Origin of the sequence: Nocardioides zeicaulis (assembly GCF_042432345.1) — a bacterium.
GTDB lineage: Bacteria > Actinomycetota > Actinomycetes > Propionibacteriales > Nocardioidaceae > Nocardioides > Nocardioides zeicaulis.
Map to the genome: position 1 here is coordinate 1,143,198 of NZ_JBHLXH010000001.1, position 44,923 is coordinate 1,188,120.

Annotated in this window: 40 protein-coding genes, 1 tRNA gene and 1 riboswitch; of the genes, 17 read left to right on the forward strand and 24 right to left on the reverse strand. The window is 74.0% G+C overall.

Features of this window, described 5'->3' with window-relative positions:
- Positions 1-31 precede the first annotated feature (31 nt).
- The 13 genes from ACFFJG_RS05710 to mfd form a co-directional block, all read right to left on the reverse strand.
- Positions 32-904: a Bax inhibitor-1/YccA family protein gene (locus tag ACFFJG_RS05710; protein ID WP_378517634.1), complete on the reverse strand. Its 873-nt coding sequence runs from the start codon at positions 902-904 to the stop codon at positions 32-34.
- A gap of 160 nt (positions 905-1,064) precedes the next feature.
- On the reverse strand, positions 1,065-2,336 hold the full coding sequence (locus tag ACFFJG_RS05715) for a calcium-binding protein (RefSeq protein ID WP_378517635.1): 1,272 nt from the start codon (positions 2,334-2,336) through the stop codon (positions 1,065-1,067).
- Positions 2,337-2,405: 69 nt separating this feature from the next.
- Positions 2,406-2,482, reverse strand: a tRNA-Leu gene (locus ACFFJG_RS05720).
- A gap of 19 nt (positions 2,483-2,501) precedes the next feature.
- Entirely contained in the window at positions 2,502-3,059 is a 558-nt protein-coding gene (locus tag ACFFJG_RS05725; RefSeq protein ID WP_378517636.1) for a peptide deformylase, read from the reverse strand.
- Positions 3,060-3,064: 5 nt separating this feature from the next.
- The gene (locus tag ACFFJG_RS05730; protein ID WP_378517637.1) at positions 3,065-3,583 is read right to left on the reverse strand and encodes a glycine cleavage system transcriptional repressor; all 519 of its coding nucleotides are present in this window, start codon (positions 3,581-3,583) and stop codon (positions 3,065-3,067) included.
- Between the two features lie 4 nt (positions 3,584-3,587).
- Positions 3,588-4,403, reverse strand: coding sequence for a uracil-DNA glycosylase (locus ACFFJG_RS05735; protein ID WP_378517638.1), 816 nt, complete (start codon positions 4,401-4,403; stop codon positions 3,588-3,590).
- 7 nt (positions 4,404-4,410) lie between these two features.
- Positions 4,411-5,331: a Ppx/GppA phosphatase family protein gene (locus ACFFJG_RS05740; RefSeq protein ID WP_378517639.1), complete on the reverse strand. Its 921-nt coding sequence runs from the start codon at positions 5,329-5,331 to the stop codon at positions 4,411-4,413.
- A 4-nt stretch (positions 5,332-5,335) separates the two neighbouring features.
- Complete coding sequence (locus ACFFJG_RS05745) at positions 5,336-5,854, reverse strand: DUF501 domain-containing protein (protein WP_378519456.1); 519 nt, start codon at positions 5,852-5,854, stop codon at positions 5,336-5,338.
- A gap of 59 nt (positions 5,855-5,913) precedes the next feature.
- Positions 5,914-6,387, reverse strand: coding sequence for an FtsB family cell division protein (locus ACFFJG_RS05750; RefSeq protein ID WP_378517640.1), 474 nt, complete (start codon positions 6,385-6,387; stop codon positions 5,914-5,916).
- A gap of 187 nt (positions 6,388-6,574) precedes the next feature.
- A complete protein-coding gene (eno, locus tag ACFFJG_RS05755) occupies positions 6,575-7,852 on the reverse strand; it encodes a phosphopyruvate hydratase (protein ID WP_378517641.1) in 1,278 nt (425 codons plus the stop codon).
- A 59-nt stretch (positions 7,853-7,911) separates the two neighbouring features.
- Positions 7,912-8,340, reverse strand: a complete 429-nt coding sequence (locus ACFFJG_RS05760) for a MazG nucleotide pyrophosphohydrolase domain-containing protein (RefSeq protein ID WP_378517642.1) — start codon at positions 8,338-8,340, stop codon at positions 7,912-7,914.
- A 2-nt stretch (positions 8,341-8,342) separates the two neighbouring features.
- Positions 8,343-9,038: a SurA N-terminal domain-containing protein gene (locus tag ACFFJG_RS05765; RefSeq protein WP_378517643.1), complete on the reverse strand. Its 696-nt coding sequence runs from the start codon at positions 9,036-9,038 to the stop codon at positions 8,343-8,345.
- Positions 9,039-9,040: 2 nt separating this feature from the next.
- Positions 9,041-12,610, reverse strand: a complete 3,570-nt coding sequence (gene mfd, locus ACFFJG_RS05770; protein ID WP_378517644.1) for a transcription-repair coupling factor — start codon at positions 12,608-12,610, stop codon at positions 9,041-9,043.
- Between the two features lie 202 nt (positions 12,611-12,812).
- Between mfd and ACFFJG_RS05775 the strand changes: the two genes are divergently transcribed.
- Together ACFFJG_RS05775 and ACFFJG_RS05780 are read left to right on the forward strand one after the other, a co-directional pair.
- Entirely contained in the window at positions 12,813-13,511 is a 699-nt protein-coding gene (locus ACFFJG_RS05775) for a hypothetical protein (RefSeq protein WP_378517645.1), read from the forward strand.
- Between the two features lie 129 nt (positions 13,512-13,640).
- Entirely contained in the window at positions 13,641-14,309 is a 669-nt protein-coding gene (locus ACFFJG_RS05780; RefSeq protein ID WP_378517646.1) for a hypothetical protein, read from the forward strand.
- Positions 14,310-14,313: 4 nt separating this feature from the next.
- Here the strand turns inward: ACFFJG_RS05780 and ACFFJG_RS05785 are convergent, their stop codons facing one another.
- A complete protein-coding gene (locus ACFFJG_RS05785; protein ID WP_378517647.1) occupies positions 14,314-14,721 on the reverse strand; it encodes a VOC family protein in 408 nt (135 codons plus the stop codon).
- A gap of 82 nt (positions 14,722-14,803) precedes the next feature.
- Positions 14,804-14,867: riboswitch (guanidine-III (ykkC-III) riboswitch) on the forward strand.
- A 12-nt stretch (positions 14,868-14,879) separates the two neighbouring features.
- Between ACFFJG_RS05785 and ACFFJG_RS05790 the strand changes: the two genes are divergently transcribed.
- Positions 14,880-15,194, forward strand: a complete 315-nt coding sequence (locus ACFFJG_RS05790; RefSeq protein ID WP_378517648.1) for a DMT family transporter — start codon at positions 14,880-14,882, stop codon at positions 15,192-15,194.
- Between the two features lie 32 nt (positions 15,195-15,226).
- Here ACFFJG_RS05790 and ACFFJG_RS05795 read toward each other — a convergent pair whose 3' ends face one another.
- Together ACFFJG_RS05795 and ACFFJG_RS05800 are read right to left on the reverse strand one after the other, a co-directional pair.
- Positions 15,227-15,997 carry a 3'(2'),5'-bisphosphate nucleotidase CysQ gene (locus ACFFJG_RS05795; RefSeq protein WP_378517649.1) on the reverse strand — a complete coding sequence of 257 codons (771 nt, stop codon included), beginning with the start codon at positions 15,995-15,997 and terminating at the stop codon, positions 15,227-15,229.
- A complete protein-coding gene (locus ACFFJG_RS05800) occupies positions 15,994-16,791 on the reverse strand; it encodes a response regulator transcription factor (protein WP_378517650.1) in 798 nt (265 codons plus the stop codon). The genes ACFFJG_RS05795 and ACFFJG_RS05800 overlap by 4 nt, the downstream gene beginning before the upstream one ends.
- 498 nt (positions 16,792-17,289) lie before the next feature.
- Between ACFFJG_RS05800 and ACFFJG_RS05805 the strand changes: the two genes are divergently transcribed.
- The 4 genes from ACFFJG_RS05805 (at position 17,290) to ACFFJG_RS05820 (ending at position 23,084) form a co-directional block, all read left to right on the forward strand.
- Positions 17,290-18,717, forward strand: a complete 1,428-nt coding sequence (locus tag ACFFJG_RS05805; protein WP_378517651.1) for a sensor histidine kinase — start codon at positions 17,290-17,292, stop codon at positions 18,715-18,717.
- The gene (locus tag ACFFJG_RS05810; protein ID WP_378517652.1) at positions 18,695-19,378 is read left to right on the forward strand and encodes a LuxR C-terminal-related transcriptional regulator; all 684 of its coding nucleotides are present in this window, start codon (positions 18,695-18,697) and stop codon (positions 19,376-19,378) included. Before ACFFJG_RS05805 ends, ACFFJG_RS05810 begins: the two co-directional genes overlap by 23 nt.
- The gene (gene asnB / locus ACFFJG_RS05815; protein WP_378517653.1) at positions 19,375-21,192 is read left to right on the forward strand and encodes an asparagine synthase (glutamine-hydrolyzing); all 1,818 of its coding nucleotides are present in this window, start codon (positions 19,375-19,377) and stop codon (positions 21,190-21,192) included. The genes ACFFJG_RS05810 and asnB overlap by 4 nt, the downstream gene beginning before the upstream one ends.
- Before the next feature lie 395 nt (positions 21,193-21,587).
- A complete protein-coding gene (locus ACFFJG_RS05820; protein WP_378517654.1) occupies positions 21,588-23,084 on the forward strand; it encodes an exopolysaccharide biosynthesis polyprenyl glycosylphosphotransferase in 1,497 nt (498 codons plus the stop codon).
- A gap of 490 nt (positions 23,085-23,574) precedes the next feature.
- On the opposite strand, the gene ACFFJG_RS05825 is transcribed toward ACFFJG_RS05820, so the two are convergent.
- From ACFFJG_RS05825 to ACFFJG_RS05845, 5 genes are read right to left on the reverse strand one after another with little or no spacing between them, the layout of a single operon-like run.
- Positions 23,575-24,408, reverse strand: a complete 834-nt coding sequence (locus ACFFJG_RS05825; protein ID WP_378517655.1) for a sulfotransferase family protein — start codon at positions 24,406-24,408, stop codon at positions 23,575-23,577.
- Positions 24,405-25,358, reverse strand: a complete 954-nt coding sequence (locus tag ACFFJG_RS05830; RefSeq protein WP_378517656.1) for a glycosyltransferase family 2 protein — start codon at positions 25,356-25,358, stop codon at positions 24,405-24,407. The genes ACFFJG_RS05825 and ACFFJG_RS05830 overlap by 4 nt, the downstream gene beginning before the upstream one ends.
- Positions 25,355-26,383: a sulfotransferase gene (locus ACFFJG_RS05835; protein ID WP_378517657.1), complete on the reverse strand. Its 1,029-nt coding sequence runs from the start codon at positions 26,381-26,383 to the stop codon at positions 25,355-25,357. The genes ACFFJG_RS05830 and ACFFJG_RS05835 overlap by 4 nt, the downstream gene beginning before the upstream one ends.
- A 10-nt stretch (positions 26,384-26,393) precedes the next feature.
- Positions 26,394-26,960 (reverse strand): glycosyltransferase, encoded by a 567-nt coding sequence (locus tag ACFFJG_RS05840; RefSeq protein WP_378517658.1) that lies wholly within the window; start codon positions 26,958-26,960, stop codon positions 26,394-26,396.
- A complete protein-coding gene (locus tag ACFFJG_RS05845; RefSeq protein ID WP_378517659.1) occupies positions 26,957-27,430 on the reverse strand; it encodes a UDP-N-acetylglucosamine--LPS N-acetylglucosamine transferase in 474 nt (157 codons plus the stop codon). Before ACFFJG_RS05845 ends, ACFFJG_RS05840 begins: the two co-directional genes overlap by 4 nt.
- A 131-nt stretch (positions 27,431-27,561) precedes the next feature.
- Here ACFFJG_RS05845 and ACFFJG_RS05850 point away from each other — a divergent pair, with 131 nt between their 5' ends.
- Complete coding sequence (locus ACFFJG_RS05850; RefSeq protein WP_378517660.1) at positions 27,562-28,572, forward strand: glycoside hydrolase family 5 protein; 1,011 nt, start codon at positions 27,562-27,564, stop codon at positions 28,570-28,572.
- A gap of 20 nt (positions 28,573-28,592) precedes the next feature.
- On the opposite strand, the gene ACFFJG_RS05855 is transcribed toward ACFFJG_RS05850, so the two are convergent.
- Positions 28,593-29,393, reverse strand: coding sequence for a LamG-like jellyroll fold domain-containing protein (locus ACFFJG_RS05855; protein WP_378517661.1), 801 nt, complete (start codon positions 29,391-29,393; stop codon positions 28,593-28,595).
- 169 nt (positions 29,394-29,562) lie between these two features.
- Between ACFFJG_RS05855 and ACFFJG_RS05860 the strand changes: the two genes are divergently transcribed.
- The 9 genes from ACFFJG_RS05860 (at position 29,563) to ACFFJG_RS05900 (ending at position 42,620) form a co-directional block, all read left to right on the forward strand.
- Complete coding sequence (locus tag ACFFJG_RS05860; protein ID WP_378517662.1) at positions 29,563-30,531, forward strand: sulfotransferase; 969 nt, start codon at positions 29,563-29,565, stop codon at positions 30,529-30,531.
- Positions 30,528-31,949, forward strand: coding sequence for a hypothetical protein (locus ACFFJG_RS05865; protein WP_378517663.1), 1,422 nt, complete (start codon positions 30,528-30,530; stop codon positions 31,947-31,949). Before ACFFJG_RS05860 ends, ACFFJG_RS05865 begins: the two co-directional genes overlap by 4 nt.
- Positions 31,946-33,175: a hypothetical protein gene (locus ACFFJG_RS05870; protein WP_378517664.1), complete on the forward strand. Its 1,230-nt coding sequence runs from the start codon at positions 31,946-31,948 to the stop codon at positions 33,173-33,175. The genes ACFFJG_RS05865 and ACFFJG_RS05870 overlap by 4 nt, the downstream gene beginning before the upstream one ends.
- Entirely contained in the window at positions 33,172-34,038 is an 867-nt protein-coding gene (locus ACFFJG_RS05875) for a sulfotransferase family protein (RefSeq protein WP_378517665.1), read from the forward strand. The genes ACFFJG_RS05870 and ACFFJG_RS05875 overlap by 4 nt, the downstream gene beginning before the upstream one ends.
- Positions 34,029-34,865, forward strand: coding sequence for a hypothetical protein (locus ACFFJG_RS05880; RefSeq protein ID WP_378517666.1), 837 nt, complete (start codon positions 34,029-34,031; stop codon positions 34,863-34,865). The genes ACFFJG_RS05875 and ACFFJG_RS05880 overlap by 10 nt, the downstream gene beginning before the upstream one ends.
- Positions 34,855-36,492: a Wzz/FepE/Etk N-terminal domain-containing protein gene (locus ACFFJG_RS05885; RefSeq protein ID WP_378517667.1), complete on the forward strand. Its 1,638-nt coding sequence runs from the start codon at positions 34,855-34,857 to the stop codon at positions 36,490-36,492. Before ACFFJG_RS05880 ends, ACFFJG_RS05885 begins: the two co-directional genes overlap by 11 nt.
- Positions 36,489-38,183: a flippase gene (locus ACFFJG_RS05890; RefSeq protein WP_378517668.1), complete on the forward strand. Its 1,695-nt coding sequence runs from the start codon at positions 36,489-36,491 to the stop codon at positions 38,181-38,183. The genes ACFFJG_RS05885 and ACFFJG_RS05890 overlap by 4 nt, the downstream gene beginning before the upstream one ends.
- Positions 38,180-41,242, forward strand: coding sequence for a lamin tail domain-containing protein (locus ACFFJG_RS05895; RefSeq protein ID WP_378517669.1), 3,063 nt, complete (start codon positions 38,180-38,182; stop codon positions 41,240-41,242). The genes ACFFJG_RS05890 and ACFFJG_RS05895 overlap by 4 nt, the downstream gene beginning before the upstream one ends.
- A gap of 169 nt (positions 41,243-41,411) precedes the next feature.
- Positions 41,412-42,620, forward strand: coding sequence for a hypothetical protein (locus ACFFJG_RS05900; RefSeq protein ID WP_378517670.1), 1,209 nt, complete (start codon positions 41,412-41,414; stop codon positions 42,618-42,620).
- Between the two features lie 37 nt (positions 42,621-42,657).
- On the opposite strand, the gene ACFFJG_RS05905 is transcribed toward ACFFJG_RS05900, so the two are convergent.
- Positions 42,658-43,698, reverse strand: a complete 1,041-nt coding sequence (locus ACFFJG_RS05905; RefSeq protein ID WP_378517671.1) for a hypothetical protein — start codon at positions 43,696-43,698, stop codon at positions 42,658-42,660.
- Positions 43,699-44,038: 340 nt separating this feature from the next.
- On the reverse strand, positions 44,039-44,923 hold an 885-nt coding region (locus ACFFJG_RS05910), incomplete at its 5' end, for a hypothetical protein (RefSeq protein ID WP_378517672.1).

Below are 44,923 nucleotides of genomic sequence, written 5' to 3' on the forward strand. Positions count from 1 at the left end.
GACGGGCCGTCGTCTCGGGAGGGTGGTGCGATCAGTCGTTGCGGATGATCGCGAGGATGCGCAGCAGGTTGGTGTAGATCCAGACCAGGCTGACGGTGAGGCCGAAGGCCGCACGCCACGACTCGCGGTCCGGGAGGCCAGCGGCTACGCCCTGCTCCACGAAGTCGAAGTCGAGGATCAGCATGAAGATGCCGAGCACCAGGCCGGCGAGGGCGAAGACGAAGCCGAGGCCGCCCATGCCGTAGAGGCCGGTGTCGACGCCGAAGAAGCTCAGCACCAGCGACAGGAGGCCCAGGGCCACCATGCCGAACATGCCGGCGACGACGCCGCGGCGGAACTTGTCGCCGACCTTGATGTTGAGGAACTTGTAGGCGGCCAGCGTGCCGGCCAGGGCTCCGAAGGTGCCGATCACGGCGCTGGTGACGACACCGTCGAACTGCGCCTCGAACATCTTCGACACCGCGCCGAGCGCGACACCCTCGAAGGCGGCGAAGGCCACGACGAGGGCCGGGCTGATCACGCGCTTGAAGGAGTTGACCAGCGACAGGATGAACGCGATGCCGGCGCCGAGCGCGGCGCCCATCGAGGCCCGCTGGAGCGCTGTGGGGTCGGCGACGGTCTCGCCGAAGGCGTTGGTCGTGGCGACGTCACCGATCCACATCCAGGTGAGGGCAGCGGTCACGAAGATCACGGCGACCGAGATCGCGGTCTTCTGGACGACGGAGTCGATCGTCATCCGGCGCTGGTCGACCTGGCCGGGGGCACCGGTGCCCCAGCTCGCCGGGGACTCGCCGTAGCCGGGGTAGGCAGCGCCCCCGCCGGCGTAGGTCTGGTTGCCGTAGGCGTTCGACGAGGCGCGGTTGAACTCCTCGGAACGGTTGAACACGGGGTTGTTGCTCTTCATGGTCTCTCCTTGGAGGCCTCCTCCGGAGTCTCCGGAGGTCACGACGCCGTCGCGGTGACGGCGCCTGTCGTGTCGTCCCACTCTAGCCGGGGCGACACAGGTTCAAACGTGCGCCGAGGGGGTGCTGTTCCCGTCACAGCAACTTCTCAGGAAGCGCTCATCACGACCCGCGCTCGCAGTGACGCGCGTCCTCGGCGCGGCACCGGTCGGTGCCGCGTCCGCCGCGCGCGACGTCGCGGCCCGGGCCGCCGAGCAGCACGTCGTCGTCGTACGACCCCACCAGCACGTCGTCGCCGCCCCGGCCGCGCGCGGTGTAGGCCGCACCGCCGGAGACGTGGTCGTCGCCGGGGGTGCCGAGGTAGGTCCAGCGGCCGCGGTTGTGCGGCATCGAGACCCGCTCGACGTCGGCCACCACGGCCCGGACGGGGTCGCGGTGCCCGAACCGCACGACGAAGCGCTCGCGCGCGTGGTCGAGCACGCCCCGGGTGAGCGGACCGGTGTCGAGCACGGCGAGGAGCACCTCGTCGCGGCCCGGGCCACCGGTGAGGTCGTGGCGTCCGGGGCCGAGGTAGACCTCGAGGCGGTCGCGGCCGGTGCCCCCGTCGAGGGTCGAGCGGCCGCCCTCCTTGCGCAGGCCGTCGTCGCCGGGCCCGCCCAGGAGGACGTCCGTGCCCCCGGTGGAGTCGAGCCAGTCGTCGCCCTCGCCCCCGACGAACACGTCGTCCGCGTCCTCGCCGCGCGCCGGCGAGTACTCGTCCCAGTCGTTCATCACCAGGTCGTCGCCGCCCCTCCCGTCGATCCGGTCGCCCCCGCCCTTGCCGATGAGCTGGTCGGGGCCGTCGGTGCCGAGGACGGTGTCGGCGTGGGTCGAGCCCAGCACCTCGACGACGGCCCCGCTCGTCGGCACGGGCTGGGCGACCACGACGGTGTCGGTCCCCTCGCCGGCCGCGATGCCGCCGAGCAGGTCGACGGTGACGCCGGCCGCCGAGCCGGAGAAGTCGATGGTGTCGGGGCTGTTCCAGCCGTCGTCGCGCAGCACGGTGTTGACGCCGGCGTCGACGAGGTCGTCGCCCGGACCGGGCACGAGCGTGTCGCCCCGCGGCTCCGGCTCGCTCTCGAGGAGCGGGGCCAGGCCGTTGGTGCCGCCGAGCACGCGGTCGTCGCCCTCGCCCCCGGCCAGCACGTCGGCGCCGGCGTCGCCGCACACCACGTCGTCCCCGGCGCCCGCGTCCACCTCGTCGTTGCCGTCGAGCGCGACGATGACGTCGTCGCCGGACGTGCCGGTCAGCTCGTCGTCGCCTGCGGTCCCGACGATGGTCGCCGGCCGCCCCTCACAGGTCGGGACGGCGGCGCGCGCAGGTGCCGCACCCGTCGAGGGCACTGCCAGCAGCGCGGCGCCGAGCAGGCGGACGGCGGTCGATCGAACAGTCATGGTTCCCCCTTGGCTGCCGAGGGTAGGCCGGGACCGCTCCGGGCGCGAGCGGCTCGGGCGTGGACGAGCTGGTGCCCCGGCTGGGGTTCGAACCCAGACTGCGCGGTTTTTAAGACCGCTTCCTCTACCGGTTGGGATACCGGGGCGGACGACCTGCGGGACAGGTCAGAGGTAGGTCTTGCGAGCGTAGACCGCGTGCGCGCCGGCGGCGCGGTCGAGGAAGAGCAGGCCGTCGCAGTGGTCGATCTCGTGCTGGAGCGCCCGAGCCTCGAACGCCTCGGCCTCGAGCTCGACCTCCTCGCCGGTGCCCGGGAGCTGGCCGCGGACCACGACGCGGCTGGGACGCTTCACGTCGCCGGTGAAGTCGGGCACCGACATGCAGCCCTCGCGGGCCTTCTCGTTGCGGCTGCCCGAGACGACCTCGGCGTTGCACAGGACGAAGGTGCCGTGGTGGTCGCGGGTCTTGGGGTGCGCGGAGACGTCGACGCAGAAGACCTTGACGCCCTCCCCCACCTGCGGCGCGGCGAGGCCGACGCAGCCCGGCGAGACGCGCATGGTCGCCACCAGGTCGGCGGCGAGCTGGACGACCTCGGGCGAGGTCGGGTCGACGTCGGAGCCGGTCGTCGACAGCACGGGAGCAGGGGCGCGTACGACCTCGCGCAGGGCGCCGGGCACGCCGAGGTCGTCCTCGGTCCAGGCCAGGACGGTGGGGTTGACGCTCACCGGGCTCAGAGCTCGTCGGTGTCGGCCGGGCGCAGCGAGACGCCGACGCCGAGGTCGGCCGCCACGTCCGCCAGCTCGCGCTCGAGCCCCGCCACGTCGGCCTCCGCCGGGAGGTCGACCTCGGCGACGAGGAGGTAGAGATCGCCGGCGAGCCGGGTGGTGAGGTCGGTGATGTTGCCGCCGACGCCTGCGACCACGGCGACCACCGCGGAGACGATGCCCGGGCGGTCGCCGCCGTGCACCGACAGCACCCACGACGAGCCGGCGGCGGCAGCGGCCTGCTCGGCCGGCACCTCGCGCACCGTCACCGTCAGGCTTCCGTCGGCGGCCAGCGGGGCGAGCGCGGACTCGATGTCGGCGTCGACGGCGTCGCCCTCGCACACCAGCGTCATCGCGAAGTGGCCGCGCAGCAGCGTCATCGAGGAGTCCTCGAGGTTGAGGCCCAGCCCGGCGAGCCGTCCGGTGGTCTCGGCGATGATGCCGGGTCGGTCGTGGCCGAGGACGGTGATGGCGTGGAGGGTCACGCGGTCATTGTGTCAGCGCGCGGGCGCGCTCGAAGACCTCGTCCGTCATGTCCGCGGTGAGCCGCCGGGTGTAGGTGTTGTGCGGCGAGGGGTGGTAGCAGCCCAGCAGCGTGACGTCGCCGATCCGCACCTCCTCGCCGTGCCCGAAGCGGGGACGGCGGGCGGGTGCGGGGGCACCGGCTGCGACCAGCGAGCGCACTGCACCGTCCCAGCCGAACGACCCCAGCGCGACCACGACCCGCACCGTCGGCAGCAGCGCCAGCTCCGCGGCGATCCACGGCGCGCAGGTGTCACGCTCGGCCGGGGTGGGCTTGTTGTCCGGCGGCGCGCAGCGCACCGTGGCGACCATCCGCGCGTCGACGAGCCGCTGGCCGTCGCCGGCGTGCTCGCTCGTGGGCTGCGTGGCCCATCCGGTGCGGTGCAGGCTGGCGAGGAGCCAGTCGGCGCTCGGGTCGCCGGTGAAGATCCGGCCGGTGCGGTTGCCGCCGTTGGCCGCAGGCGCCAGCCCGACGACGAGGAGCGCCGGCTCGGGGTCGCCCCACCCCGGGATCGGTCGGCCCCAGTAGGGCTGGTCGGCGAACGACGCGCGCTTGTCGCGGGCGACGTCCTCGCGCCACCGCACCAGCCGCGGGCAGGCCGCGCACACGCTGACCCGGGCCTCCACCTCGGCGAGGTCGGCGTCGGCGGCGAGACGGCGTACGTCGTCGGCGTCGCGCGCCACGGGCGTCGAGGCGACGGCCGGGTCGTCGGGCCACCCGGTGCCGGGGGCGACCGGACTGGTGAACGCTCCACCGACGAGGGGGTGCGGGAGCAGGGTCACCGCGCCGTCACCCGCCGATGGCGGCCGCGATGCCGTGCAGGATGTCGGCCTCGGAGACCCGGTGCTCGGGGACCGCCACGCGGGCCAGGACGCGCTCCCAGATCAGCGCCCCCGCGTCGATGACGTCGGCGCGACCGGGGTGCATGTAGGGCAGCGCACGCCGCTCGTCGACGCTCATCGCCACCAGGTCGGCGACGAAGCGCGCCGTGTCGGCGTTGGACAGCACGGACCCGTCGAAGGCGTCGCGGTCGTAGGTCGGCAGGGCCAGCACGCCGCACGCCAGGGTCTTGATCGTGCCGGACGTGCCGATGACCGCGCGGGCCCGCTCGAGCGGCACCCCGGAGGCGTCGAGGGCGGCCTCGACGTCCGCCACGCAGGCGGCGACCTCGTCGGGCGTGGGCGGGTCGCCGTGGAGGTGGCGCTCGTGCAGCCGCACCGACCCGATGTCCATCGAGACCGCCTGCCGTGAGCCGTCCTCGCCCAGCACGAGCTCGGTCGACCCGCCGCCGATGTCGACGACGAGCACCGGCTCCGCGGGGGCGACGGCCTGGCCGGCGAGGGCGCCGGCGTAGACCAGCGCGGCCTCCTCCTCGCCCGACAGCACCTCGGGCTCGACACCCAGCCGACGGCGCACGCCCTCGGCGAAGACGGCCGCGTTGCGCGCGTCGCGGGTAGCGGAGGTGGCGCAGAACCGCACCCGCTCCGGCGGCACCCCGTGGTCGGCGACGACCTGCGCGAACTCGTCGATCGCGGCGAAGGTGCGCTCCAGCGCCTCGTCGGCGAGCTCGCCGGTGCGGTCGACGCCCTGCCCGAGGCGTACGACGCGCGAGTCGCGCAGCACGACGTCCATGCCGCCACCGGGCCGCGCGGACCCGATGAGGAGCTTGATCGAGTTGGTCCCGCAGTCGAGGGCCGCGACGGTCGTCATGGGCTCACGCGTCGCCGGCGGGCTCGTCGCCGCCCACGCACGGACCGGAGGACCACCACGCGCCGAGCCGGTCGAGGACCTCGTCGCCGAGGGGGTTGACCCCGCGACCCATCGCCAGCGACTGGCCGGCCAGGACGTGGAGGCACTTGACCCGGTCGGGCATGCCGCCGGCGCTGATCCCCTCGATCTCCGGGACGTCGAGCCCGGCCCGGGCGCCGACCTCGGCGCGGGCCTCGAGGTAGCGCTCGTGGGCCGCGCGGTAGGCGGCGGCGAGCTCCTCGTCGGAGGCCAGCCGGGCCTCCATCCCCTTCATCACGTGGGAGCCCTCGAGGGTACCGATGCGGGAGGCGGCCCGCGGGCAGGTGAGGTAGAAGGTGGTCGGGAACGGTGTGCCGTTGGGCAGGCGCGGCTCGGTGGTCACGACGTCGGGGTTGCCGCACGGGCACCGGTGCCCGATCGAGTCGATGCCGCGCGGCCGGCGACCGAGCTGGGCCTGCACGGCCGCCTCGTCGGCGGCGTCGATGCGCGGGTTGTCGCGGTGGGTGACGCCGGGCTCCTCGCGCGGGACGTCCTTGTGGGGGCTCACTGCTTCGTCTTCGTCCCGTCGATCAGGTCTGCGGGCTGCTGCTCGGGCGGGGGCGGGTTGCCGGCGAGCTCCATCGAGTCCCACGCGGTGGTCCACCACGCCTTCGGCACGGTCTTGATGACCTCGTCCGGGTCGTTGAGCGTGGCCTGGGCCTCGAGGGGCTCGCCGTCGGGGCCGATCACCTCGAAGCCGGTCTCTCCCGGCATCAGGTACCCGAAGCGGGCCCGGGCCTGGGCCTTGACGTAGGCCGGGTCGTCCCAGCGCGACTTCTCCCGCTCGAGGTCGTCGATGCTCGCCTCGCGCTCGGCGATCTGCGCCTTCAGCTCACCGATGTGCGAGCGCTGCTGGAGGTAGGCGCGCAGCGACGACGCGTAGGACACCGTCAGCACGGCGAGCACCAGCACCAGCACCGCCGCGCGACCGGTGAAGCGCGGACGGCGGGCGGCGCTGCGCGGTGCTGCGCCCGGCACGGCCGCGATCGTCTCCGTCGGGCGCGCCGGCGTGCGCACCCCGGCGGTCGGCGGCCGCGTGCCGCGCGCGCCGGGGTGCGTCGAGCCGGTCTGCCTTGGGCCGCGCGGGCCGGTCGCCCGCGGGGTGCCTCCGGGCCCCCCACGGGGAGTACGGCGCTGGGACGGCATGCGGACCAGTGTGCCTCGTTCAGCCGCGGAAACGCGGGAACGCGCGCGCACCGGCGTAGCGAGCCGCGTCACCCAGCTCGTCCTCGATGCGCAGCAGCTGGTTGTACTTCGCGACGCGGTCGGAGCGGGCCGGCGCACCGGTCTTGATCTGGCCGCAGTTGGTGGCCACCGCGAGGTCGGCGATCGTCGTGTCCTCGGTCTCGCCCGAGCGGTGGCTCATCATGTTGCGGAAGCCGGCGCGGTGGGCGAGCTCGACGGCGTCGAGGGTCTCCGACAGCGAGCCGATCTGGTTGACCTTGACCAGCATGGCGTTGCCCTGGCCGCCGTCGATGCCGCGCTGGAGCCGCTCGACGTTGGTGACGAAGAGGTCGTCGCCGACGAGCTGGGTCTTGTCGCCGAGGGCGTCGGTGATGGCCTTCCAGCCGTCCCAGTCCTCCTCGTCGAGGGGGTCCTCGACGGAGACGATCGGGTAGGCCGAGACGAGGTCGGCGTAGTAGGCGACCATCTCGTCGGTCGACTTCTTCGCGCCCTCGAAGGTGTAGGACCCCTTGTCGTGGAACTCGCTGGCGGCGACGTCCATGGCCAGCGCGATGTCGGTGCCGAGGGTGAAGCCGGCGGCCTGGACGGCCTCGGCGATCAGGTCGAGCGCCGCACGGTTGCTCTCGAGGTCGGGGGCGAAGCCGCCCTCGTCGCCGAGGCCGGTCGACAGGCCCTTCTTCTTCAGCACCGACTTGAGCGCGTGGTAGACCTCCGCGCCGTGCTGGAGCGCCTCGCGGAAGGTCGGGGCGCCGATCGGGGCGATCATGAACTCCTGCACGTCGACGTTGGAGTCGGCGTGCGCGCCACCGTTGACGATGTTCATCATGGGCACGGGCAGCAGGTGGGCGTTGGGGCCGCCGACGTAGCGGAAGAGCGGGAGCCCGGCGGACTCCGCGGCCGCCTTGGCGGTGGCCAGGGAGACGCCGAGGATGGCGTTGGCGCCGAGCTTGGCCTTGTTGGCGGTGCCGTCGAGGTCGAGCATCACCTGGTCGACGAGGCGCTGGTCGTCGGCGTCGAGGCCGACGATCGAGCCGGCGATGGTGTCGATGACGCCCTCGACGGCCTTCTGCACGCCCTTGCCGAGGTACCGGTCGCCGCCGTCACGCAGCTCGACGGCCTCGAACTGGCCGGTGGACGCGCCGCTCGGGACGGCCGCGCGGCCGAAGGCGCCGTCCTCGAGGAGGACCTCCACCTCGACGGTGGGGTTGCCGCGCGAGTCGAGGATCTCGCGGGCTCCGACGGCAGAGATGATGGACATGGAGATCTCCTGAGGGGGGACGGCCGGGGAACGCCCGCCAGCCTAGTCAGGTCGCGCCGTCACGTCGCCGGGGTGTCCGGCGCCTGCTCCCTCTCGGCCGCCTTCGCGGCGTTGTAGAGCGCCATCACCTGCTCGACGTCGGTGGCGACCGCGTCGCCGAAGACGTGGGGGTTGCGGCGCTCCATCTTGGCCATCACCCCGCGGGCGACGTCGTCGAGGGTGAAGTGACCGGCCTCCTCGGCGATGACCGCGTGGATGACGACCTGCAGCAGCAGGTCGCCGAGCTCGTCGCACAGCGCGGCCGGGTCACCCGACTCGATCGCCTCGACGACCTCCTCGGCCTCCTCACGCACGTAGGGGATGAGCGAGGTGTGGGTCTGCTCGCGCTTCCACGGGCACTCGCGCTGGAGCACCCGCATCTGGTCGGCGAAGGCCTCGAGCGGCGAGCCGTCCGCGTCCCGCCCCGGCGACCCCGGCAGCCCGGTCACGGTCAGCCGCAGCGCTGGGTCAGCGGGAGGGTGCGGGCGAAGGCGGCGTCGGGCTCGGTCTCCAGGCCCTTCCTCGCGACCTCGCCGACCGCCACCGAGGTGTTGGTGTCGACCGGCTTGAGGACCCCGTCGGAGCTCTCGAGCCCGTAGCGCGGGTCGATGTCGATGCCGTGGCTGTCGGGCCACTGGTTGAACACGTCGACGCCGGCCTGCGTGACCTGCTCGTCGGTGGGGTCGGTCACGCCCTGCTCGTCGAGGACGATCTCGCCGACCTGGTTGACGATGTCGGTGGCGAGCGCGTTGGCCGAGGTGAGCTCGACGTAGGTGTCCTGCACGTCGTCGGGCATCGCCGAGGCGGTGCGCTGGCGCTGGGCGACGTCGTTGTTGTAGCTCGAGCCGGGCTCCAGGCCGTACTGGTCGGCCACCGCGAGCGCCTGTGCGCGCAGGATCATCAGCTGGAGCGTGCCCTGCCGCACGAAGCTCATCGGCAGCACCGTGCTCTGAGCGGCGAACTGGTCGCCGAGCGCGGTGCACATCCGCCCCGCCGCGGCGTCGACCTCGCGGACCGTCAGCTCGTCGTCGCCGACCTTCGCCGCGACGCCCGGGGAGGCGCCGGCACAGCTCGACAGCAGCAGTCCTGCGGCCACGGTCGTCGCGGCCGTCACCAGGCGGGCCCTGATCGTGCTCTGCTGCCTCACGCTCACTCCTTGGTCGCGGCTGCCGGCGCTGCGGGCGCGGGCACGCCGATGATGTCGTCGATCACACTGCGGGCCCATTCAAGCAGCCCGACGCCGGTCAGCGGCTGCACGGGGAACCCGGAGCCCTGCGGCCTCGGCACCAGGATCGTGCTGGTCGGTGCCTTGACGACGCTCTTCGGGTGCAACCGCTGCAGGCGCACGACGCGCGAGTCGGGGAGGTCGACCGGCGCGAACCGGACGTACTTGCCCGCCAGCGTCACCTCCTTGACCCCGGCCTGGCGGCAGCGCGCCCGGAACCGGGCCACCACGAGCAGCGACTCCACGACCTCGGGCGGCGTGCCGTAGCGGTCGACCAGCTCGGCGCGCACCTCGTCGACGTCGGCGTCGGTGCGGACCTCGGCGAGCCGCTTGTAGATCTCCAGGCGCAGCCGCTCGGAGGGGATGTAGTCGTGAGGGAGGTGGGCGTCGACGGGGAGCTCGATGCGGACCTCGGCGAGCTCCTCCTCGGTGCTGCCCTTGAAGTCGGCGACGGCCTCGCCGACGAGGCGGACGTAGAGGTCGAAGCCGACGTCGGCGATGTGGCCCGACTGCTCCCCGCCGAGCAGGTTGCCGGCGCCGCGGATCTCGAGGTCCTTCATCGCGATCGCCATGCCGCCACCGAGGTCGGAGTGCTGGGCCAGCGTGGCGAGGCGCTCGTGGGCGGTCTCGGTGAGCGGCTTCTCGGCCGGGTAGAGGAAGTAGGCGTAGGCCCGCTCGCGCGAACGACCCACCCGGCCGCGCAGCTGGTGGAGCTGCGAGAGGCCGAGGGTGTCGGATCGCTCGATGATCATGGTGTTGGCGTTGGAGACGTCGAGGCCCGACTCCACCAGGGTCGTGCACACCAGCACGTCGAAGCGCTTCTCCCAGAAGTCGAGCATCACCTGCTCGAGCTGCTTCTCGTTCATCTGGCCGTGGGCGGTGGCGACGCGCGCCTCCGGCACCAGCTCCTTGATGCGCGCCGCGGCCTTCTCGATCGACTGCACCCGGTTGTGGATGTAGAAGACCTGCCCCTCGCGCAGCAGCTCGCGCCGCACGGCCGCGACGACCTGGCGGTCCTCGTAGGCGCCGACGTAGGTCAGCACCGGGTGCCGCTCCTCGGGCGGGGTGGTGATCGTCGACATCTCGCGGATGCCGGTGACCGCCATCTCGAGGGTGCGCGGGATCGGCGTCGCGCTCATCGAGAGCACGTCGACCGAGGTGCGCATCCGCTTCATCTGCTCCTTGTGCTCGACGCCGAAGCGCTGCTCCTCGTCGACGATGATGAGGCCGAGGTCCTTCATCCGGATGTCGGGGTTGAGCAGGCGGTGGGTGCCGACCACGATGTCGATCGAGCCGTCCTCGAGCCCGGCGACGACCTCCTTGGCCTCCTTGTCGGACTGGAAGCGCGAGAGCCCCCTGATCACGACCGGGAAGCCGGTCATCCGCTCGGAGAACGTCGACAGGTGCTGGGTCACCAGCAGCGTTGTGGGCACCAGGACGGCGACCTGCTTGCCGTCCTGGACGGCCTTGAAGGCCGCGCGGACCGCGATCTCGGTCTTGCCGTAGCCGACGTCGCCGCACACGAGGCGGTCCATCGGCACCGTGCGGCGCATGTCGGCCTTCACCTCGTCGACCGTGGTGAGCTGGTCGACGGTCTCGGTGAACGGGAAGGCGTCCTCGAGCTCGCGCTGCCAGGGCGTGTCGGGGCCGAAGGCGTGACCCTGCGTGGCCTGGCGTGCGGCGTAGAGCTTGATCAGCTCGGCAGCGATCTCGCGGACCGCACGCTTGGCCTTGGCCTTGCGCTTGGTCCAGTCGCCGCCGCCGAGGCGGTCGAGGCTCGGGTTCTCGCCGCCGACGTAGCGGGTGACCTGGTCGAGGGTGTCGGCCGGGACGTAGAGCATGTCGTTGGGGCCGCCGCGCTTGCTGGGTCCGTACTCCAGCACGAGGTACTCACGGACCGCGCCGCCGATCTCGCGCTGCCGCATCTCCACGAAGCGGCCGACGCCGTGCTGCTCGTGGACGACGTAGTCGCCGGCCTTGAGCTCGAGCGGGTCGATCTGCCGCTTGCGGCGCGCGGGCATCTTGCGCATGTCGCGGGTGGAGGCCTTCTGCCCGGACAGGTCGTCGCCGGTGAGGACGGCGACCTTCGCGACCTCGTCGACGAGCCCGTGGACGAGGTGGCCGCAGGTGACCGTGACGACGGCGGGCCCGGCGGTGTCGCCCTCCTCGACGACGCGCGCGGCGATGTCGTTCTCGCCGAGCAGCTCGACGAACCGGTTGGCCGGGCCGTGGCCGGCGTGGACGACGACCACGTCGAGGCCGTCGGTGACCCACGAGCGGATGTCGTCGACGGCCTTCTGAAGGTCGCCGCGGTAGGCGTCGGCGGCGTGGGTGGACAGCAGCCGGCTCGGCACGCCCGCGTCGGCGGCGACCGGGCCGTCGGGCTCGTCGGCGATGCCGAAGGGGCTCACCGACCACCAGGCCAGGCCCAGGCCGAGGGCGTGCTGGCGCACGTCGGCGATCTCGCGGTAGGACGCCGCACCCAGGTCGATGGGCGCGGTGCCGCCGCCCGCGGCCGCGGCCCAGGACGCGCCCAGGAACTCCTCGCTGGTCGCGACGAGGTCGTGCGCGCGGGTGCGGGCGCGCTCGGGGTCGAGCAGGAGCACGGTGGTGTCGGTGGGCACCAGGTCGACGAGCAGCTCCATCGAGTCGACCAGGGCCGGGGCCAGCGACTCCATGCCCTCCACCGCGATGCCCGCGGCCATCTTGTCGGTCAGCTCGAGCAGCTGCGGGTGCGCCTGGCCCAGCGCGGCGGCCCGGCGGCGGACCTCCTCGGTGAGCAGCAGCTCGCGGCAGGGGGGCGCCCACAGGCGCTGCACCGTCTCGAGGGTGCGCTGGTCGGCGACCGAGAAGGCGCGGATCTCCTCCACGTCGTCGCCCCAGAACTCCACGCGGAGCGGGTGCTCCTCGGTGGGCGGGAAGACGTCGACGATGCCGCCGCGCACGGCGAACTCACCACGGCGCTCGACCATGTCGACCCGGGTGTACGCCGCCTCCGCGAGGCCGCGCACGACGTCCTCGAGCGGGCGGGAGTCGCCCGGCGCCAGCTCGACCGGCTCGATGTCGGCCAGGCCGGGGACCTGCGGCTGCAGCAGGCTGCGGATCGGCGCCACGACCACCTTGAGCGGGCCGTTGGCGGCGTCGGTGCCGGGGTGGCGCAGGCGTCGCAGCACCGCCAGCCGCCGCCCGACCGTGTCGCTGCGCGGGCTCAGCCGCTCGTGCGGGAGCGTCTCCCAGCTCGGGTAGTAGGCGACGCTGTCGCGGTCGACCAGGTCGGCGAGCTCCTCCACCAGGTCCTCGGCCTCGCGGGAGGTCGCGGTCACCGCCAGCACCGTCCGGCCGCGCTCGACCAGGCCGCCCACCACGAACGGCCGCACCGCGGTGGGGCCGGTGAGGTCGAGGGCGGACTCGAGCGCGGCGTCGGCGAGCGCCCCGCCCAGCTCGGGCGCGGTGGCGAGGCGCCGGGCGACGGCGGTCAGCGGGGTGGCGGGCACCGGGGATCCCTTCGAGAGCACGCGGAAAGCCCCCTGTCGTCGGGCGGCTGGGGGAGGGTGAAAGTCTACGGGGGCTGCCCGACACCGGGTCGTACGGGGAAGTGTGGGGTTTGCGCCGTGCGTCGCGGGGGTAGCAGGCACCAGACGGCTCGTGGGAACCACGGACCGACCATGCACTCATCCTGAGAGGAACAACGGGGACATGCGCATCACGCGTCTCATCGCCGGCACCGTTTCCGCCGGCCTGCTCGGCGTCACGCCGCTCGCCATCCAGGCTCCGGCCCACGCGGACGGGCAGACCTACACGCCGGTCGTCAACGTCAAGCTCAACATCTCCGACTCGCCCTACGAGGCGCCCTACATGGCCGGCGGCGGGTTCTACGTCAGCGGCGACATCACCGACCCGAGCGGTGTCGAGCACCCGAGCGGCGGCCAGGCCCTGCTGCAGGTCTCGACCGCCTCCAACCCGACGTGGACCACGATCGCCACCGACGACTCCCCGGGCTTCCTGTTCTTCGACGGCGGCTTCACCTTCACCGAGAACGCCCAGTACAAGGTCGTCTTCACCGGCTCGACCGCGCAGGGTTCGTGGGACGACAGCTACGTCGCCGGCGAGTCCGTCGCCATCGCCGCGCCGGTCACCCGCAAGGTGAAGATCAGCAACCCGAAGGGCACCGTCCTCAAGGGCAAGATCACGCCCGGCTACGGCAAGAGCCCCATCAAGGTGCAGAAGAAGGTCGGGAAGAAGTGGAAGAAGTTCCGCACCTTCAAGACCGACAAGAAGGGCGGCTTCCGCTTCAGCCTCCCCGCCCCGAGCCGCGGCAAGTGGATCTGGAAGGTGACCGTCCCGGGCAACAAGAAGTACACCGCCTGGACCAACGCGTACACGACCTACCGCTGAGCCGCAGCGCTCCGCACGCAGCACCAGCGCACGACCTCACGGCCGGTTCCGCCCCTCTGGGCGGAGCCGGCCGTTCGTGTCCCCGGCTCGTCGTAGGGTGGGCACGAAGACCCCGAGGAAGGAACGTGCATGACCGCTCGACGCGCTGCCGCGTGGCTCACCGTCGGCGGGCTCGCCCTCCTCCCCCTCGCCCAGGCGGTGCCGACCGCGGCCGGCACCGCGGTCTCGACCACGACCAGCGCGGTCCCGGACGAGACGGTCGTCGACTACGGCGAGACCGTCGACGTCGCGGTCGACGTGTCCACCTCCGACGACGACGCGCTGACCGCCGGCACCTCGACCCTCTTCGCCCGCCCGGCCGGTGCCACCCGCTGGCGGGCGGTGGAGACCACGTCGTCGGCCTCCTTCGACTTCTTCGCCGTGCGGCCCCGCGCGACGACCACCTACAAGGTCGTCTACCACGGGTACTCCACGACCTCGGCCACCGAGCAGAGCTTCGCGCCCAGCACGTCGAGCACCTTCACGGTCGAGGTCGCGCGCACCATCACCTACCCCGCCGGCGGCTTCGACATCTCCGGCGTGGTGCGACCCGACTACGCCGGGCGTCCGATCGTGGTCAAGGTGTCGTCGGAGCAGAGCGGGGGGTTCCGCCGCTACACCCGGATCCGCACCGACACGACCGGCGCCTACCGCATCTCGCTCCCCCGCCGCAGCGGCGAGTGGTTCTGGTCGTTCGTCGTCAAGGGCGACGAGCGCTACCTCGGCACCCGCTTCAAGTGGCGCACCTGGGCCTCCTGACGCGTCAGTCCACCGCGGGTCCGGCGTCGACCTCGGCCTGCGAGCGCAGGATGCAGAACTGGTTGCCCTCGGGGTCGGCGAACACCACCCAGCCGGTGCCCGGGCCGTACTGCCCGCGCTGGTCGGCGACCTCGGTGGCGCCGAGCGCCCGGACGCGCTCGACCTCCTCGTCGCGGGTGCCCTCGCGCGGGCGCAGGTCGAAGTGGATCCGCTTCGCCGGGAGCTCGGTGTCGGGCACCTCGATGAACAGGACGTGGTGGCGGGTCTCCGGGTCGAGGATCATGCACTCCTCGTGCCCCGGGAGGTTGGGGTCGTCGTCCACGTCGACGTAGCCCAGCAGCTGCTTCCACCACTCGGAGAGCTCGTAGGCGTTCGTGCAGTCGACGGTGGTGTGCGAGACGAAGGAGGTCATGGGTCCACGCTGGCGGGGCCGACCGCTCGCGGGCAAGGCAATTGCGCCGGGTTGCCCTCCGCAGGCGTGCGTGGCACCGTCGGGCCTGCCCCGACAGGGGGCACCCGACGAGGGAGCCGTACCGGGACTGCGACAAGACGGCCGTCGAGGAGACCACCATGGCCTGGTTCGTGCTCGTCCTGTCCGGCGTCCTGGAGGCGGTGTGGGCCACGGCCCTCGGCCGCTCGGACGGCCTGACCCGCCCCGTGCCCGCGGTGACCTTCGTGGTGGCGCTCGGCCTGAGCATGACGGGCCTCGGCTACGCGATGCGCACCCTGCCGGTCGGCACGTCGTACGCCGTCTGGGTCGGGGTCGGTTCGGTGCTGACCATCGTCGTGGCGGCGGCCACCGGCGCAGAGTCGATCTCGGTGGCGAAGGCCCTGCTGCTGGCCGGGCTGGTGGGGTGCATCGTCGGGCTCAAGCTGGTGCACTGAGCCCGGGTCGGCGCCCGTCTGCCGGGTGGGCGTCAGTCGGTGCCGTGGCTGCGCACGAAGGCCACGATCGCCTCGGCGAGCTCGGGGCGGCACACGATGAGGTCGGGCAGCGAGGTCTCGTCCTCGTTGTAGACCAGCGGCGAGCCGTCAACGCGGCTGCAGTGCAGGCCGGCGGCGCGGGCGACGGCGACCGGGGCGGCGTTGTCCCACTGGTACTGCCCACCGGCGTGGACGTAGGCGTCGGCGACGTCGCGCACCACACTCATCACCTTCACGCCCGCGCTGCCCATCGGGACCAGCTCGGCGTCGAGCTCGGCGGCCAGCGCCTCCACGAAGGCCGGCGGGCGGCTGCGGGAGACCGCGATGCGCGGGCGCTCGGAGGTGCGCGGCGGGACGACGCTCGGGCGACCCGTGCTGAACGTCTCGCCGAGGGCGGGCTGAGCGACGGCGCCTGCAGTGAGCTCACCGTCCTCCCACAGGGCGACGTGCACCGCCCAGTCGTCGCGCGGCGGCTCGGAGAACTCGCGAGTGCCGTCGAGCGGGTCGATGATCCACACGCGCTTCGCGCTGAGGCGCGACTTGTCGTCGGCGGCCTCCTCGGACAGCACGGCGTCGTCGGGGCGGTGCAGGGTGAGCACGCGGTCCAGCTCGGCCTGCGCGGCGGCGTCACCGGCGTCCTTGAGGGCCTTGCCCTCGAGGCCGTCGGCCTCAGCACCGGCGCGGACCTCGAGCAGGACGGTGCCGGCGCGCTCGGCGGCCCAGACGGCGAAGGCGTGGTCGTCGAGCGTGGTGGGATCGATCATGCGCCGGATCCTAGCGGCGCCCCGAGCCCGCCGAAGGCCCCCGTCCGGGGCGAGCGGGGCCGTGGCACCAGGTCGGTCGCCGGTTCGGCCTCGGTGTCGGCGCCGACCTCGTGGACCTGGCGGAGCATCGCCACCGCCTCGAGCTGGGTGCGCGCGCCGAGCTTGCTGCGAAGCGTCTTGACGTGGCTGCGGACCGTGCCGTCCGCGATCCCCATGACCGCGGCCACCTCGGGAACGCGGCGCCCGGAGGCGAGCAGCTCGAGCACGCGGAGCTGCTGACGTGACAGGCCGCGCATCTGTGCGACCAGGTGGTGCCTCTTGTCAAGGGCCGCCGCCCAGTCCGCCCGGAGCGCCCTTCGGCGTTCGGCGTCCATCAAGGCCTCCCCCGCGACGAACCGCTCGACCATCTGCGCGAGCTGCCCCACCGAGGTCGTCAGGGTCACCACGTCGACGGCACTGCCCTGCAGCAGGCTGCCCCACAGCAGGGCGTGCGGCTCCGAGGTGACGACCGCGACGCGGACCTGCGCGAGCGCGACGAAGCGGCTGACGGCCTCCACGACCTCGGGCCGGTCGACGCCGTCGAAGATCACCAGCACATGGCCGGGACCGGGGGCGTCAGGCAGCTCCGGGGAGTCGACATCGAGCTCCTCCCACGCGTGGAACTCGACGGGCGCACCGCAGGAGAGCAGCGCCTCGGCCACGGCCTGGGCCACCAGGTCGTGGGGAGAGACCACCCACGCGGTGGCCCGGTTCAGGGTGGGCCGCGCCGGGATGAGGGGTGCAGGGGTCGTCATGACACCTCCTTCGTGCCGCACCTGGTGGCACTCTCGCCGCTGCCGGGTGCGACCGGGTGGGGCCGTCACGCTTGTGCACCAAATGGGGGACAGCGCACATCGGGCCCCGGAGTCCCAGCAAGATCCCCGGGACGTCCGTCGCACGCTCGCGCGAGCACCCCTGGGGAGGGTGTCCTCGGCAAGTCGTGACGCGCTCTCGACCGCTGCTGGCCCCGTTCTGGGGTCGTCCTTGACCATTCCTGCCGGACCTCTAGAGAGTGCGGACCAGACCGGGGCTACCCCAAACGCGGTACGCCCCCACAATCGCTGGAACATCCCCATTTCAGGGGGTTCCAATCTGCACCGGGGAACGCGGGCCACCACCTCAGGGGACAGCCAGGGGAGATGGCACGGGAACCGCACACACTCCCCGGCAGCAGGACGTACACGGGTTTTGTCAGTGGGTGGGGGCAGGAAATGCAGGGGATCTCAGAGTCAGAGGTCGGCCCGCGGGTGGTCATGGCGACCACAGCCGCAGCCGGTCTCCTGGTGCTGGTCGGCGTCGCATCGAGCGGCGGGCACGCGTGGAACACGCTTCCGACAGACACGGCGTCGACGCCGCTGGCCGACGGCCTGCTGAGCGGCGCCTTCGTCGCCGGTGCCGTCGCTGCGGCGCTGGTGACCTGGCGGCGCCACGGTGGCCGCCTGGCCGGCTGGGTCGTGGGCACCGGTGCGCTGGTGGCCGCGCAGTCGCTGGCGGTGACGCTGCTGGCGCTGCAGCTGCCGCCGCCGCGCACGCACACCACGTTCGCGCTCCTCGTCGGAGCCGCCGTCGTCGGACTGGTGTGCGTGGTGGTGCCGCTGCTCGGCCTCGACCGCGTCGGCCACGTGGTCGACGACAGCTTCATCATCGGCCTCGGCATGGGACTGACGGCGGCGGGCTACCTCGTCCTCCAGTTCCCGATGTCGCAGCCGCCGCGCCCGCCGATGCTGGCCCTGGCGGGCGTCCTCGTCACGACCCACGTGGTGACGGCCGCCCTGGTGCTGCGGCAGCGCACGCTGCCGGCCCAGGCGCGGGCCCTCCTCGTGGTGACCGTCAGCGTGGTCTCCTTCGGCCTCGCGGTCCGCTGGGGCCTGGTGTCCGGCGGCGGGTGGGAGCTCGCGTCCGTCCTCTCGCGCGCCGCGGTCGGCGCCGCATGGTTCGGCACCGCGTGGTCGTGCCTGCAGCGCAACGCCGAGGAGGACGAGCGACGCACCGAGGAGATCAACCACGTCGTGTCCACCACCCGCGACCAGCGCGAGCGGATGCACGAGCTGCGCAGCACGATGGCCGGGCTGGTGAGCGGCTCCGCGCTGCTCGACAACGACGACATCCCGGCCGAGACGCGCGACCGGCTGTGGCGCTCGGTGCGCCGTGAGATGGACCGGATGGAGCGCCTCCTCGCCGGCCAGGAGCAGCCGGCGACCGTGATCGACCTCGACGAGGCCCTCACCGGCATCCTGGACCTGCAGCGCCTCAAGGGCCGCACGGTCGAGCTGCACTCCGAGGGCGGCAGCGTGCACGGGCGTTACGACGCGCTGGCCGAGGTCGTCAACATCCTCGTCGACAACGCGGTGACGCACGGCGGCACCGACACCAGCGTCGTGGAGGTGGTCCAGCACGACGACACCGTCGACATCCGGGTCACCGACTTCGGCAGCGGGATCGAGGAGGACCAGCGCGAGCGGATCTTCGAGTGGGGCGGGCGCGCGAGCGACGCACCCGGCGAGGGGATCGGGCTGCACGTGGCCCAGCGCCTCGTGGCCGAGGACGGCGGCTCGCTCGAGCTCGCCGAGGCGGCCGGTCCCGGGTCCTCGTTCGTCATCTCCCTGCCGGCCGCGCGCCGGTCGCCGGAGAACGGCGTGACCGTGGGAGGGGGCAGCCATGGCTGGGACGTCGCGCGCTGACCACCGGGTCCTCATCATCGACGACCACGTGCTGTTCGCGGAGTCGCTCGAGCTCGCGCTGTCCCTCGAGGGCTACGACGTACGTCGCCTCGAGCTGCCCGGGGAGGGAGGGTCGATGGCCACCATCCGGTCGCTGGCCCTGCGGGCCAACCCCCGCACGGTCTTCCTCGACCTCGACCTGGGCCGCTTCGGCGACGGGGTCAACCTCGTCGCCCCGCTCGCCAAGGCCGGGATCAACGTCGTGGTGCTCACCGCGTCGGAAGAGCTCGGGCGCTGGGGCGGGTGCATGCGGCTCGGCGCGCGGCGGGTGCTGCCCAAGAGCGGCGCCCTCCAGCAGGCGCTGGCGACGGTCCGCCGTCTCCACCAGGGCCTGCCGGTCGTCAACCGCGACGAGCTCGAGCGGCTGCTGGACGCGTGGTCGCGCGAACGTCGCGCCCACGACGACCTGCGCCGCCGCCTCGACCTGCTCACCCCGCGCGAGCGCCAGGTGCTCGGGGCCCTCATCGAGGGGCGCACCGTCCGGGAGATCTCGCACGTCAGCGTCGTCTCGGAGGCGACCGTCCGCACCCAGGTGAAGTCGATCCTCAACAAGCTGGAGGTCTCCTCCCAGCTCGCTGCGGTCGGCATGGCCAACCAGGTCGGCTGGCGGCTCGGCGCATGAGCGGCATCGCCGGCGTACGCACCTTCTCGGGCGCGGCACCCGCCGCGGCGACGCTGCGCGCCATGGCCGGCACCCTGCGCCACCGTGGGCCCGACGAGTCGGCCATCTGGGTCGGGCCCGACATCGGCCTGGCCCACGACCGGCTCGCGATCCTCGACGTCGCCCACTCCCACCAGCCGATGCCGTCGGTCGACGGGCGGTGGGTGGTGGCGCTGGACGGCGTCGTGACCAACCACGCCGCGCTCCGCGACCACCTCGACTACCCGTTCCGCACCGACGGCGACACCGAGGTGGTCGTGGCGGGGCTCTCGCTGGAGGGGATCAGCTTCGTCGAGCGGCTGCACGGGCAGTTCGCCCTGGTGGCGCACGACGCGCGCACCGGCGTGACCCACCTGGTGCGCGACCGTCTCGGCGTGCTGCCGCTGCACTACCGGCACGTCCCCGGCGGCGTGGCGTTCGCCTCGGAGGTCAAGGCGCTCCTCGCGATGGGCCCCCCGGCCCGGGTCGACGCGCGCAGCCTCGACGCCTACCTCGCCACCCGTGCGGTCCCCGCGCCCGACACCCTCGTCGAGGGCGTGAAGAAGGTCCGGCCCGGGCACCGCGCGACGATCATGCCCAGCGGCCACCTCGAGCAGACCTGCTGGTGGACGCCACCCGAGCCCGACCCCGAGGGGATCTGGAGCCCGGGCGACGCGATCGAGGCGGTGGGCGACGGGATCCGCGAGGCCGTCCGCGCCGCGCTGGTGGCCGACACCCCCGTCGGCGTCCACCTCTCCGGCGGGCTGGGCAGCGCCCTCGTCGCCGCCGAGGCCCAGCGCCTGCACGGCGACGCCGTCAGCACCTTCTCCGTCGCCCTCGACGTCCACCCGAACGACGCGATGGACCGGGCCACCCGCGCGGCCGCGGTCCTCGGCACCGACCACCAGCACGTCCTGCTCCCCGCGACCGCGTTCGAGGAGCAGTGGCACCGGCTGGCCTGGCACCGCGACGCCCCGCTGGCCGACCCCTCCGACGTCGCCGCGTACGCCCTGGCCGGCGCCGTGGGCGACCGCGTGCGCGTGGTGCTGTGCGGCGAGGGCGAGGACGAGCTCCTCGGAGACGTCGCGCACCCCCACCTCGCCCGGATCGCGGGCCGCACCTCCCTCCTCCCGGGCGCGGTGCGCTCCCGGGTCGACGCGCGCCTCGAGCGCGGCCTCGGTGCGGCGTTCACCGCCGCAGAGCGCCGGCAGCTGCTGGGCAGCGCGCCGCCCCCCGAGCGGGGGCCGGTCCCCACGCCGGGCGCGGACGCCTTCGACCGCCGGGTGCGCGACGACGTGCGCCACCTGCTCCCCGACGACGTGCTCGAGCGCGGCGACCGGATGTGGACGTCCGCGTCCGTGGCCTGGCGTCCCCCGCTCCTCGACCACCGGCTGGTCGAGCTGCTCCTGCGGCTGCCGACGTCGGTCAAGGTGCGGTCGGGCTCGGCCCGGTGGCTGCTGGCCGAGGCGGCGCGCCCGCTCCTGCCCGACGACGTCGTCGAGCACCGTCGTACCCCGCCCCCGCGGGTGCCGCTCGGCGCGTGGTTCCGGGCCGGGCTCGACGAGACCGCCCGGACCTGGCTCACCGACCCCGGCTCGTGGGTCGGCGGCACGCTCGACCGCGCGAGCGTGCGTCACCTCGTCGAGGCGCGCGAGCGCAGCCACCACCAGGACCTGCAGCTCTGGACGCTGCTCAGCCTCGAGATGTGGCACCACGCCTTCTTCGGCGCGGCGCCCGTCGTCCCGGCCCCCCGCGCGGCTGCGCGGGAGACGGCCCCGAGCGTCTCGCAGCGCTGATCAGCCGGCAGCGTCGGCGGGCGTCTGCCGCGCTGGCAGGCGCCTGCCGCGCCGGCGGGCGTGTGCACCCGGGAAAGGCACGGCGGTCGAGGTGGGGGAACCTCGACCGCCGCTGTGGTCCCCTACGAACGTCCGGGCGAGACGTGGGGTTCTCGCCGTCCCGCGGCCGTGAAGACCGGCGGCGGACAGGACGAACGCAGCGAACCCGTGGGGTGCACCTGTCGAGCGTAGGGTCGCCCGTCGATCCGTGCCCATCCCCCCGACTGGGTATGTCCCGTCGCGGCTGCACGGCTATCGCTCATATGCGGCATGCCCCGCAGGCCCTGTCGTTCCTAGGCTCGGAGCACCGGCGGCAGACGTCGTCGGCCGGGTCGTTTTCCGAGGGGTGGGATGGAATGACGCAGGCCCAGGTCAGGGTGGTCGCACCGGTGGAGGGCCTGCGCCCTGCGCCGATCCCGCAGCCGCGGACGTCGGTGGAGGTCGAGCTGCCGGACGTGCCGCTCCTCGCGCCCCCGACGGGTGTCGCCCCCACGACCGGTGTCCTCGGCGGCGACCTGCTGGCCCCGGCGAGCGGCCGGCCCGCGGCCGGCTGGACGATCTGGGTCGACGCGCTCCTCGCCTCCGCTCTCGCCGTGGGTGCCGCCGCGAGCGGCCGCGTGGCCGTCGAGCTCGCGCTGGTCTCCGCACTCGTGTGGCCGGTGCTGCTGTTCTCCGCCGGGCACTACCGGCGCTCCCCCCTCGGCCAGGACCGGATCGCCCGCGTCGGGCTGGTCCTCGGCACCGGCCTGCGCGGCGCCGTGCTGGCCCTGGCCGCGTCGCCGTGGCTGATGGCGCACGACCTCGTCGCGCTGGCCGAGCTGGTGGCGCTGTTCAGCGTCGCGAGCGCGGTCCCGTCGCTGTTCGTCGGCGTGCGCCGCCGCCCGCGCCTGGTCCTCGCCGGACGTCCGCGCGACGTCCGCGAGGCGATGCTCGAGCTCCAGGCCTACGACCGCCACGAGGTGGTCGCTGCCTGCCTGACCCGCACCTCCAAGGTGCCCCTCGACCTGCCGACCTACGTCGGCTTCGACTCCTCCTCGGCCGTCGCGGAGAGCCACGGCGCCGACGCCGTCGTCGTGCTGCCCGGCGCGCGGATGACCCACGCCGAGGTGAGGCGCCTGCACTGGGCCCTCGCCGGCGTCGGAGCCGAGCTCTACCTCGGCACCGGTCTGCTCGACGTGGAGCCCCAGCGCACACGCGTGGTCAGCACCGGGGGCATCGACGTCCTCCACATCACCCCGGCGGTCCTGAGCGGCCCGCGCCGGCTGCTGAAGGACGTCGTCGAGCGCACCCTCGCGCTCGTCGCGTTCCTCCTCGCGCTGCCGCTGCTCGCGGTGCTCTGCGTGGCGATCCGCCTCGAGACCCCCGGTCCGGCGCTGTTCCGGCAGGAGCGGGTGGGCCGCAACGGCGTCCCCTTCACGATGCTCAAGCTGCGCTCGATGGGGGTCGACGCCGAGGCCGTCCGGATCGGGCTGGCCGCCTCCAACGAGAAGGACGGCGTGCTCTTCAAGATCGCCGACGACCCCCGCATCACGAGGCTCGGCGCCAAGCTCCGCCGCTACTCCCTCGACGAGCTGCCGCAGCTGTGGAACGTCGTGCGCGGCGACATGTCGCTGGTCGGCCCGCGCCCGGCGCTGCCGAGCGAGGTCGCGCAGTACGACGTCGACCCCCGCCGCCGCCTGGTCGTCAAGCCCGGGGTGACCGGCCTCTGGCAGGTCTCCGGCCGCTCCGACCTGACCTGGGCCGAGTCGGTCCGCCTCGACCTGAAGTACGTCGACAACTGGTCCCTCGGCCTCGACGTGCGGATCCTCGTCCGCACCGTCCGCGCCGTCCTCGGCCACCGCGGGGCGTACTGACCCGCCTCCCCGACTGCACGCTGCGGCCCCCGCCGCCCACCTCCGTGGGCAGCGGGGGCCGCAGTCGTCGGCCCGCCACCCCGGCGGCAGGTCGACGTACGCCCAGCGGTGGCTGAGACACGTTCCGAGCCCCGAAAAGGTGGGTGGGCCACCGCCACCCGGCGGCAGGTCGACGTACGCCACCCAGCGGTGGCTGAGACACGTTCCGAGCCCCGAGAAGGTGCCTGGGCCACCGCCACCCCGGCGGTGGCTCAGGCAGGGCGCCGGCGGACATCGCGGAAGATCGAGGCCACCTGGTGGCTCGGATGTTCCGCGGTCCCGCCGAAGTCCCCGGACATCCGGGGACTTCGCAGAGCCGGACCTCCCGGCGGTACGCCGGCTGCACCGGGGGCGGACAGAGGAGGAGCCCGTCCCGGGGCGGGGACGGGCTCCTGGTCGGCCACGGTGACGGATCGGGGGCGTGCCCGCCACCGTGGACGTCGGGGTGGGGCTACCAGCCCCAGGACTCGCGCAGGCGGAGGCCGAAGGTGCTCTCCAGCGCGCTCACCTCGGAGTCGAGCTCGCGGCGCACGGTGAGCACGTCGCGCTGGTCGGGCCGGACCGCGGCCCGGTCGATGGGCCGGTAGAGCACCTTGTGCACCAGCGGTGAGCGCTTGACCGCGCCGACCAGGCGGGCGCCGTCGTGCTCGCGCACCCAGTCGGCGCCCTTGCGGACCGTGGCGGCGAGCACCACCGAGCGGGCCTTGGCGGCCGGCAGCTTGGCCTCGCGGTCCTTCTCGTCGAGCGGCTGGCGCGCGACGTCGAGGAAGTCGGTGACGCCGTCGAGGAAGCCCTGCGGGTCGGCCTCGAGGTCGTCGAAGAGCGCCACGTGCACGTGGTCGCGCGGGTAGAGCTCGAGGAATCGGTCGAGCCCCGTCGCGTAGCGCCCGTGCTCGAGGAGCTCGGGGCGGCTGCGGAGGGCCTCGGCGAAGGTGTCGGGGCCGATCCCGTGCTTGCGCATGTAGAGGTAGGAGGACCACGCGCGGTCGACCGGGTCGCGCAGGGAGACCATCACCTTCACGTCGCCGAGCGCGTCGTGGATGCGCTGGGCGGCGAGCGGGTGGAACAGGTAGTCCTGGCAGACCTCGCCGACGACCTTCTCCTCGCGCGCGTCCTTGAACTGCGCGGCGTACCAGTCGAGCCCGCGATCGTGGTAGCGGTCGAAGAAGTAGAGGTCCTTCGACGGCGTGAGGTAGACGTCGGGGTGCCTGAGGAGGGTCTCGTGCAGCCACGAGGACCCCGCCTTGTCGGGCCCGACGTACAGGAAGTTCGGCAACCGGCTCACGAGAGTCCCCTTCCGAATCGGCGTGCCATGGTGAGCATGCGCTGGTGGTCCCCCGGCCCGGCGACCGCGAGGGCGAGCCACGCGTGCGGGACGGCGGGGTGGCGGCGCAGGGCGCGCCCGGCGATGCGGGCGGCCGTACGACGCTCGCCCGCGTTGGCGCGGGCATAGGCGATCTGGCCGAGGATGCGGGCGTGCCCGCGCCGGTCGTCGCCGAAGTCGGGGTGCTTGGCCAGGAGGTACTCCAGGGCCGTCGCGGTGTTGACCCACCGGTCGCGGAACCACGACGGGATGTCCTTGCGGATGTCGGCCAGGGTCTCCGGGACGACGCCGACGCGGCCCACGCGGCTCGCGCGCAGCAGCCAGTCGTAGTCCTCGCCGTAGCCGTGGGGCAGGTCCTCGTCGTAGGGGCCGACGCTGTCGAAGGCCTCGCGGCGCATCATCAGGTTGGAGCTGTGCAGCTCCTTGACGCGGTTCTGCAGCAGCCGCTCGTGGCTCACCAGCTCGGCGGTCGCCGGCCACTCCACGTCGCCGCGCTCGCCGCCCATCAGCAGCCGGATGCCGGTGCCGACGACGAGCAGCGACGGGTCGGCGAGCAGCCGCTCGACCTGCTTGCGGACCTTGCCCGGCGCCCACAGGTCGTCGTCGTCGCAGCTGGCGACGAAGGTGCCGTGGGTGGCGGCGACCCCGGTGTTGCGGGCGCCGCACAGGCCGCGGGCGCGGGTGTTGACGGTGGTGCGGACCTGGCGGCCCGGACGCGAGAGCCCGGCGAGGCCGAGGTCCTCCGGCTCGCCGTCGTGGACGACGAGCACCTCCATCGGCCCCTCGTAGTCCTGGGCGACGATGGTGGCAAGCGTCTCGCGCAGCAGCTCGGGGCGTCCGTGCGTGGGGATCACCACGCTGACGAGCGGCGCTGTCGGGTCGGCCAGGGGTGCGGCGTGCTCTGCGGTCACGTCGTGGTCCTCCGTGTCGGGGCCGGTGCTGCCGCCACGGCCGCGGACGCGGCGTGCGGGGAGCGGTGGCCGGTGTAGCCGTAGTCGAGGAGCAGGGGCAGCGTCAGGCCGGTCACGACCGCCCGCGCCCCGGCGGGCATCTCCTCGGCCCACGCCTGGTCGGGCCGGAGCCGGACCACGCCGGAGCGGAAGCGCGAGGGGTTGCCGGACAGGCCGTGGCTGGGCTCGAGCAGGATCGCGCCGTCGTCGACGGCGGGAAGCTGCTCGGGCGACAGCGGCAGGCCCAGGGCGGTGGTCGCGTCGACGAGCGAGGCGACGGGGTGGGCGACGAAGTCCTCGTAGCGCAGCCGCGCGGTCGGTACGCCGCCCCAGCGCGCGATCGAGGCCATCTCCAGCTGCAGGCCGCTCCACTGCGCGGCGGCGCGGTGCGCCGGGATCCGCCACATCTGCTCCTCGCCACCCACGTCGTGGGGGCGGGAGACCTCGCGCTGCCACGACCAGGCCACGGCCCGCGGGTCGCGCACGATGTTGAGCACGCGCAGGTCGATGTCGGGCGAGCCGGCCAGCGCCTGTCCCAGCGCCGGCCCCTTGGAGGCGTCGACGACCACCCGCGAGCCGGTCACCTCGGCGACGGCGCGGTAGATCGCGGCGTAGTCGGCGCGCAGCGAGGCCAGCGCGGCCGACGGGGCCGACGTGCGCCGCGGGCGCGGCAGCCCCGGCAGCAGGGCCGGCAGGTGTCGCTGGCGGGCGGCGGCGCGGTGGGCGGTGCGGATGCGCTCGAGGACCTCCTCGGTCCAGCCGCCGAACGCGACCTCGCCGACGCTGGTCCACACCGGGCAGACCGAGAAGCGCTCCCCGCAGCCGCACAGCTCGTCGTGCGGGGCGACCGAGCGGGCGAGGTCGACGACCTCGCCGACGTTGACCCAGCCCGGGACCGCGCCCAGGACGCGCTCGACCAGGGTCGAGCCGGAACGGCCGAAGCCGCCGAGGTAGACGACGCTGACGCGTCCGGACCGTGCCCCCACCGCCCTGCTCCTACCGCTCGCCGGTCGGCAGCGCCGCCCGGCTCCGTCGGGGGCGCGGGATGCGGGGAGGCCGTCCGGCGGCGAGCTGGTCGAGCTCGCGAGCGGCGAGCGCCAGGGCCTCCTGGCGTGCGCGGTGACCGAGGTCGCCGGCGAGGCCGGCAGGCCCGAGGAGCAGGGTCGCCTCCACGTCGGAGAGGAAGCCGGCCAGGTCGGTGACGTGGCGGACGACGCCGACCTCTCCCACCACCGTGGCGAAGCGCTGCTGGTGGTCGTCGACGTGCTCGCCCAGGCGCGGGTCGCGCGGGACGCAGAGCGGGACGTGCCCCGCGGCCCGCGCGTCCATGATCGTGCCGGGCCCGCCGTGGCAGACCACGACGGACGCCTCGCGCACCAGGGCCTCGAGGACGTCGTGGGCCAGGAAGGGGTGGCCCTCGGCGACCTGCGGGGCGGGCGCGGAGCCGTGCTGCACCACGAAGCGGACGTCGGGGCGCCGGGCGGCGGCCGCGTCCATCCACTCCACCAGGCGCGGGAACGGGTGGTGGTCGGTGCCCGCGAGGGCCAGGACGAGGGCGCTCACAGCAGCGGTCCGACCAGGTGGGCGTCAGGGTAGAACTCCAGCTGGCTCTGCCACTGGACCAGGCGCCGGGTGGTGAAGGGGCCGCACAGGCGCCCCGTCATGGTCGGGGTGTCGACCCGGTCGTAGACCTCGATGAAGACGGTCGGGATGCGCATCATCCACGCGAGCACGAAGAACGGCACCGCGACGCCGGCGCCCGCGCTGACCACGAGCGCGGGCCGCTCGCGGCGCAGGACGTGGAGCGCGAGCACCGTGTTGCGCAGCAGGTTGGGGACGTTGCGGGTCGTCGGGTGGTGGGAGGCCTGCAGCCGCTCGCCCTCGAGCCGGTCGAGGACGTCAGGGGTGGCCGGGCACACCCACAGCCGCTCGCGTCCCTCCCACCAGGGCCGCAGCGCCAGCAGGTGCGCGAGGTGGCCGCCCTGGGTGCTGACCATCAGCACCGGGCCTTGTGGCGTCGCTTCGTGCTCCATGCCGTCAGGTTGGTGCACCGGCGCCCCGGACGACCCGGTGCGGGTCCGGGGATCCCCCATATTGAGGGTATGCAGGCAGCGCCCCGCTGGGGCCGCTCGCGCGGGCGGCGCGACGTACCTAGTGTCGAGGCATGGACTGGGGCACCGAGATCGGACGGCGCCGCCTGCTCGGCCTCGGTGCCGGGATGGCGGTGGCCGCCGTCGCGTCCTCGTGCAGCCGGACCACGTCGGCCGTGCCGGCCACGGTCACGCCCGAACCGACCCGCACCCGCGCCCCCTCGCCGTCACCCGCCGAGGCCCTCTTCCCCGGACAGCCGCCCGCCGGCGAGCTCTACTACGGCGCGTCCGTGCCGTTCCACCGCTCGCTCACCGGGTGGGAGGCCGAGCTCGGGACCCCGCTGGCGCTGAACCGCTCCTACTTCACCCCGCAGCGCAACGAGGCCGCCCAGCTGGTGGCGCGCTGCCGCGACGACCTCGCGCACGGGCGGCTCCCCCACGTGTCCACCAAGGCCGACGGCACCTGGGCCGACGTCGGCGCCGGCCGGCGCGACGCGTGGCTGGCCTCGATGCTCGCCCCGCTCGGGGCGCTCGGCGGCACGGTCCTGTTCACGCTGCACCACGAGCCGGAGAACGACGCGGGCGCGCCCGGCATGATGCCGGTCGACTTCACCGCGATGCAGCGCCGCGCGATCCGGATGGCGGCCGACCTGGCCCCCGACGTCGTCATCGCGCCGGTGCTGCAGCACTGGACCTTCGACCCCTCGCGCCACGACGTCGACCCGGGGCGCTGGCTGGTCCCCGAGGCGGCCGTCGCCGGGCTCGACGTCTACAACCCCTGGTCACCGGTCAACCGCAAGGAGTGGCGCAGCTTCGGCAGCAAGATGGACGAGGTCCGCGGCTGGTTCGAGGGCGTGCCGCTGGTGATCGGCGAGTACGGCTGCCGCGAGGACCCGGACAACCCGGGCCTGGCGGCGCAGTGGATCCGCGACGCCGCGACCTACGCCCGCGAGCACGGCATCGTGTCGATGTCGTACTTCAACTCCAGCCTCAACTCCCCGGAGGGCTCGTGGGAGATGACGCCGGCGATGGAGACCGCCTTCGCCGCCGAGCTGGCCTCCGACTGGGTGGCCCGCCCGGCCTGAGCGCCGCGACGGGCGTCTGGTCAGGGGCGCGGGTCGACGTCGATCACGACGTCGTCGATCTCGCCGTGGAACTGGTCGTCGTGGTCGCCCACGCCCGGGCTGCCGATGCGCACCGGGAGACCGGTGTGGACCGAGCCGGTCACGACCGGCTTGCGGTGCACGTCGCCGTCGACCTCGATGCTCAGCACGTCGGCGTCGCGGCGGCAGACCACCCGGTGCCAGGCGCCGTCGGAGACCGAGGTGCTGGAGCGGATCTTCACGATCTCGCCCTCGGCCCGCAGGATGCAGCTGGGCAGGCCCTCCTCGCCGTCGACCTGGAGCTTCCACTGGTCGCCGTCGGAGCCGTAGCGGCCGCTCTGCACGACGTTGGACCCGGCCGACGTCTCGTCCGGGGGGAGCCGGACGCTGGCGCCCCAGCTGAAGGGTGCGTCCCCCGGGTCGAGCGACGGGTCGGTCGGGACCTCGACCAGCGCGCGCGGGCAGCCGGTGGCGTCGGTGCAGGTGCCCGGGAACGCCACCGCCCCGCCGCGGCCGGTGCCGCCGGCGACGTCGCGCACCTCGCCGCCGTTGGCGGTCACGACCCGGCCGGTGATCAGCCCGCCCTGGGCGTCGCCGTACTCCGGCGAGCCGTCGAAGCCGGCCTGCACGTCGTCGAAGGACAGCCAGAGCTCCGCGCCTGCGGTCGCGACCGCGGGCGCGGGCGCCTGCGGGACCGACGCGCGGGTGCCGGTCGTGGTGCCGGACGCCCCGCACCCGACGGCGAGCAGCGCCAGCGCGACGAGCGCCGGGATCGTCGTCGGGGTGCGCGTGGAGGTCCTCACCGGACCAGCGCACACCATCCGCCACCCCTCCGGGGCGTGCCCCGCACCCCGGCTACCCCGAATTGGGGATGCCCGCCGACGGCGGCCGAACGACCCCCGTCGGCCGCCTAGCGTCAGTGCTCCGGCCCCCTGGGGGACCGGGTGGGGCGCAAGACAAAGGGGCGTGGGGATGAAGGTCCTCTACATCGTGGGCGTGGGCAGGTCTGGCAGCACGCTGCTGGAGCGGGTCCTGGGCGCGCAGCCGGGCTGGGTCAACGCCGGCGAGCTGAACGCGCTGTTCTCCCGCGTCGCCCGCCAGGACCAGCGCTGCGGCTGCGGCACGCCGTTCTCCGAGTGCCCGTTCTGGGTCGGGGTCGGCGCGCGCGCCTTCGGCGGCTGGGACGAGGTCACCGAGCAGGTGTCGCGGCTCCAGCCCCGGGTGGTGCGCCAGCGCTACGTCCCCCGGCTGCTGTCCGGGGCGATGGCGCCGGCGGCGCGGCGCGAGCTCGACGCCTACCTCGACGTCCACGCACGGCTCTACCGCGCGCTCGCCGAGGTCGCCGGCGCGGAGGTGGTCGTGGACGCCAGCAAGTCGACCGCCCAGCTCTTCGCGCTGCGCCGCATCGAGGGTCTCGACCTGCGCGTGCTCAACCTGGTGCGCGACCCGCGCGGCGTGGCCAGCTCGTGGAGCAAGTCCGGCATCCGCAAGCCCCAGTCGCGCGACGGCGAGTCGATGGGCACCTACTCCCCGCACCGCCTCGCGGTCCTCTGGGCCGCGCTCCAGGCCGAGTCGTCGGTCCTCGGGTCGGCCGCCGCCCACGCCACGCGCGTGCGCTACGAGGACCTGGTCGCCGCGCCCCGCACCACGGTGGAGCGCGCGCTGCGCGAGGTCGGCCTCCCCGCCGGGCCGGGTGCCCTCGACCACGTCGGCGACACCAGCGTCGACCTCGGGCCCAGCCACGGCGTCGCCGGCAGCCGCACCCGCTTCCTGCACGGTCGCATCGAGCTGCACCTCGACGACGCCTGGCACACCGCGCTGCCGCCGGTCTCGCGCCGCGTGGTCACCGCCATCACGCTCCCCCAGCTCCTCGCCCACGGCTACGTCGGCAGCGCCGCGGCCCGTGCGGGATCGGGGTCGGGGTCCGGGACCGCGCGATGAGCGTCGCCGCCCTGGTCCCCGCGCCCCGCGTCGCGGCCCACGCCCGCGAGCGCCGGCTGCTCGGACCCGGCTGGCCGCTGGCCGTGCTCTACCTCGGCTTCCCGCTGTGGTGGGCGCTGGGCCTGGCGCAGCTGATCTTCTTCGTCATGGCCGGCGCGATGGCGGTCATCCTGCGCCGCAAGGGTGCGCTCGTCGTGCCGCGCGGGTTCGCGCTCTGGCTGCTCTTCCTGGTCTGGATGGCCATCGGCGTGCTGGTCACCCACGCCCAGGCGCCCGACACCGTTCCCGGCGGCGGGCTGGGTCGCGTCGCCGGCTTCATGGTGTGGGCCGGCTGGTACGTCGCGGTCACGATCGCGATGCTCTACGTCGTCAACACCGCGCGCGAGCTGTCGACCCAGCGCGTGGTGCGCCTGATGGCCTACATGTTCGTGGTGACTACCTGCTTCGGCGTGGTGGCGATGCTCGCGCCGACGCTGGAGTTCAAGTCGCCGATGGAGCTGGTGCTGCCGCACAGCCTCACGTCGAAGAACTTCGTGCGGACGCTGGTCCACCCCTCGCTGTCGTCGTCGAGCGACTTCCTGGGCTACGTCCAGCCGCGCCCGACCGCGCCGTTCCCCTACTCCAACGCGTGGGGCAACAACATCGCGCTCTACCTGCCCTTCTTCATCCTCGCCTGGACCGGCCGCGACGCCGGCTGGCGCCGCAAGGCCGCGCCGTTCGTCCTGCTGGCCGCGATCTTCCCGATCACGTTCTCGCTCAACCGGGGGCTCTGGATCTCGCTGGGCTTCGCCGCGGTCTACGCCGCGGTCCGGCTCGCGGTCAACGGCCGCTACCGCGCGCTCCAGGCCCTCGTGGCCGGCCTCCTCGTCGGGAGCATCATCTTCGTGTCCTCCCCGCTCTACGACACCCTCGTGCTGCGCGTGGAGACGCCGCACAGCAACGGCCGCCGCGCCGGCACCGCCGAGACGGTGGTGTCGGTGACCGCGCAGGGCTCGCCGTTCGTCGGCTACGGCACGACCCGCACCATGCAGGGCAGCTTCAGCTCCCTGGCCGGCGGCGAGACCGCCCAGTGCCACCAGTGCGCCGCTCCCCCGCTCGGCACGCAGGGCTTCATGTGGCGCCTCGTGCTCACGACCGGGTTCGTCGGCACCCTGTTGTGCCTGGCGTTCTTCGCCCACCAGTTCCTGCGCCGCGCGCGTGGGCCGGCGCCGGTCGACGTGCTCGGCTGCACCGTCCTGATCGTCACGGTGCTCTGCTTCTTCGTCTACGACTCGCTCGGCTCGGCGATGTTCACCAGCATGATCGCCGTCGGCCTGATGGCCCGCGCCGACCTGCGCCGCGACGACCGCGACGACACCGACGACACCGAGACCGCCGAGGCGCACGCCTCCGCCCGCACCCCGGAGGTGGTGGCATGAGCACCCCGACCGCGTCCACGACGTACGCCGCCGAGGTCGCGCGGCTGCTGTGGCCCGAGCCCTGGGACGAGCCGCGGGTGACCCGCAGCCGCCGTCGCGCTCCGGAGGGGCGCCGCGACGTCTACCTCTTCCCCACCGTCGGACGTCCGCGCCTGCTCGTCCCGGCCGACCTGCCCGGCTCGTCGGTGATGGTACGCCGCCTGGGCGGGCCCCGCTCCGGGCTGGCGCGCCCTGCCCGGCGGGTGCTGGAGGCCTCGCTGCGCACCCGCGCCTTCCCGCTGCTCGGCTGGCCGCGGCTCACGGTGCAGGGCGGCGACCCGGCCGCCGACTCGATCGAGCGCCACCTCTCCGAGAGCCTCGGCACCGAGGTGCGGGTCGGTGTCCTGCTCGGCACCCGGCGGGTCAACCAGAAGCCCGTGCTCCAGGTCTTCGGCGCCGACGGCGCCGTGCTCGGTTACGCCAAGGTCGGCCACAACGACCTCACCGCCGACCTCGTGCGGCAGGAGGCGGCGGCCCTGGTCTCCGTCGCGGCGCAGCAGCCCCGGACGTTCGTCGTGCCGGAGGTGTTGCACCACGGTCGCTGGTCGGGCCTCGAGGTGCTGGTGATGTCGGCCCTGCCCACCGGCACGCGCGCCGGCACCGCGCAGCGCGTCGCCGCTGCCCGCGAGGTCGCCGACCTCGGCGGCCGCACGCAGACCACCGTCGCCACCGGCGACCACCTGACCCGCCTGCTCGGGCGGGTCCTGGGCGTCGAGGGCGACGCACGCGGCGAGCGGGTGCTCGACGCGGTGGAGACGCTCGCCGAGCGGCACGGCGACGACGTCGTCGAGCTCGGCGGCTGGCACGGCGACTGGGGACACTGGAACATGGGCGTCACCGACGGCGTGCTGCACGTGTGGGACTGGGAGCGGCACGAGCAGCACGTGCCCGTCGGCTTCGACGAGCTGCACTTCGCCGCCCAGGCCGTGCGCCCCGGGCAACGCGCCGCCGGGCAGCAGGAGCGCGACTTCCTCGCCTCGGTCGACGGCCGCCTCGCCGCCCTCGGCGTGCCGGCCGAGCGACGCCGGCTCACCCTCCTGCTCTACCTGGCCGACATGGCCACCCGCTACCTCGAGGCGCTCGAGCACGGCGCCACCCCCGCCCTCCGGCTCCGCACCGACTGGATCACCTCGCTCCTCGAGGTCCAGCTGGGCGAGCACCGACCCGTAACGAACGGAGCACCATGACCATCCGACGCTCGATGCCCCACCCCGTCAAGACCGCCGGCCGGGTGCTGTCGGTCGGCGTGGGCTCGGCCACCTCGACCCACCGCCAGCTGCCGACGTTCATCCTCGTCGGCGCCCAGCGCGCGGGCACCACGTCGCTCTTCCGCGCCCTGATGTCGCACCCGCTGATCCACTCGGCGAACTTCCACAAGGGCGTCAACTACTTCGACGTGAACTACCACCGCGGGTTCGACTGGTACCAGGGGCACTTCCCGCTCCGCGCCTCGCTCAAGGCCCGCGCCCGCGGCGTCGAGGGCGACCCGATCACCTTCGAGGCGAGCGGCTACTACATGTTCCACCCGTGCGCACCGGCGCGGATGGCCGAGCACCTGCCCGACGTGCGGGTCCTGGCGATGCTGCGCGACCCCGTCGAGCGGGCGTGGTCGGCCTACAAGCACGAGCACGCGCGCGGCTTCGAGACCGAGGAGTTCGAGCGGGCCCTCGACCTCGAGGACGAGCGGCTCGAGGGCCAGGCCGAGCGGATGCTCGCCGACCCGCTCTACCAGAGCGCCAGCCACCGCCACCACGCCTACGTCCGGCGCGGTCACTACGCCGAGCAGCTCGAGCGGATCGGCGAGCACTTCCCGCGCGAGCAGGTGCACGCGGTGGAGAGCGAGTCGTTCTTCGAGCACCCCGAGGAGACCTACGCCGGCATCCTGGACTTCCTCGGGCTGCCCCTCGTCATGCCGGAGAAGTTCGACCGCTGGAACGGCCGGCCCAGCGCCCCGATGGCCGCCGAGACCCGCGCCCGGCTGCGCGCGCACTTCGCCCCGCACGACGCGGCGCTGTCCGACATGCTGGGACGGCGCCTCGCATGGAGCTGACCGGCCCGGGGCTGCCGCTGGCGTCCGACTACGCCCGCTTCGTGCGCCGGCACGCCGCCCTGCTCCTCGGGCTCGTCGTCGTCGGCCTGCTGGCCGGCGCCGCCGTGGCGGCCGCGCAGCCCCGCGCCTTCTCCGCCAGCGCCTCGGTCGCGCTGACGCCCGTGCCGGTCTACGTGATGCCGACCGTCGACGAGCTCGCTCCGCCGGAGGTCAGCATCGACACCGACGCCCAGCTGCTGCGCAGCCCGGCGGTGCTGAAGGCCGTCGGCGAGGCCCTGCACGTGCCGGCCACCGACGCCGAGCAGCACCTGTCGGTGACCGCCTCCGCGGGCAGCCACGTGCTGCACGTCATCGTCACCGGCGCCGACCCGGACCGGGTGGCCCGCGCGGCCGACGCGGCCGCCGCCACCCTCCTCGACGTGCGTCGCGACGCCCTCGGGTCGCTGAGCAACGACCAGGTCCGGCAGCTGCGCTTCCTCGTGCTCGCGCAGGAGGCGCTGATCGCGCGCCAGCAGGCCAGGCGCGTCGTGGTCGCTGCGACCGACGACCTGTTCGCCGACCTGCAGGAGCTGCGCCTGCGCCTCGACGAGGTCCGCGACGCCCGCACCACCCCCGGCCAGGTCGTCGCCCCGGCGCCCGACCGGGCCGCCGCCGTCTACCCCAACACCGAGGTCCCGCTGACCTCCGGGGCAGCCCTCGGCCTGCTCGCCGGGTGCCTGGCCGGTGCCGCCGCGGACCGGCTGCGCGGACGCCTGCCGGCCGACCTCCCGGACCGTCTCCGGGCACGCCTCCCGTTCCACCCCGAGGAGAACGCACATGTCGCATGACCTCCCGCCCACGGCCCGCGCGCCGTTCGGCCGCGCACTGCGCCACCACGTCGCGCTGGTAGCGGTCCTGCTGGTGCTCGGCGCGGTCGGGGGCTGGCTCTACGCCGCCTCGGCCCCGGTGACCTACACCAGCACGACCCGGGTGCTCATCAACCCGTCGGTGGGCAACCCGTTCTCCTCGACCCCGTCCTCGGTGCGCCAGGACCAGGACACCAGCCTGGAGACCGAGGCGCAGATGGTGCGCTCCACCGAGGTGCTCGGCGCCGTGGTCGACCGCAGCACCGGCCTGACGGTCGCCGGCGTGGCCCGGCGCCTGCAGGTGAGCGTCCCGCCGAGCACGCAGATCCTCGAGATCTCGTTCTCGGCCGACGACCCGGAGCTGGCCCGTCAGGTCACCGACGCCGTGGCGAGCGCCTACCTGGCCAACCGCGACGCCCGCTTCAAGACCGTGCAGGACGAGCGCGTCGGGCGCCTGGAGACGCAGACCGTGCGCACCGTGGAGGACCTCCGCTCGGCCACGACCGCCGCGCAGAAGGGCACCGCCGCGCAGAAGGCGTTCAACAACGAGCTCGCCGACGCCCTGCGCAACGAGCTGGTCAACCTGCGCGCCCAGCGCACCGCGCTGGAGAACCTCACCGCCCCGGCCGGCACCGTCGTCTCGCCGGCCTCCCGCCCGGCGGGAGCGCCGCTGCTGACCACGCTGGTGCCGCCGGTCGGCGGCGCCGTCGCGGGCCTCGTCGTCGGCTGCCTGCTGGCCCTGCTGCTCGAGCGGGCGCGGGGCACGGTCCGCTCGGCCGCCGAGGTCCGCCAGGCCGGGTTGGTCGTCACCGCGGCGGTGCCCCGTCACCACCTCTGGCAGCGCCGGCGCCCCGAGGCCCGGCGCGAGCTCGTCGACGTCGCCGTACGACGCCTGCGCGCCACGCTCCTCGAGCTCGACCCCCGGCCCGACGTGCTCGCGGTGGTCGGGACCAGCCCGGACACTATCGACGCCAGCGCGGCGGAGGCGCTCGCCGGCAGCTTCACGCGGGCCGGTCACCGCGTCGTGCTCGTCCGGCCTGCGCAGGGCCCCGGTGACGGCGAGGTCGCCGTGGAGGAGCACGGGCTGGCCCAGCTGCTGCTCCACGAGCGGCTCGACGTGCACGACGTCCTGCGCCCGACGGTCGAGCCGCTGCTCAGCGTCCTGGACGGGGGCGGGATGGGCCCCGACAGCCGGGAGCTGCTCAGCGTCGAGCGGGTCCGCGGCATCCTCGCGCCGCTGGTCGAGGAGGGCCACGTCGTGGTCGTCCACGTGCCCGACGCCGACTCCCCCGACAGCGACGCCTACCTCGGCGCCGCCGACCTCGGCGTCGTCGTCGTCTCGGCCGGACGCAGCCGCCGCCGCCGGGTCGACGACCTGGCCCGGGCCGCCGCGCGGAGCGGCGCTCCGCGGGTGGCGCTGGTGGTGGGTCCGCGCGACCTCGAGCACCGCACGCGCCCGACCCGCGACGCCGAGGCGTCCACGAGCTCGACCACGACGCCCGGCACGAAGGGCGCGAGCGGCGCGGGAGCCAAGGACGTCAAGGACGTCAAGGGCACCAAGGGGGCCTCCGCGACGCCGCAGGACCCGAAGGCCCGGTCGGGCCGGTGAGCGCCCCGTCCGCGGCGCAGGACGCCCCGCCCCACGAGCACGCCGGCCAGCTCCAGCGGCTGGCCCGGCGCGGCACCGTCAGCGTCATCGGCGCCGGCTTCAGCGGGGTCTTCGGGGTCGCGCTGGTCGTCATCGTCACCAACGGCTTCTCCCAGGCGGTCGCCGGGACGCTGTTCGCCGCCACGGCGGCGTTCCTGATCCTCGAGTCGGTCGCGCTCCTCGGCACCGACACCGGCCTGGTGCGCTGGCTGCCGACGCACCTGGCGTCGGGGCGCGCCGGCGACGTCCGGCGCACGCTCGTCGTGGCGATGGCGCCGGTCCTGGTGTTCTCCCTCGTGGTGGGTGCCGCGATGCTGCTCGCGGCCCCGACCCTCGCGCCCCACCTCGTCGGCGACGAGCAGGCCGGCACCATGACCGGGATGCTGCGCGTGCTCGCGCTGGTCCTGCCCGTGGCGGCCCTGCACGACCTCGTCGTCGCCGCCACCCGCGGCGCCGGGTCGATGCGACCGACCGTCGTCGTGGAGAACATCGGGCGGCTCGGGCTGCAGGCCGTCCTCGTGCTGCTCGCCTGGGTCCTCGGGGGCGGCACGACGATGCTCGCCCTCGCGTGGGCCTTCGCCTACGTGCCGGGGCTGCTGGTCTCCTCCCTGTGGCTGGCCCGGCTCGTCCGCCGCCGCTCCCACGGGCACGCACCCACCGCCGGCTGGTCGGAGATCGCCCACGAGTTCTGGTCCTACACCGCCGCGCGCGGCATCGCCCGCGTCACCCAGACGGCGTTGAAGCGCTCCGACATCGTCATGGTCGCCGCGCTCGCCGGCCCGGCGGAGGCGGCCCTCTACACCGCCGCGAGCCGCTTCATCGTGCTCGGGCAGCTCTTCGTGCAGTCGGTCCAGCAGGCCCTCTCCCCGCAGATGAGCACGCTGTTCGCCCGGGGCGAGGACCGCGCCGCCAACACGGTCTTCCAGGCCGCCACCCGCTGGAGCATGATCGCGAGCTGGCCGCTCTACCTCGTCCTCGCCGCCTGGGCCCCGCTGCTGATGGAGGTCTTCGGCGAGGGCTACTCCGAGGCCTCGGAGGTCGTGGTCATCCTGTCGCTCACCATGCTGCTCGCGACCGCCTGCGGGCCGGTCGACTCGGTGCTGCTGATGGCCGGGCGCAGCTGGCTGAGCCTGCGCAACAGCGCGATCGCGCTCGCGGTCAACGTGGGCCTCAACTTCGTGCTGATCCCGCTCGACGGCATCCGCGGCGCGGCGACGGCCTGGGCGGTGGCCATCGTGGTGCGCAACCTGCTCCCCCTGCTGCAGGTGCGCCGTCAGCTCGCCATGTGGCCGGTCACCCGTCCTGCGCTGAGCGTCGGCGCCGCCGCCGTCGGGTGCTTCGGCCTGGTCGGGCTGGTCATGCTCGCGCGCGACCCCGGGCCGGTCGCCGACGCCTCGCTGACGGCCGTGGCCCTCGCGGCCTACCTCGCGCTCGTGTGGTCGTGGCGCGAGGTGCTGGGGCTGTCGGCGTTCCGGTCCGCCCTGCGCCGCCGTGAGCGTGCCCGCGCCCCGGGTCCCCGCCGGGTCCTGAGCGAGCCGCGCGACCCCGCGCGGAGTTCACCAAACGGGGGCTGGAGGGCCACCGGGAGTGCCGCCTACGTTGCGGGGAGCCCCGCGCCGGCGGGCCTCGACGCACCCCGGGGGGACACATGACCACACCCAGCAGGCTCGTGGCGGCGCTGACCGCGACGGCAGCGGCAGCCTCCGGCCTCGCGGCCGCGACCAGCGCCCCCGCGACGGCGGCCCCGACCGACGTCGTCATCAACGAGATGATGTTCCACGCCGTGTCCGACCTCGACGGCGACGACTACCTCGAGCTGCTCAACACCGGCACCGCCGCGGTGGACCTGTCGGGCTGGAGCTTCTCGGGCATCACGCTGGCGCTGCCTGCCGGCACCAGCATCGGCCCCGGCGCGTACCTCGTCGTCGCCAAGGACGCCGTCCAGTTCCAGGCCTCCTACGGCTTCGCGCCCGACGCCGTCTACGGCGGCAACCTCTCCAACTCCGGCGAGACCATCACCCTCAAGGACGCCACCGGCACCACCATCGACACCGTCGCCTACGGCGAGGCCGACCCCTGGCCGGTCAAGGCCGACGGCACCGGACCTTCCCTCGAGCTCGTCGACGCCACCCTCGACAACAACGACGCGCTCAACTGGGCGGCCGCCACCAACGCGTCCGGGCGCACCCCGGGCGCCGCGAACTCCGTGCGTCGCTCGGGCCTGGGCCCGCGCGTCACCGGCGTCACGCCGAGCACGACGACGCCCGCGGCGGGCGAGGCGGTCACCGTCACCGCCACCGTCACCGGCCAGACCAGCGCGACCCTGCGCTACCGCACCGACTTCGCCGCCGAGCAGTCCGTGCCCATGACCAGCACCGGCGGCGACACCTACGCCGCCAGCATCCCGGGCGCCGCGGCCGGACACCTCCTGCGCTACCGCGTCGAGGCCACCAACGCCGTCGCCACCACCCGCTCGCCCCGCATCGACGACACCGTGACCTACCGCGGCGTCGTGGTGCCCAGCGGGATCAGCAGCCCGGTCCCGCAGTGGGAGTGGTTCATCTCCCCCACCGACTACACCCAGCTGACCAGCAACCCGACGGCCGACCTCACCCGCTACGGCGCGATCGCCTACGACGGGCGCGTCTACGACAACGTCGAGATGAGGATCAAGGGCCACGCCTCGCAGACCGACCCGAAGGTGAGCTGGAAGTTCAAGACGCCCTCCGGCTACGACTTCGACCTGCCTGGCCTCTTCGTCGAGCCGGTCGACGAGATCGACATGCAGGCCGACTGGAGCGACCGCTCGCACGGCCGCGCGATCCTGTCGTGGGACGCCTACCGCCGCGCCGGCTTCCCCGACCACACCATGTTCCCGGTGCGCACGCAGCGCAACGGCGCCTTCCAGGGCCTCTACAACCTCCAGGAGACCTACGACGGCACCTGGCGCGAGCGCGAGGGCTTCGACGACGACCAGTTCTTCGAGGCCGAGACCAGTGCCTTCTCGACGCGCTCCATCACCACGCAGTTCTCCAAGAAGGCGCCTGACGAGACCGACTTCGCCCCGATCAGCGCGTTCGTCAGCGGTGTCCGGCTCACCGGCGCCGCCCAGCGCAGCTACCTGCTCGCCAACGCCGACATGCCGCAGATGATCAACTACGCCGCGGTCACCGCCATCGTCGAGCACCACGACTCCTCGTCGAAGAACTTCTACCTCGTGCAGGACTCGGTGACCGGTCGCTGGCGGATCCTCCCGTGGGACCTCGACCACACCCTCGGCAACGGCTGCTGCAACGTCGAGAGCACCTTCGTCACCCCCGCTGAGCCGGGCGACAACACCAGCGCGCTGATGCGCGCAGTGCTGGCCGACCCCACGTGGCGCGCGATGTACTTCCGCCGGCTGCGGACGCTCGTCGACGACCTGCTCGCCCCCGGCCGGATGGAGGCGCTCTACGACTCCCGCCTCGGGCCGGCGCAGCCGGTGGCCGCCCTCGACTACGCCGCGTGGCCCTACCCCGGGAGCCCGGTCGACTACCCGACCTTCCGCAAGCGGCTCGTGAACGACCTCAACGCCCGCCGCACCGTCTTCGCGACCGACTCGCGCGTGCCGCCCGCCCAGGCCGCGGCTCCCGCCGTCGTGATCGACGAGGTCCAGCACGCCCCCGCCAGCGGTGACACCGCCGGGTTCGTGGAGCTCTACAACCCCGGCACCCAGGCCGTCGACCTGTCCGGCTGGCGCCTTGGCGGGTCCGCGACCGCGACCCTCCAGCCCGGCACCGTGGTGCCGGCGCGCTCGGCCCTGACCGTCGTCGCCTCCGACCCCTCCTTCCGCACCGCCTACGGCACCGGCGTGTTCGTGGCCGACCGCTACGCGGGCTCCCTCCCCGACGCCGGGACGCTGACCCTCACCCGCGCCGACGGCTCGCTCGCCGACACCGTCACCTACGGCGGCGCCGGCTGGCCGGTGCCCACCGCCGGGCAGTCGCTCGAGCTCCTCGACCCGGCCGCCGACAACGACGACGGCGCGTCGTGGGTCCTCTCCAGCGGCTCCGGCACCCCGGGGGAGCCGCGCAGCACGGGGCCGGTGGTCACCGCCCCCGGCGCGCCGGTGGTGGGCACCGCCACCGCCGGCAGCTCCAGCGCCACCCTCACCTGGACCGCCCCCGCCGACGACGGCGGCTCGGCGATCACCGGCTACCTGGTCCGGGTCGTCGACACCACCGGCACCCAGGTCGGCGCGCTGCGACCGACCGGCGCCGGCGCGACCAGCCTGACGGTCACCGGCCTCGCCAACGGCACGACGTACCGCCTGCAGGTCGCGGCGACCAACGCCGTCGGCACCGGGTCCTCCTCCGCGCTCTCCAACGCCGTGACGCCGTCCAGCGCCGCCACGGTGCCCGGCGCGCCCGTCATCGGGACCCCGGCCCAGGGCACGGCCGGCGGGACGCTCAGCGCCATCGCCCGCTGGACCCCGCCCACCACCAACGGCGGGTCCGCGATCACGGGCTACCGCGTGATCGCCCTCCGGATGAGCTCCGCGGACCCCGACGCCACCGTGCTGGGCACCCAGACCTCCCGGGTGCTCGGACCCAACGTCAAGCAGTACGACTACACCCTCGCTGCGGGCACCTACCGCTTCCAGGTCGTGGCGATCAACGCCGTCGGCACCGGCGCGCCCTCGGCACGCTCGGCCGCCGTCGTGCCGCGTTGACGCCGCTCCCGCAGTCCTCACCAGCGGGTTTCCCGAAATTTGACACCGCGGGTAAAGACTCCCGTACCGTTCTGCCGGTCCTTCGTGCGCGCCCCCACCCCCCGGGCGCGTGAGCGCCCCCACCCCGGCGCAGGGGACCCCTCGACCGTCCCCCGAAAGGTCCGAGCTCGTGCAGTCCCTGTCTCGTCGATCCCTGTTCCGGCTCTCCGGCGCCGCCGTCGGTGCTGCCGGCATCGCCGGAGGCGTCCTGCCGCCGGCCGAGGCCGCGCGCAAGCGTCGCAAGGTCCGTGCCTGGCTGTCCGCGAGCACCGTGGCGCCGGGCGAGCTGCTGACCCTCACCATCGTCGAGCGGCTCGAGCAGCCCCGCCGGATCCGGGTGAAGGACAGCAGCGGCCTGGTCTGGACCCGCGCCTCGCGCCGCCGCCGCTCGCAGGTCTGGACCGCGCGCCCGACCGAGCCCGGCAGCGGCGTGGTCACCGTCGTGGTCCGGCGCAAGGACGGACGCGTCTTCCGCCGGCACGAGGCCTACGAGGTGGTCGGCACCACCGAGACCCCCGTGCCCCTCACGGCAGCCCTCATCGGGATGAGCGCGCCCGCGCCGCAGTGGGGCCAGCGGGTCGCGCAGGTCGGCCCCGGCCTCGGCGCGCGGCGGATCTTCGCCGACCTCGCCGACGGCGCGGACAGCCAGATCCGGCTCGTGGAGGAGGCGCACGCGGCGGGCATGCTGCCGGTCATCTCCTACAAGGTCGGCGGCGACGTCGCCGGCGCGGTGGCCGGACGCTACAACGCCGTCGCCCAGCAGGCGGCGGCCCGGCTCGCGTCCTACGGGCTGCCCACGGCCGTGACCTTCTGGCACGAGCCCTACGGCGACATGACCGGCGAGCAGTACGCCGCCGCGAGCCGCCAGATCCTCCCCGCCTTCAAGCAGGGCCAGCTCAAGGTCGGCCCGTTGCTCAACGGCTGGCTGCTGGACAACCAGCTCGACACGTTCTCCTCGTTCTGCCCCGACGACCTGTTCTCGCTGTGGGACTGGTTCGGCATCGACACCTACGAGTCCGGCACCCTGGCGGCCCCCGGTGCGGCCAAGCCGGCCCAGCGCCTGCCCGCACTGTCGGCCTACGTCGCCTCGCGCGGCCACGCCACGATGCCGCTCGGCGTCGGCGAGTACAACGGCTACTCCGCGGCGACCATCGCTGCGGCGGGCCAGGCCATCCTGGACACCCCCCACGTGTGGTTCGGGTGCATGTGGAACTCCACCGAGGGCAAGGGCTACGTCCTCGAGGGCGAGCGCCTGGTGGCCTTCCAGCAGACGCTCGCCGTGGCCCGGGCCCGGCGGGCCCAGGGCCTCGGCGGACGCATCGAGGTCGCCGGACCCTGACCCCGGCCCTGGCTCTGGCTCTGGCTCCGGGGAGGCGTCAGCGGCGCCGGCCGCTGCGGACCCGCGCCGCGGCGAGCGTGCCGCGGAAGGCGGTCAGCCGGTCGCCGCTGAGGGCCACCCCCTTGCCGCCCGTGCTGTTCCACAGGCACCCGAACCAGACGTTCGACGTCCCGAGCAGGGCGTTGCCGGTGTCGGTGATCGTCTGGGCGCTGTAGCCGTTGTACTCGCCGACGCCGAGGGGCATCGTGGCGAACCCCCGCTGGGTGAGGAACGTCCGCGCGGCGCCGATGCGCGGTGCCGGCTTGGCGGCACCCGGGTTGCTCATCGTGCCGGACTCGTAGGTGTCGATGCCGAAGAAGTCCCACAGGTCGAGCAGCTCGGCGGGCGCGTACTGGGCGAACGTCGAGACCTGGCGGTCGAGCAGGAAGCCGTTGAGGAGCGGGCCCACCCGCAGCGTGGCGCCGCCGCGCTGGAGGATCGGGACGATCCGCCTCTGGGCGGCGACGTACTGCGCCGGCGTCATGTTGCCGTGCGGCTCGTGCCAGAAGGTCACAGCCGTGGGCTTGCCGAGGGCAGCGAGCTGCGCCGCCGCCTCCGCCGCCACGTCGTCGTACCGCCCGGCGAGGGTGTCGGCGATCGACCCGCCGGCCTTGTAGGACACGACCGGCAGCTGGCCGGCGGCGTGGGCGGCCCGCACCAGCGCCAGCTGCGACGTCGGTCCGCCGGCCAGGTCGGCGAAGATGCGGCGGGCGCCGAGGCCGGCGCCCACCTCCGCGGACCGGGTCGCCCACTGGCGGGCCGGGGTGCTCATCCCGATGAGCGGGACGACCCCGGCCAGGGCGGCCTCGACGCCGGGGTCGGTGCCGAGCTCGGTGCCGAGCTCCGTGCCCGGGTCGGTCGCGGGGTCGGTCGCGGGGTCGCCCGCGAGGACGGTGCCCGGGTCGGCGCCGGGGTCGGTGCCGGGGGCGGGACGCCAGGTCGTGGCGCCGGCGGGTGCCACCAGGGCGGACGCACCGGCGACTCCCGCGCCGCTGGCGCCGAGGAGCTGGAGGACATGACGACGAGAGAGGGGTTCCATGGGACCTTCCGAGGTCGGCGTGGCACGCAGCCGGGCGCGCGAGGGCACCGGCCGACCACGCCGCTGGGGGACGAGGGGCGAGACATCCCGAGACGGATGCCGGCTTGACGCCTCCACCGACGGATCAGTTCCCCCGTGCCGGTGGACGACTCACGCCAAACCACCGGCAGTCCACCCCAGCCCGACGAGGGCGTCAAGTCGCCGGGACCGGTCCGTGGGACGGCCCGGAGACGTCACCGGACGTGACCCGGGAGGGGTCACGTCCGGTGTCTCGGCGCGGGTCGCAGGCGGTGTCGCACGCGTGTGAACGGGCGTCAGCACAGCGTGCGGCAGGAGGGGTTCAGCGGCGTCCGCGGCGGCGAGCCCGCCTGGCGCGGGCCTTCTGCAGGGTGCCCTGGAAGGCGGACAGGCGGTCACCGCTGAGCTCGACGCCCTTGCCGCCGGTGGTGTTCCAGAGGCAGCCGAACCACACGCCGGGGGTGTCCATGAGGACGTTGCCGGTGTCGGTGATCGACTGCGCCGAGTAACCGTTGTACTCGCCGATGCCGAGCGGCAGGTCGACACCACGCTGGGCGAGGAACGCCTTGGCGGCGGGGATCCGGGACGCGGGCTTCACCGCACCCGGGTCGTCCATGGTGCCGGCCTCGTAGGTGTCGAGGCCGAACCAGTCCCACTTCCGCAGCAGCGCGTCGGGGGCGTACTGGGCGAAGAGGTCCGCCTGGCGGTCGAGCAGCCAGCCGTTGAGCAGCGGGCCGACCTTGAGCCGGCGACCGCCGCGCTTGAAGATCGGCACGAGGCGCATGCTGGCCGCGACGTACTGCTCGGGCGTCATGTTGCCGTGGGGCTCGTGCCAGAAGGTGACGGCCGTGTGCTTGTCGAAGGACGCCAGCCTCGCGGCGGCCTCCGCAGCGGCGGCGTCGAAGCGCCCGGCGAGGACGTCCTCGATCCGGCCGCCGGCCTTGTAGGAGACGACCGGGAGCTGGCCCGCGGCGTGTGCCTCGCGGACGAGGGAGAACTGGGAGGACGGGCCGGCGGCGAGGTCGGCGAAGATGCGGCGGGCGCCGATGCCGTCGCCGACGGCCGCGTGCTTGGACGCCCACTCCTCGACGGGGGCGCTCATGCCGATGAGCGGGACCCCGAGCCGGCTGATGCTCCGGATGCCGGTGCGCCGCCCCTGGCCACCTCCCTCCCGCCGGGTCGGTGCGGCCAGGCCGGCGGGGACGCC

Excerpts from the sequence above, each read along its gene's own strand:
- ACFFJG_RS05710 (WP_378517634.1), bottom strand. The coding sequence starts at position 904 with ATGAAGAGCAACAACCCCGTGTTCAACCGTTCCGAGGAGTTCAACCGC.
- ACFFJG_RS05715 (WP_378517635.1), bottom strand. The coding sequence starts at position 2,336 with ATGACTGTTCGATCGACCGCCGTCCGCCTGCTCGGCGCCGCGCTGCTG.
- ACFFJG_RS05740 (WP_378517639.1), bottom strand. The coding sequence starts at position 5,331 with ATGACGACCGTCGCGGCCCTCGACTGCGGGACCAACTCGATCAAGCTC.
- eno (WP_378517641.1), bottom strand. The coding sequence starts at position 7,852 with ATGTCCATCATCTCTGCCGTCGGAGCCCGCGAGATCCTCGACTCGCGC.
- ACFFJG_RS05775 (WP_378517645.1), top strand. The coding sequence starts at position 12,813 with ATGCGCATCACGCGTCTCATCGCCGGCACCGTTTCCGCCGGCCTGCTC.
- ACFFJG_RS05780 (WP_378517646.1), top strand. The coding sequence starts at position 13,641 with ATGACCGCTCGACGCGCTGCCGCGTGGCTCACCGTCGGCGGGCTCGCC.
- ACFFJG_RS05785 (WP_378517647.1), bottom strand. The coding sequence starts at position 14,721 with ATGACCTCCTTCGTCTCGCACACCACCGTCGACTGCACGAACGCCTAC.
- ACFFJG_RS05790 (WP_378517648.1), top strand. The coding sequence starts at position 14,880 with ATGGCCTGGTTCGTGCTCGTCCTGTCCGGCGTCCTGGAGGCGGTGTGG.
- ACFFJG_RS05795 (WP_378517649.1), bottom strand. The coding sequence starts at position 15,997 with ATGATCGATCCCACCACGCTCGACGACCACGCCTTCGCCGTCTGGGCC.
- ACFFJG_RS05800 (WP_378517650.1), bottom strand. The coding sequence starts at position 16,791 with ATGACGACCCCTGCACCCCTCATCCCGGCGCGGCCCACCCTGAACCGG.
- ACFFJG_RS05805 (WP_378517651.1), top strand. The coding sequence starts at position 17,290 with ATGGCGACCACAGCCGCAGCCGGTCTCCTGGTGCTGGTCGGCGTCGCA.
- ACFFJG_RS05810 (WP_378517652.1), top strand. The coding sequence starts at position 18,695 with ATGGCTGGGACGTCGCGCGCTGACCACCGGGTCCTCATCATCGACGAC.
- asnB (WP_378517653.1), top strand. The coding sequence starts at position 19,375 with ATGAGCGGCATCGCCGGCGTACGCACCTTCTCGGGCGCGGCACCCGCC.
- ACFFJG_RS05820 (WP_378517654.1), top strand. The coding sequence starts at position 21,588 with ATGACGCAGGCCCAGGTCAGGGTGGTCGCACCGGTGGAGGGCCTGCGC.
- ACFFJG_RS05845 (WP_378517659.1), bottom strand. The coding sequence starts at position 27,430 with ATGGAGCACGAAGCGACGCCACAAGGCCCGGTGCTGATGGTCAGCACC.
- ACFFJG_RS05850 (WP_378517660.1), top strand. The coding sequence starts at position 27,562 with ATGGACTGGGGCACCGAGATCGGACGGCGCCGCCTGCTCGGCCTCGGT.
- ACFFJG_RS05860 (WP_378517662.1), top strand. The coding sequence starts at position 29,563 with ATGAAGGTCCTCTACATCGTGGGCGTGGGCAGGTCTGGCAGCACGCTG.
- ACFFJG_RS05865 (WP_378517663.1), top strand. The coding sequence starts at position 30,528 with ATGAGCGTCGCCGCCCTGGTCCCCGCGCCCCGCGTCGCGGCCCACGCC.
- ACFFJG_RS05870 (WP_378517664.1), top strand. The coding sequence starts at position 31,946 with ATGAGCACCCCGACCGCGTCCACGACGTACGCCGCCGAGGTCGCGCGG.
- ACFFJG_RS05875 (WP_378517665.1), top strand. The coding sequence starts at position 33,172 with ATGACCATCCGACGCTCGATGCCCCACCCCGTCAAGACCGCCGGCCGG.
- ACFFJG_RS05880 (WP_378517666.1), top strand. The coding sequence starts at position 34,029 with ATGGAGCTGACCGGCCCGGGGCTGCCGCTGGCGTCCGACTACGCCCGC.
- ACFFJG_RS05885 (WP_378517667.1), top strand. The coding sequence starts at position 34,855 with ATGTCGCATGACCTCCCGCCCACGGCCCGCGCGCCGTTCGGCCGCGCA.
- ACFFJG_RS05895 (WP_378517669.1), top strand. The coding sequence starts at position 38,180 with ATGACCACACCCAGCAGGCTCGTGGCGGCGCTGACCGCGACGGCAGCG.
- ACFFJG_RS05905 (WP_378517671.1), bottom strand. The coding sequence starts at position 43,698 with ATGGAACCCCTCTCTCGTCGTCATGTCCTCCAGCTCCTCGGCGCCAGC.